Source organism: Microbacterium sp. JZ31 (assembly GCF_016805985.1).
Lineage (GTDB): Bacteria > Actinomycetota > Actinomycetes > Actinomycetales > Microbacteriaceae > Microbacterium.
The window spans coordinates 1,580,027-1,637,697 of the sequence record NZ_CP017661.1 but is presented as its reverse complement, the minus strand read 5'-3'; the positions used below and the strand labels follow the sequence as shown (position 1 = coordinate 1,637,697).

The window sequence follows — 57,671 nt, the reverse complement described above, 5'->3', positions numbered from 1 at the left end:
GAGCGTGTGCGGCCGCGTCGCCTGCTCGTGCATGTAGCCGCCCTCAGTGCTCTGCCACGCGTGTCCTCGTCGGACGTACGCGCGCGCGGCGTCGTCCAGGTCGTGCGGCGCACCGGTCAGGAAGTGGTACTGGGAGAGGTCGGTGAGGTGCAGGGCGCTCACCGCGGCGCCGTGGCGTGCCGCGAGGGCCTCGGCCACGTCGCATCCGACATCGCCCGCCGAGACGACGTATCCGTCGTATCCCAGCTCGGACATGGCGTCGGCGACGGCGTCGGCCATCCCGATCGCCGACATGCCTCCGCCGGTCACGGGCGCCGCGAACGGGAAGCCGGGAAGCGCCGGCGCCACGACCGTCACGTCGTCGAGCAGGGGGAAGATCCGCTCGAAGCGCAGGACGGAATCGGGCCAGCCGTGCAGCAGCACGACCACCGGAGCGTCGGCACGCGCGGCGGGGGAGACCACCGCGCGGATCGGCACGGATGTGTGCTCGCTCTGCCGCCAGTCCCACGACGCGATCCTGCTCTCATGCCGCCGCCAGTCGTAGTCGTGCTCCCAGTGCCGCAGCAGATCGTGCAGCAGCGCCGGATCGACTCCGGATGGCCCCGGCAGGTCGGGCAGCGCCACCGTGCGGAAACGCTCGAGGCGCGCCCGCAGATCCGCGACGGCCTGATCGGGCACGGGCGTCAGGTCGTGCTTCTTCATGCCGCTCCTCCCGGCGCGAACAGCGCGCTCGTGCTCATCCTGGCGTATCGGCACGTCACAAGAGCGATCGCTGCGCGCGTCACGCGCGGGCCTCGGGGCGGTCGGAGTCGCCGTCGCGTTCCCGCGCCCATGTGGGTCGCGTCGCCCTAGGCATGCGCGGGCCCCCGGGTCAAGCAGTGGCGGCCGATTCCGGCCGCAGACAGGATGGACCAGGCCCCCTCGCCCGAGGTCGGGCGCGGGTGATCGAGGGAGACGGCATGAGCACGGACACCGTGGGAGAGACACGACTGCGGCGGGGGATCACGGGGCCGCTCCTGTTCGTGTTCATCCTCGGCGACGTGCTCGGCGCCGGCATCTACGCGCTCATGGGTGTGCTCGCGGGCGAGGTCGGCGGCCTGCTGTGGGCGCCGCTGCTCGTCGCCTTGCTGCTGGCCCTGCTCACGGCGGGCTCCTACGCCGAGCTGGTGACCAAGTATCCGAAGGCCGGCGGTGCCGCCGTCTTCGCCGAGCGGGCGTTCCGCAGCCCGCTCGTGTCCTTCCTCGTCGGCTACTGCATGCTCGCCGCCGGGGTCGTGAGCGCCGCGGGCCTTTCGCTCGCGTTCGCGGGCGACTACTTCCGCACGTTCTGGGACGTGCCCACCGCGCCCGTCGCCATCATCTTCCTCGCCGTGGTCGGCGCGCTGAACGCACGCGGCATCCGCGAGTCGATGTCCGCCAACGTCGTCATGACGATCATCGAGCTCAGCGGACTCGTCATCGTCGTCGTCGCGGTCGGACTGCTGCTCGCCGGTGGCGGCGGCGACGTGTCGCGCGTGCTCCAGCCGCCCACGGAGACCGCCGTGCCGCTGGCCGTGCTGAGCGGCGCGATCATCGCGTACTACTCGTTCGTGGGCTTCGAGACGTCCGCCAACGTCATCGAGGAAGTGCGCGATCCGAGCCGCTCGTACCCGCGCGCGCTGTTCGGCTCGCTGCTCGTCGCCGGCGCGGTGTACCTGCTGGTGGGTCTCGCGAGCGCGGTCGCGATGCCCGCAGACGAGCTCACCGGATCCAGCGCCCCGTTGCTCGACGTGGTCGAGGCGAGCGGAGTGTCGCTTCCCGGCTGGCTGTTCAGCTTGATCGCGCTCATCGCGGTCGCGAACGGCGCGCTCCTGACGATGATCATGGCGAGCCGACTCGCCTACGGCATGGCTGACCGCGGGCTGCTGCCGTCGGTGTTCGCGCGCGTGCTGCCCAACCGCAGGACGCCGTGGGTCGCGATCATCGCCACCACCGTGGTGGCGATGCTCCTCACGCTGCTGGGCGACCTCGCGATGCTCGCCGAGACCGTCGTGCTGCTGCTGCTGTTCGTGTTCCTCGCCGCGAACGTCGCCGTGCTGGTGCTGAGGCGCGACAAGGTCGAGCACGAGCACTTCCGCGTCTGGACGGTCGTTCCCGTCCTGGGCGTCGGGTCGTGCATCCTGCTGCTCACGCAGCAGGACGGCGAGGTGTGGCTGTTCGGCGGTGCGCTCATCCTGCTGGGCGTCGTCCTCTACGCGCTCGCACGCATCACGCGACGCCGGACGTCAGCGGGCGACAAGGCGAGTACGGCCTGAGAGCGGGCGTCCGCCTCCCGGGAATCCCACCGAGAGGGGACCGTGGCCGTCGACGCGTGCGGAGCCGCCCGCACGCGTCGACGGGAGGGCGTGCGCCCTAGAAGTCGTACAGGCCGCCGTACGGGTGGTCCTCATCACCCGTGTCGCGGTCGTCGAACTGCACGGTCTCGGTGGAGAAGACCACTTGCGCCGCGGAGGTGATCAGCACGCTGACCGAGCGGTTGCCGACGACGGTGAAGTCGACGAAGCGACCGCCGGCGATCGCGGCGCCCTCGATGCGCTCCTTCAGCTCGCTGGTGCTCTGGCCCTGGGCGAGGAAGAAACTGGTGCCGTTCACAGAGACCTCCGTGCGGACCATCGTCTGAACATCGCTCATGAGGCAAACCTAACCGGCCTTCCGACAAAGGAGATGGGGCTTTCGTCCCGAGCGAAAACATGTCAGGGGGAGCGGAGCACCTTCGTCATCGCCTTCCCGCGCGCGAGTTCGTCGACGAGCTTGTCCAGATAGCGGATCTGCTGCATGAGCGGATCCTCGATCTCCTCGACGCGCACACCGCAGATCACGCCGGTGATCTGTGATGCGAGCGGGTTGACGTCGGCCTGCGCGAAGAAGTCGCGGAAGGTCGTCTGGGCCTCCAGGTGCACCGCGAGCTCGCGCTCGTCGTAGCCGGTCAGCCACGCGATGACCTCGTCGAGCTCGGCCTTCGTTCGTCCCTTGCGCTCGAGCTTCGCGACGTACAGCGGGTACACCTTCGCGACGCTCATGCCGAAGATCCGTTCCACGCACGCGAGTGTACGCCGCACGCGAAGCGTGTACGACGGCGTGACCCGCCGCCGCAAGCCCATGGCCCAGCCGGCTCGGGGACGTCAGGATCGAGGAAGATTCCCGGATCAGGAGGACGTATGTCGGACGCCAGGACCCGCCCGCTCAAGGTCGCGATCATCGGCGCGAGCGGACACACCGGAACCGCGTTGCTGCAGGCCCTGCGCGGGGATGAGCAGGTCGGTGCGATCGTCGGCATCGCGCGACGCTCGCCGGATGTCTCCTCCGCGCCGTACGACGCGGCGCAGTGGGACCTCGTGGACATCGCCGCGCCGGTGCCGAGCCAGGCGGGGGAGGAGCATGTCATCTCGCGGCTCGCCGCGGCGCTGTCGGGCGTCGACACGGTCGTGCACCTCGCGTGGCTGATCCAGCCCAACCGCGACCGGGACCTGATCCGTCGCGCGAACGTGGACGGCACCCGCCGCGTCGTCGAGGCCTGCCTGCGCGCCGGGGTGAGCCACCTCGTGTGCGCCTCCTCGGTCGGCGCCTACACGGGCGTCCACGACGACGAGGCGAGGGACGAGTCCTGGCCGACCGAGGGCATCCCGACCGCCCACTATGCGGTCGACAAGGCCGCCCAGGAGCGCGTTCTCGACGAGGCCGAGTCTCGCGGTCTCGCTGTCGCGCGCGTGCGCCCGGCCCTCGTGTTCGACGCGGATGCCGGCGCCGAAATCACGCGGCTGTTCCTCGGCGCACTGGTGCCGCCCGCGGCGCTTCGCCCTGGGGCGCTGCCCGTCGTGCCGCTGCCGGAGGGCATCCGGCTGCAGGCCGTGCACGGCGCCGACCTCGCCGACGCCTACCGCCGCGTCATCGTGCAGCGCGCGACGGGGGCCTTCAACATCGCGACCGAGCCCGTCCTGCGGGCTTCGGATCTGGCCGGTGTGGTGAGCCACGACAAGCACATCGATCTTCCCGCCCGCGTGCTGCGGCCGATCCTGAACGTCGCGTGGCGGGCGCATGCCGTCGCCGCCGATCCGGGTTGGCTCGACATGGCGATGACCGCGCCGATCATGGACACGTCGCGCGCCCAGCGCGAGCTGGGCTGGCAGCCGCAGCACGACTCGAGGGAGGCGCTGCACGAGGTGCTGACCGGGATGGCCGACGGTCGCGGCACCGACAGCCCGCCGATGCGGCCGCGCTCCGACTGGCCGCAGGACCAGCTGCCGCCGGGAGAGGTCACGCCGGACGGCGTCGTGCAGCCGCCTGCGCACTCCTCGGGGCACCGCGTGCCTGCGGGGCTCGAGCGCGACATCCTCGGCCTCTACCTCTCCGACCACCTCACGGGCGCGACCGCGGGGGTGGATCGCCTGGAACGGATGGCGAAGGCGTACAAGGACACCGACCTCGGCCCCGCCCTCGACGGGCTGTGGAAGGAGGTCCGCGGCGAGCGGGCCTTCCTGAAGGACCTGATCGAGTCCCTCGGGCTGCGGCGGCGTCCCTACCGGCAGGCCGCCGCGTGGGTCGCGGAGAAGGCCGGGCGCCTCAAGACGAACGGCCGCCCGCTCGGATCGCCCATGACGCCGGTGCTCGAGATCGACCTGATGCGCGGCGCGGTGATCGGCAAGCTCGGGGGCTGGGAGACGCTCGCCGAACTCGCCCCCGACCTGGGCCTGCCGCGTCAGGTGTTCACGGACCTCGCCGAGCAGGCGCGCGAGCAGGCGGCGCTTCTCGGACGCCTGCACGCGGAGGTCGTGCCCGAGGCGTTCCGCGCGGGCCACGTCGACTGAGCGCGGGGCTCACTGCTCCCAGGCCGGCGGGAAGTGGGGGATCGGCTTCGGCCGGCCCGGGGCGTCCGCGCGGCGCGGGGCGTTCGTCGGCGCAGGGCGTCCGGCATCGCCCGGGGCGCGTCGCGCGAATCGGCGGCCCGTGACCGTGTCGGGCTGGATGCGGACGACGTGCGGCTTGTGCTCCGGGTCGTCGCTGACGAGGTGACGCGCACCCGACGCGAGGATCTCGGAGTCGACCTCGGTGAGGGACGCGCGGCCGCGCACGACGACGCTCCAGTAGAACCCCGCCTCCTCGCCGTCCACCTCGAGCGCGACGACGGGGTGGGCGCGAAGGCTCCGGAGCTTGCGCCCGGCGCCGGAGCGCACGTAGAGCTTGCCCTGGTGCGCGACGTAGTTGAGGGGGAAGACGTCCGGTCCGCCGTCGCTGTGCGTGACCGCGAGCCGCCCGATGTCGGCGCTCTCGATCAGGCGCCAGCATTCGGAGGCCGAAAGCTCCTCGACCTCGCGGTCGTCCGAGATGGGTCCTGACATCGTCATGTCACTCCTCGCCGTGAGCCGCTGAACAGTGCCTCCAGTGAACGCCACCGCGTCCGGCAAGGGAAGGTCTTGCGGATCCGCCGCCCGTCCCACCTCACGCGGGCATAGGGTGCAGACGTGACGGATGAGCGGATGGACGCGAGCGGACGACGCGTGCTGACAGTGGCGATCCTGGCGTCCTTCGTGTCGTTCCTGGACGGCAGCATCGTGAATGTGGCGCTCCCGGCGATCCGGGAGGACCTCGGCGGCGGCCTCGCGGGACAGCAGTGGGTGGTGAATGCGTATCTCGTGACGCTCGGAGCGCTGATCCTCGTCGCCGGCTCGCTGAGCGACCTGTACGGGCGGAAGGTGATCCTGAGGGTCGGCCTCTTCGGATTCCTCGTGACCTCGATCGCGATCGCCGCCTCGCCCGGCATCGAGTTCGCGATCGTCGCGCGCGCACTGCAGGGCATCGCGGGCGCGCTGCTCGTGCCGAGCTCGCTCGCGCTCATCACGACGCACTTCGGCGAGGCGATGCGGGGACGGGCGATCGGCGCGTGGACCGCGGCGACGAGCGGCGCGATGCTGGTGGCCCCGCTGATCGGCGGCCTGTTCATCGACTTCGCGTCCTGGCGCTGGGCGTTCCTGATCAACGTCCTGCCCATCGGCGTCACGCTCTGGCTGCTCGCCGGCCTGGAGACACCGGATGTCCGCAAGCCGGGCGCTCGCGTCGACCTGATCGCGTGCGCGCTGTGCGCGCTGGGCCTCGGTGGCGTGGTGTTCGCCCTGATCGAGGGGTCCCGCCTCGGGTGGGGCGATCCGCTCGTCGTCGCCGCGCTGATCATCGGCGTCGTGCTGTTCGCCGGGTTCCTGCTGCGCGAGAGACGCTCGGCCGAGCCCGTCATGCCGCTCGACCTGTTCCGCATCCGCAACTTCTGGGCGGGAAACCTCGCGACGACGTTCGTGTACGCCGCGCTGGCGCTCAACGGCTTCGCGGTCGTCGTGTTCCTGCAGGAGGCGGTGGGCTTCTCTGCGACACTTGCGGGCCTGGCGTCGCTGCCGGTCACCGTGATCATGATCCTCGGCTCCTCGCGCGTGGGGAGGTGGGCGGACCGCAGCGGCCCCCGGATGTTCATGACGATCGGTCCCGCGGTCATGGCGATCGGCGCGGCGCTGCTGCTGACGGCGGCCGACCCCTTCGACTACTGGTGGCAGATGCTGCCGGCGATCGTCCTGCTCGGCGTGGGCCTGACTCTGACGGTGAGCCCGCTCACGAGTGCCGTGCTCGGATCCGTGGGCAGCGGCCGGGAGGGCATCGCATCCGCCGTCAACAACGCCGTCTCGCGTGTGGCCGGCCTGCTGGTCGTCGCGGTCATCGCGCTCATTGCGGGCGGTGACCTCGACCTCGACGGCTTCCACCGCACCGCGATCGCGACCGCGGCGCTGTTCGCGGCCGGAGCGGTCGCGTCCTGGGCGGGGATCCGCAACCCACGGCAGCGCGAGGAGGCGGCACAGGCGGCGCGGACGGGCAGTCCGCCCGAGTGAGTAGGGTTCGGGGAGAGGGAGGAATCGCATGGACGCCGGCTGGTTTCCTGATCCGACGGGGCGCGCTCAGCTGCGCTGGTGGGACGGCACGTCGTGGACCGAGCACGTGTCGACCGACGGCCAGGTCTCGACCGCCCCGCTGACGCCCGTCGACGCGGCGATGCAGGAGCAGCAGCCGGCCGCCCACGACATCCCGCAGCGGGCCGCTGCGCCCGCCCAGGGCATCGGGCGCGGTGACGCAGGCATCACCGGGGACCTGATCTCCGGCTCGCACGCCGAGGTGTCCGGCTCCGGCCCGACGAAGCAGAACGAGAAGATGCTGCGTGTGGGGCTGGGGGAGCCGTTCTTCGCGCGTCAGGGCGCGATGGTCGCCTACCAGGGAGAGCTCGACTTCGCGTATCAGGGCGGTGGCGTCGGACGCTTCCTCAAGTCGCAGGTGACGGGCGAGGGGCTCTCGCTCATGCGCGTGTCGGGTCGGGGTGACGTCTTCCTCGCGAACGAGCAGGCGGAGGTGCACATCCTGCACCTCGAGGACTCCGGCATCTCTATCAACGGGCGCAACGTGCTCGCGTTCAGCGAGACGCTGCAGTGGAGCATCGAGCGCGTGCAGGGCGCCGGCATCATGACGGGCGGGCTGTTCAACACCACGCTGCGCGGCAGCGGCTGGGTCGCGGTGACCACGGCGGGCCCGCCGGTCGTCCTGAACGCCGCCGAGGCGCCCACCTACGCGGACACCAACGCCGTGGTGGCCTGGTCCGCGTCGCTGCAGACGACGCTGAAGTCCACGTTCAAGGCCGGCGCGCTGATCGGCCGCGGATCGGGCGAGGCCGTGCAGGTCGCGTTCGCCGGCCACGGCTTCGTGATCGTGCAGCCGTCGGAGGGCGTGGCGGTCACGTCGTCGTCGTGATGGGCGGCTGCTGCTCGCGCATCCCCCACGGCGAGCCGTAGCCCGAAGGCGCGGGCGCGGCGAGCAGGTCGAGGAACGGGCGCGCGTCGAACGCCTCGGGTCCCAGCACGCCGGCGCCCGACCACACGCCCGTCGACAGCAGCTCGAGCGCGATCACGGGATTGAGTGCCGTCTGCCAGACGACGGCCTGCGCGCCGTACTCGCGCATGGTCTCCTCATTGTCGGCCACGTGATACAGGTAGGTCGAGCGAGGCCGGCCGTCCTTCCCCGTGCCCGTCACCCACACGCCCGCGCACGTCTTGCCGGTCATCCGGTCGCCGATCGTGGCCGGATCGGGCAGGCACGCCGCGACGACGTCGCGCGGCGAGACCTCGACGCCGCCGACCCGCACCTTGCCGGTGCGGTCGAGGCCCAGCTTGTTCAGCACCTTGAGCACCTCGATGAACTCGTCGCCGAGGCCGTACTTGAACGTCACGCGCTTGGCCTTCGTCCAGCGCGGCATCAACAGCACCTCCTCGTGCTCGACGTTCACGCACTCGACCGGGCCGATCCCGTCGGGGAAGTCGAACACCTCCGGCTCCGAGAACGGCGTCGTCGTGAACCAGCCGCGGCCCTCCTCATAGATGACCGGCGGGTTCAGGCACTCCTCGATCGTGGTCCAGATCGAGAAGGACGGGGCGAAGTCGTATCCCGCCACGACGAGGTTCGCGCCGTCCCGCACGCCGAGCTCCTCGATCTGGTCGAACAGCTCGTCCTCCGCGTAGCGCGCGAACACATCCGACAGGCCCGGCTCCACGCCGATCCCGACCAGCGCCAGCCGGCCGGCGTCGCGCCACCGCGCGTCCTGCGCGAACTGGTCGTCGCCGAGCTTCACGCCCGGCAGCTCGTACGGCCGCTCCGGATGGCGGGAGGACAGGCTCATCGCCATGTCGAGGTACGTCGCGCCCGCCGCGAAGCTGCCCTCGAAGATCGGCATCACGAAGCGCGGATCGACCGCGTTCAGCACGTGCGTGACGTCGTGCTCGCGGATGAGGGAGGCGACGGAGTCCGCGTCGGTGGCGTCGACCTGGGCCGCCACGAGACGCCGGTCGCCGAGCTCCTCGACGATCGCCCGCGCCCGTTCGACCGCGTAATCGGCGATGACGAGGGATTCGAAGAAGTGCCGGCGCACCGCGATTCGGACCGCCGCCGTGCCGACGCCTCCGGCGCCGATGATCAGGATGCGCATACGCCCTCCTCGGAACGGATGATCACGCCAGGCCGCCGTCGATCGAGCGCCGGTAGTCCTCGTCCGGCACCATCACCTCGGTCTCCCGGTTGAGGCTCTCGCCGCGGAAGAACGGGGTGGAGCGGGGGAAGAAGAACCACACCACCATCAGCACGACACCGACCAGCAGCGAGCCGATGCCGACGACGAAGGTGCCGCCGATGCCGAGCAGCACGCTGTAGCCGTAGTCCACGTCCCACATGTCGATCGCCGACTGCACGAACGCGTAGGTGAGCATGAGCGCGCCCGCCAGCGGCAGCAGGCCCTGCAAGAAGAAGTTGCGCGCGGAGGACAGCAGCTGCCGACGGAAGAACCAGACGCAGGCGTAGCCCGTGATGGCGTAGTAGAACGCGATCGCGAGGCCCAGCGACAGGATCGAGTCCTGCAGGATGTTGTCGCTGATCAGCGTCATCACGACGTAGTACACGATCGCGACGACGCCCATCACGATCGTCGAGAACGACGGCGTGCGGTACTGCGGATGCACCCGCTTGAAGCGCGCGGGAAGCGCACGGTACACGCCCATGGCGAGGGTGCCGCGCGCGGTGGGAAGGATCGTGGTCTGCGTCGACGAGACCGCCGAGATCAGCACGGCGACGACGAGCACCCAGCCGAACGGCCCGAGCAGGCCGTCCTTGATCGCGAGGAAGAAGTCGTCCGCGTGCGCCTCGTTTCCGAGCCCGACGCCGTCCTCGCCGACGCCCGCGTACATCATCGCCGCGATCGTGACGGCGACGTACGTGAAGAGCAGGATGACGGTGGTCAGCAGCGCCGCGCGGCCGGGGATGCGCGTGGGGTCCTTCGTCTCCTCGTTGAGCGCAAGACACGTGTCCCAGCCCCAGTAGATGAACAGCGCGAGCAGCACGGCCTCGATGAAGCCGCTCCACTCCGTGAACGCGAACGGGTTCAGCCACTGCCAGTCGAACGGCGTCGGATGGGGTGCGGTGCCCGTGGCGAACTGCCAGAAGGCGGCGACCACGAAGATCGCGAGGGCGACGTACTGGATCGCGAGCAGGACGTTCTGCAGGCGCTCCCCGATCTCGATCCCGCGCCAGCTGACCCAGGTCATGGCCGCGATGAAGGCGACGCCCGTCGCGGTGACGAGGACCGCGTTCTCGGACAGCGCGCCGTCGCCGAACAGCGACCAGAAGTAGATGCCGGCGATCTGCGCGAGATTCGCGAGCACGACCATGCCCGCCACCGCGACGCCCCAGCCGCCCATCCAGCCGACCCACGGCCCGAAGGCCTTGGTGCCCCACGTGAACGTCGTGCCGCAGTCGGGCACGGCGTGGTTGAGCTCGCGGTACGCGAAGGCGATCAGCAGCATCGGCACGAACGCGACGATGAACGCGATGGGGGCCTGGGCGCCCACGGCGAGCACGACCCATCCCAGGGTCGCGACGAGCGAGTACGCGGGCGCGGTCGACGCCAGCCCGATGACGGTGGAGCCCCACAGGCCGAGCGTTCCGGCCGCGAGTCCCTTGCCTTCGGGGCGACCGAGATGAAGGGGGGTGGTCGTCATGAGGTGACTGTAGAGCCGCGCGCGGGTGCCGCGCGAGATCGCCGCGCCGCCGTGCTCGCGCAGAGCGGGAGGCGCGTGCCGACGGCGTGCCCGCGGGGTTAGCCTGGCAGGAGACGAAGGAGGGACGATGGCGACGAAGCCCCCACCGAGGACATCGACGAGACGCGGCTGCGCATCCGCGAGCGCGAGCACAGCGCGGTCGGCGTGCCCGCCGTGATGAACGCGCTGAAGATGTCGTTCGAGCAGATGGGCGTCGTGCGCAGCGCGCGGACCCTGCTGCGCGTGAACCAGAAGAGCGGGTTCGACTGCCCGGGGTGCGCGTGGCCGGAGGAGGACCGCCGCCACGCGGCTGAGTTCTGCGAGAACGGCGCGAAGGCCGTCGCCGAGGAGGCGACGCTGCGGCGCGTGGGGCCGGCGTTCTTCGCCCACCACAGCGTCGCCGAGCTGCGCGAGCATGACGACTACTGGCTGGGCCAGCAGGGGCGACTCACGACGCCCATGCTGCTCGAGGAGGGCGAGACCCACTACCGGCCGATCTCCTGGGATGCGGCGCTCGGCGAGATCGCCACCGCGCTGCGCGAGCTGGACGACCCGAACGACGCCGTGTTCTACACGTCGGGCCGCACGTCCAACGAGGCCGCGTTCGTGTACCAGCTCCTGGTGCGGGGGTTGGGGACGAACAACCTCCCCGACTGCTCGAACATGTGCCACGAGTCGAGCGGATCCGCCCTGAACCAGACCATCGGCATCGGCAAGGGCACCGTGTCGATCACGGACATCCACGAGGCCGATCTGCTGATCGTCGCCGGCCAGAACCCCGGCACGAATCACCCGCGCATGCTCAGCGCGCTCGAGAAGGCCAAGGACAAGGGCGCCACGATCGTCGCGGTCAATCCGCTGCCCGAGGCGGGGCTGCTCCAGTTCAAGAACCCGCAGACGCCGCGCGGTGTGCTGCTGGGCGGCACCAAGCTGGCCGACGACTTCGTGCAGATCAGGCTCGGCGGCGATCAGGCGCTGTTCCAGGCGATCGGGAAGCACCTGATCGAGGCTGAGGCGCGCGACGGCGGCGTGCTCGACCACGACTTCATCGCCGCCCACACCGCCGGATTCGACGACTACGCCGCGCACGTCGCGAGCCTGCCGTGGGAGCCGCTGGAGGAGGCGACGGGGCTGCCCGAGGCCCGCCTCCGGGAGATCGGGGAGCGCGTGCGGACGTCGACCTCGACGATCGTGTGCTGGGCGATGGGACTCACGCAGCACAAGCATTCGGTCCCGACCCTGCGCGACGTCGTCAATGTGCTGCTGCTGCAGGGGAACATCGGCCGTCCCGGCGCGGGCGTGTGCCCCGTGCGCGGCCACTCGAACGTGCAGGGCGACCGCACGGTGGGCATCTACGAGAAGCCCGCCGAGCCGTTCCTGGAGGCGCTCGATCGCGAGTTCGCGTTCACCGCGCCGCGGGCGCACGGCTACGACACGGTCGAGGCCATCCGCGCGATGCGTGACGGCCGGGTGCGGGTGTTCATGGCCGTGGGCGGCAACTTCGTCAGCGCGACGCCCGACACCCGCGTGGTCGAGGAGGGCATGTCGCGCGTCGGCCTCACCGTGCAGGTCTCCACCAAGCTCAACCGTTCGCACGTCGTGCACGGGCGGCGGGCGATCATCCTGCCGACGCTCGGCCGCACCGACCGCGACCGTCGAGGCGGTGCGGATCAGCGCGTCACGGTGGAGGACTCGATGGGCGCCGTGCACGGCTCCCGCGGTCGCCTCGCCCCGCCCGCGGAGGACCTCCTGAGCGAGGTGGCGATCCTCGCCCGCCTGTGCGCGCTGGTGTTCGCCGACCGGCCCGGTGCACCGCGGGCGGACTGGCAGGAGCTCGAGAACGACTACGCCGCGATCCGCGGGCACATCGCGCATGTCATCCCCGGTTTCGAGGACTACGACGAGCGCATCGACAAGGGGCGCTCGTTCTTCCTGCCGAACGGACCGCGCGACGAGCGCCGCTTCACGACGGCGAACGGCAAGGCCAACTTCACCGCGAACCCGCTCGAGTACCCCGTGATCCCCGAGGGGCGCGTGCTGCTGCAGACGCTGCGCTCGCATGATCAGTACAACACGACGATCTACGGCAAGGATGATCGCTACCGCGGCATCCACGACGGCCGGCGCGTGGTGCTGATCCATCGCGACGACATCCGCGAGCTCGGCTTCGCCGAGGGCGAGATGGTCGACCTCGTGTCCGAGTGGCGGGGTCCGGGCGGCCTGGAGGAGCGTCGCGCGGAGGAGTTCCGCCTGGTGCCCTACGACACCCCGCGCCGCAACGCGGCCGCGTACTACCCCGAGACGAACGTGCTGGTGCCGCTCGACTCGACGGCGGATGTCAGCGGCACGCCCACGTCGAAGGCCGTGGTCGTGCGGCTCGAGAAGCGCTAGGAGGCGCGCCATGGGAAGGATCACGCAGCGCCGCCCGGTGGTGCGGATCGCGCTCGGCGGCGCGACCACGCGCCGTCCGGACACGCTCGCCGTCGAGGAGCCGCTCGAGATCCGTCTCGCGGGCGAGCCGCTCGCGGTCACGATGCGCACGCCCGGGCACGACGTGGAGCTGGCGGCCGGGTTCCTGGTCTCGGAGGGCGTGGTGCGTACGGGCGCCGACTTCCGCTCGGCGATCCACTGCGGCGGCCCCGGTACGGGCGGGATCGAGAACACGTACAACGTGCTGGATGTCGCGCTCGCACCGGGCGTCGAACCGCCGAGCACCGACCTGGCCCGCAACTTCTACACGACGAGCTCGTGCGGCATGTGCGGCAAGGCGAGCATCGACGCCGTACGGTCGGTCTCCGCGTACGACGTCGCAGCCGACGACGTGCGCGTGACCGCCGAGACCCTGGCCGGGCTGCCCGGAGCGCTGCGCGCGCATCAGGACGTGTTCGAAAAGACCGGCGGCCTGCACGCCGCGGGGCTTTTCGACGCCGAGACGGGTGAGATCGTCGTGCTGCGCGAGGACGTCGGGCGCCACAACGCGGTCGACAAGGTCGTGGGCTGGGCGGTGCTGAACGACCGGCTGCCGCTGCGTCGGCACGTGCTCATGGTCTCCGGGCGGGCGAGCTTCGAGCTGGCGCAGAAGGCGATCATGGCCGGCATCCCGGTGCTCGCGGCCGTCTCCGCCCCGTCGTCCCTGGCCGTCGAGCTCGCGACCGAGCAGGGCCTGACGCTCGTCGGCTTCCTGCGCGGCGAGACGATGAACGTCTACGCGGGCGCCGAACGTGTGGTCGCGCCCGTGGCGGTCGGCTGAGCCGACGGGTCAGACGAGGGGACGCGACGCGTCGATCATCCGGCGCAGGCACAGCGCCGCGGTCACGTCCTCGGCGACCGCGGACGGCATGGCCTTCGATCCGGTATCCGTCGTGACCTCGTCGATCGCGGTGGTGTAGCGCTCGAGGGCCGCTGCTGCCGCCTCCAGCCGCTCCGGTCCCGACTCGCTCTCGAGCGGTTCGCCGATCAGATCGGCCGTGCGGTGGATCGCATCGGTCAGCAGCTCGCGCGCGGGCACGGCGACCGACTCCGGCCCGGCGGCGCGGGACAGGACGTCCGTGAGATCGCGGATCGAGAAGACCGTCCGCTCGAGCACACGCAGACGACGGGCGTTCAGGTCGCGCGCGTCGCGTCGGCGACGAGCGCGGGGGTTGGCGCGGCTGCTCTCATCCGCATCCAGGACCGCCTGCGACACGGCCTCGACCGTCTGGTTCAGATCGCGCACGACATCCTCGAGGTAGTCCTCCGAGAGTTCGTTCGTCGACGTCGCGTCGGCGATGTCATGCAGGTGACGCGCCGCAGCGTCTCGCAGGTTGGAGAGCCGGTCGGCCGCCTCCTGGAGGAACAGCGGCGGGAACAGCAGCAGGTTGACGAACAGCCCGACGAGAACGCCGAAGGCCATGGTCACGAGGTACGAGATCGAGTACTCGTCGGGGCTCCCGCCGCCGAGCAGCAGGACGAACAGACCCGCCATCGCGATCCAGTCGCGTCCCGTGTCGAGGGACTCGATGCCGCCGAGCCACACGCCGAGGCCCACCACGAGCGCGAGCGCGACGATGCCGGGCGCTCCCATCCACGTCAGGGCGATGCCGCCGAAGCCCAGGGCGATGCCGATCGCGAGGCCGACCAGCGTCAGCGCGCCGGACCGCGCCGAACGTGAGAGCGTGGGGTACATGCTGACCAGGACACCGAGCGGCGCGTAGTACGAGTACTCCGCCGCGGCGAAGGGCACGAACGGCGCGAGGTACCACGCGATCGCCGCGGCGATCGCGGTGCGCACCGCGAGCGCCACGCGCGACACGGCGAGCAGCCCGCGAAGGCGGGACAGGCCGATCTGGAAGCGCACCATCCGTCGCCCCGTGCCTCAGACCGCCAGTTCCGCGCGCCAGCGCGTCAGGTACGTCGCGGTGATGTCGTCCTCGGCGTGACCCTCGGCGAACGTCGGGATCTCGCGCAGCACGGCGAAGGCGGTCTCGGGCTGCGTGCCGGTGGGGCGCACGTCGAGGTGCGTGGCGTCGAAGCCCGCGTCGTGCAGCCACGCGGCCATGTCGTAGTCGCCGTTGGAGTCACCCGCCGTGAACCAGCGGCGCGGCACGTCCATGCGGGACCCGACGAGCCCCATCGCGCGCTCGGCGCCGAGGGCCTTGCCCGCCGTGCGGTGCTCGAGGTCGATGGAGATGATCGTCGGCACGGTGTGGAAGCGCTCGGCGAGACCGAGACCGGCGATCGCCTCGTCGAGCCGCGTCGTCACCTCCGGCTGGCGGGCCAGGTAGTCGTCGTTCGAGACGTCGAGGTTCTGCTCCAGCGAGACCATGGTGCGCTTCGTGTCGTCCCAGAACATCAGGTCGCGGTGCTGGTCGGCGATCGCCCGGCACGCCGCCGCGAGGTCCTCGGGCACCGAGATGGCCTCGTCGACGCCGACGTCGCCGACGCGCCCCTCCGACACCGTGAACCAGGTGGCGCCCTTCTCGCCGATTCCCCATACGGGGGCGTCCGCCGAGAGGCCGGCGCGCACGAGCGCGGGCACCACCTGTGCGGCGAGGAACGCGTCCGAGCGCCCCGTGTTGAACACGACGGGGCAGCCGGCGTTCGCGATCGCGACCAGGTCGTCGGCGATCGAGGGAATGCGGATCGACCGGGTCACGGTGCTCGCGAGGGGGCCGTCGACGTCGAGCAGAAGTCCGTAGGGCGCGGATGTCATGCGCCCCATCCTTCCGGATCCCGCCGTGCCGGCGCACACGGCGCCCTCAGGTATCCAGCGCGCGACGGGCGTCTTCGAGGGCGGACTCGGCCTCCGCCGCCCGGCGCTCGGCGTCCTCCCGTGCGCTGTCGATGTCCGGTGCCGCCTTCTCCAGACGCGCCAGCTCGCGCTCGGTCTTCTCGAGCTTGCCGCGCAGCTCTTCCCGGCGCGCGCCCAGTTCGGCCGCGCGGCGGTCGTGCTCGTCCACGCGGCGCCGCGCGTCCGCGAGCCGCTCGCGGGCGCGCTCCAGGGCCTGCTCCGCCTCCTTCGCGGCGCGCTCGGCGGCGCGCCGAGCGCGCCGTGCGGCGAGCTCGTCCCCTCCGGCCTCCGGGGCTGGCGAGCCGTCCGGCGCCGGTCCCGCCACCGCGTCGGTCAGGTCCACAGGATCGAAGCCGACGACCTCCAGCGCCCGGGTCAGCCGGCCCGAGGTCACGGCGGCGGCGGCATCCGCGTCCGCCATGGCGGCCTGCAGGGTCTGGGACACCTCGTCCAGCACGGCGCTCGGCGCGTTCACGTCGTGCTGCCGGGCGAGCGCCGCGCCCTCCTTCGCGAGCGCGGCGGTGAGGGCCCGCCGGTCACGCGTCAGCTGCGCGAGCGCCGCTGCATCGAGGTCCTGCTGGGCCTCGCGCAGCTCGGCGCCGAGCTCGAGCACCTGGGCGAGCCGCTCGGAGCGGTGCCGCACGAGCTGACCGACGATCCAGGCGGGCGCGGACGCGCGCCGCAGCTGCGTGATGCGCTTCGCGAGCGCGGCGTCCTCGTCCTTGACGGCCTTCGCGCGGGCGTTGCGCGCGGCCGTGAAGCGCGCGGGAGGGAGGTCGTACAGCTCCCACGCGACGCCCACCAGCGGATCCTCTGCCATGGGTCGATCCTGCCGCAGCGGATCGGACTCGGCGAACCCGCCGGGCAGCGCGCCGCCGCCGAGCCCGAGGGGTCTTCGGCGGCGGCGGCGGGAGTGCTGCGGGTCAGCCGCGCGCGGCGCGACGCGCGGCCTGCTCCACGGGATCCGGCACGGGCAGCGACGCGATCAGCCGCCGGGTGTAGGCATCCCGCGGGTCGCCCAGCACCTGCGCGGTCGGTCCCTGCTCGGCGATGCGCCCCTGATGCAGCACGACCACGCGGTGCGCGAGCAGGTCGACGACCGCGAGGTCGTGCGTGATGAACAGCGCCGCGAATCCGAAGCGCTCCTGCAGCTCGGTGAACAGGTCGAGCACGCGCGCCTGCACCGACACGTCGAGCGCGCTGGTCGGCTCGTCCGCGATCAGCAGCTTGGGGTCGAGGGCGAGCGCGCGCGCGAGCGAGGCGCGCTGCCGCTGACCGCCCGACAGCTCGTGCGGGTACCGGTCGCCGAAATCGGCCGGCAGCTGCACGGCCTCCAGCAGCTCGTCGACGCGATCCCGCGCGTCGGCCGCGTTCTTGGCGATGCCGTGCACGACGAACGGCTCGGCGACGCACTGCGCGATCGTCAGGAGCGGATTGAAGCTCGACGCGGGGTCCTGGAACACGAAGCCGAGCTCGCGACGCTTGGCGCGGAACGCGCGCTCGCGCATCCCGAGCATCTCATGACCGAGCACGCGCAGCGATCCGCCCGTCACGGGGGCCAGGCCCGCGATCGCGCGGCCGATCGTGGTCTTGCCAGACCCGGACTCGCCGACCAGCCCCAGCACCTCGCCCGGGCGGATCTCGAAGTCCGCGGCCTGCACGGCCTTGAAGGCCTTGCGACCGAGCCGTCCCGGGTACTCGATCTCGAGTCCGCGCGCCTGCACGATCGGCTCGGCCGCCGCGTCGCCCGTGAAGGCGCGGTCGGCGATCTCCAGCCGCGGCACGGCGCCCAGCAGGCGCCGCGTGTACTCGTGGCGCGGCGCGGCGAACAGCTCGGTCGCGGGAGCCGTCTCCACGATGTCGCCGAGGTACATCACGGCCACCCTGTCGGCGAGGTCGGCCACGACGCCCATGTTGTGCGTGATCAGCAGGATCGCGGTGCCGAACTCGTCGCGGCACAGGCGCAGCAGGTCCAGGATCTCGGCCTGCACGGTCACATCCAGCGCGGTCGTCGGCTCGTCCGCGATGATCACGGCCGGGTCGAGCGCGAGCGCCTGCGCGATCACGATGCGCTGCTTCTGCCCGCCCGAGAACTGGTGCGGGTAGTCGTCGACCCGCTTCTCGGGATCGGGGATGCCGACGCGGCGCAGGATGTCGATGGCCTTGGCACGGGCGTCCTTTAGGGAGATCTGCCCGTGCGCACGCAGGCCCTCCGCGATCTGCCAGCCCACGGTGTAGACCGGGTTGAGCGCCGTCATCGGCTCCTGGAAGATCATCGCCGCCTCGGTGCCGCGCAGCTCGCGCAGGCGCTTGGACGGCAGCGGCACGACGTCGGTGCCGTTCAGCAGGACGGCGCCGTCGAGGCGAGCGGTCTCGGGGAGCAGACCCAGGATGCTGCGGGCCGTGACGGTCTTGCCCGACCCGGACTCGCCGACCACGGCGAGCACCTCGCCCGGCCGCACGTCGAGGTCGATGCCCTTCACGGCCGCGACGTCGCCGCCGTCGGTGGCGAACGTGATCCGCAGATCCCGGATCTCGACCGCGTGCTCCTGTGTAGCGGGACGTGTCATCACTCCACCTCTCCGAGGTCCTGACGCGCGATGGGCGTCGTCGCGGCCGCCGCGTCCGCGGGGGTCGCCGCGGCAGCGCGCCGGCGGGTGCGCAGGCGCGGGTCGGCGAGGTCGTTCAGGCTCTCGCCGACGAGCGTGATGCCGAGCACGATCAGTACGATCGCGGCGCCGGGGAAGACCGACGTCCACCAGATGCCGCTCGTGACGTCCGCGATCGACCGGTTCAGGTCGTAGCCCCACTCCGCCGCCTGCGTCGGCTCGATGCCGAAGCCCAGGAAGCCGAGGCCCGCGAGCGTCAGGATCGCCTCCGAGGCGTTGAGCGTAAAGATCAGCGGCAGCGTGCGCGTGGCGTTGCGCAGCACGTGGCGGAACATCACGCGCGAGGTCGAGGCGCCGATGACCTGCGCCGACTCGACGAACGCCTCGGCCTTGATCCGGATCGTCTCCGCGCGGATCACGCGGAAGTACTGCGGGATGAACACGACCGTGATCGAGATCGCCGCCGCGAGGATGCCGCCCCACAGGTCGGACTGCCCGCCCGAGATGACGATCGCCGCGACGATCGCCAGGAGCAGCGTCGGGAACGCGAAGATGGCGTCCGCGATCACCACGAGCACCCTGTCGAGCCAGCCGCCGAAGTAGCCGGAGAGGAGGCCGAGCAGGATGCCGAGGAAGATCGACAGGGCGACCGCGATCACGATCACCATGAGGGCCGTCTGCGTGCCCCAGATCACGCGCGAGAGCACATCGAAGCCGCCGACCGTGGTGCCGAGCAGGTGCTCGGCGCTCGGCGGCTGCTGCGAGCCGAACCGCTCGCCGTCGACCGACAGCTGCGCGAAGCCGTACGGCGCGATGACCGGAGCCAGGATGGCCGTGAGCACGAACACGCCGCAGATGACCAGGCCCGCGGTGAGCATGCCGCGCTGCAGGCCGACCGACTGGCGGTACTGGTGGACGACGGGCAGGCGCAGCAGGAGCGCGCGTAGGCGCGAGGTGGTTTCCGGGGCCATGTCAGTACCTCACCCTCGGGTCGATGAGCGCCGCGATGATGTCGACGACGAAGTTCGTGACGGCGACGATCACGGCCAGCAGGGCGACGATGCCCTGCACGGCGACGAAGTCGCGCGCGCCCAGATAGTGGGCGAGCTGGAAGCCCAGTCCCTGCCACTCGAATGTGGTCTCCGTCAGCACCGCACCGCCCAGCAGCATCGCGATCTGCATGCCGATCACCGTGATGATCGGGATCAGGGCGGGCTTGTACGCGTGCTTGCGGACGAGACGCGGCTCGGACACGCCCCGCGAGCGCGCCGCGTCGATGTACGGCATGGACAGTGTGCCGATCACGTTCGTGCGCACGAGGCGCAGAAACACGCCGGCCGTCAGCAGGCCGAGCGCCAGGCCGGGAAGAAGCGCGTGGGACAGCACGTCGGCGATCGCGTTCGGATTGCCGGCGCGGATCGCGTCGATCAGGTAGATGCCGGTGGGCGAGTCGATGCGGCCCAGGCTGATCTCCACGCGCGGCGAGGCGCGTCCGGAGGTGGGCAGCACACCGAGCCACACCGAGAAGATGAGCTTCAGCAGCAGGCCCGCGAAGAAGACCGGGGTGGCGTAGCAGAGGATCGCGAACACGCGCAGCACGGCGTCGCCCCAGCGGTCGCGCACCGCGGCGGCGACCATGCCGAGCGGGATGCCGACGAGGAAGGCGATGATCAGCGCATAGAACGCGAGCTCGAGCGTCGCGCCGCCGTACCGCAGCAGCACGTCGGACACGCGCTGGTTGTCCGTGATGGTCGTGCCGAAGTTCCCGGTGAAGATCTGCCCGAGGTACTCCAGGTACTGCACGATCAGCGGCCGGTCGTAGCCCGCGGCGTGGATGCGCTCGGCGAGCTGGTCGGCGGGCAGGCGGCCGCCGAGGGCGGCGGTGAGCGGATCGCCCGTCAGCCGCATGAAGAGGAACACCGTGGTCACCAGGATGAACACGGTCGGGAAGATCAGCAGGAAGCGGATCAGGATGTAGCGGCCCAGCGATCCGCCGGCTCGCGCGCGGCGCGTCGCTCCGGCGGAGGCGGGCGGCGCGGCGGCCGGGTCGGCCGTCGTCGTATCGGTCACGGATGGATCCTCACGGTTCGGGTCTCGTCAGTCCACGGAAAGGGGCGGCCTCGCGGGAGGCCGCCCCTTTCGTTCGTGTCAGCGCGTCAGCGGCGCGAAGCGCAGCTTGAACGAGGCGTCGAGCACGACGCCGTCGATGTCGGCCGAGCTGACGAGCGTCTGGGCGCCCTGCAGCAGCGGCACGGTCGAGAGGTCCTCGGCCACCTTCGCCTGGATCTCCTCGATCAGTCCGGTGCGCTCGTCGGCGTCCGGCGTCACCGCCTGCTGGAGGATCAGCTCGTCGACCTCGGGGTTCGAGTAGTGGTTGCCGAGGAAGTTCTCGGTCTGGAAGAACGGCGACAGGTAGTTGTCGGCGTCCGAGTAGTCCGGGAACCAGCCGAGCTGGTACGCGGGGTACACGTCGGCGGTGCGGTCCTCGGAGTACTGCACCCACTCGGTCGACTTCAGGTCGACGTCGAACAGGCCGTCGGCCTCGAGCTGCTCCTCGACCATCGCGTACTCGTCACCCGAGTTCGGGCCGTAGTGGTCGGGGCTGTACTGCAGGCTGAGCGCGACGGGGGTCTCGACGCCCGCGGCCTCCAGCAGCTCGGCGGCCTTCGCGGCGTCCGGGCCGCCGTCGCCGTCGCCGTACAGGTCCTTCAGCACCTCGGTCGCGCCGGTGAAGCCCTCGGGCACGTACGAGTACAGCGGCGTGTAGGTGCCGTTGTAGACCTGGTCGCTGATCGCCTCGCGGTCGACGAGCGACGCGACGGCCTGGCGCACGGCGAGGGCCTTCGCCTCGTCGGCCTCCGGCGTCTCGGCGCCGTACGGCTGCGTGTTGAAGTTGAACACGATGTAGCGGATCTCGCCGCCGGGGCCCTCGTGCACCGTCAGGTTCTCGTCGCCGCCGAGGTCCTCGACGTCGGTCGGCGCGAGGCTGCGGTAGGCGACGTCGACGTCACCCTGCTGCACGGCGAGCTTCAGGTTCGACGACTCCGAGTAGTAGTTCAGGATGACGCCGTCGTTGGCCGCGGCGTCGAGCAGGCCCTGGTAGTCGGCGTAGGGCGTGAACTCCACGGTCTCGTTGAACTGCCACGAGGTGATCGTGTACGGACCGGCGAAGGCGTTCGCGTCCACGATCTCCTGGTCGGGCGTGATCTCCGTGGCGGAGAAGACGTCCTCGTCCACGATCGCGCCGGGGAAGCTCGTCAGGATGAACGGGAAGACCTGGTCGTTCTCGGTCTTCAGGTTGAACACGACGGTCGTCTCGTCGGGCGTCTCGACCGACTCGAGGTTGTAGAGCAGCGACGAGGCGCCGTTCGGGTCGGCGATCGCGATGTTGCGGTCGAACGAGAACTTCACGTCGCTCGACGTGAGGTCGTTGCCGTTGGCCCACTTGAGGCCCTCGGGCAGCGTCACCGTGTACTGCGTGGGCGAGGTGAACTCGGCCGTCTCGGCCAGGTCCGGCACGACCTCGGTGCTGTTGTAGTCGGTGTTCACGAGGTACGGGAAGACCTGCGTCTGCACCGCGAGGGAGCCGTTGTCGTACGAGCCGGCCGGGTCGAGCGTCGTGACCTTGTCGGTGGTGCCGACCAGGATCAGGTTGTCGCCGGCGGCCGCGCCGCCGCCGCCGTCGCCGCCGTCTCCGTTGCCGCCGGCCGCGCAGCCGGCGAGGGCCAGCGCCGCGACGGCGGGAACCGCGACGACGAGAGCGCGTGAGCGCTTCGACTTACTGAGGGAAGCCATGATTGTGCCTCTTTCTGGATTGCGGATCGCAGCACCGCTCGAGGCGCCAAAGCACGGCGGGCGGTGCGCGATCGGGAGTGCGCCGGTGGGGAGGCGCATGATTCGTGATCCTCGCACACGCCTGACGGTGTGACGAATGCCACGCCTTGAGTTGAGCGATCTGTTTACATAAGCGCAATCTCACGGGGCGATGTGTGGCGCCGCACCGGGTCCTTCGCCGGTCGTCGTCTAGAGTCGCGGGGTGATCGCGAGGCAGGAGACGCGCCGTCCGCCCCGCGTCGCGCGGAGGCGGGCTCTCGCGGCGGCGGCGGGGGCGCTCGTGGTGGCGGCCGGCCTCGCGACGCACCTGCTCGCGCCGGAGGGACCCCTGTCCGACGCCGCGGGCGACGCACTGTACGCCGCTCTCGTCTACCTCCTGGGCGTCTCCCTCGTCCCGCGCGCGAGGGGATGGCGGGTGGCGATCGGAGCGTACGCATGGTGCGCGTTCGTCGAGCTGCTTCAGCTCACGGCGCTGCCGGCGTCGTGGGCGGCCTCGTTCCCGCCCTTGGTGGTCGTGTTCGGCTCGGTGTTCGCGCCACAGGATCTGCTGCTCTACGCGGCGGGGGTCGTCGCGGCGTGCGCGATCGATTCAGCCGCGCGCCGCTCGGCGTGAGCTTCCGGCGCCCAGGCGTCGAGGATCCGTCGCCGCAGCGCGTTGCCGCGCTCGGCGAGCGCGCGCTGACGCCGCACGTACTCCGCCTTGCCCTCGGGCGTCTCGATGCGCACGGCGCCGAAGCCCCATTCGGCGAGGTCGTACGGCGCCGCCTCCATGTCGAGCCGGCGGACGTCGCGCGCCAGCTCGAAGGCGTCGAGCAGCAGGTCGCCGGGCACCAGCGGGCCGAGCTTGACGGCCCATTTGTACACGTCCATGCCGGCGTGCAGGCACCCGGGCTGATCGAGCGCGGGCTGCGTGTCACGCGTCGGGACGAGCTGGTTGCGCGGCACGGCGTCGGGCGTGAAGAAGCGGAACGCGTCGTAGTGCGTGCACTTCAGGTCGTGCGTCTCGACGACCGCGTCCGAGCCGTCCTGTCCGAGCCGCAGGGGCACGGGGTGACGGTGGTCGCCCTGTCGGTACACCATGGCCCATTCATGCAATCCGAAGCAGTCGAATCGGCCCGGCCGGTCGGCCGTGCGCCGCAGCATGATCTCGATGAGCCGTGCGAGGCCCGCCTTCTCGCGCGCGAACGCGTCGCCGTCGACCACGGCCGCCGCGGCATCCGATCCGGTCGCGTACCAGCGCCATGCGAGACGTTCCGCCGCGTCGGCGAGCTCGACGCGCGGTCCCGGGTGCCAGCGGCGCAGCGTCGCCGGCTTGTACGAGTAGTAGGTGAACAGGAAGTCCCACACCGGATGCTTCTCGCCGCGCGCGGCTCGCGCGCGGTGCTCGGCCGTCAGCGCCTCGGCGCGGTGCGCGTGCGCCTGCTCGCGGGCGCGCCACTCGTCCCGCTCAAGGCGCCTGAGTGGGAGGACGGCGGGCCGGCGGGCAGCGAGCGGGGGCATGTCAGCGGGCGAGGATGGCGTGCATGGCGCGCGAGAGGTACCAGGGGTCGACGACCGCCGTCAGCTCCCGCGCCGAGTGCATCGACAGGATCGGCACGCCGACGTCGACCGTGCGGATGCCCAGTCGCGTGGCCGTGATGGGGCCGATGGTCGATCCGCACGGTACGGCGTTGTTCGACACGAACTCCTGCGTGGGCACCTCGGCGGCTGCACAGGCGGCGTTCCACGCGGCAGCGCCGTGGGCGTCCGTCGCGTAGCGCTGGTTGGCGTTGATCTTGAGGATCGGACCGCCGCCCGCCACGGGCTTGTTGACCGGGTCGTGGCGCTCGGGGTAGTTGGGGTGCACCGCGTGACCCACGTCGCTCGAGACGTGCAGCGAGGACGCGAACGCCTGCATGCGTTCCGCGTCCCCCGCACCGAGCGCGCCGGAGATGCGCAGCAGCACGTCCTCGAGGAAGGGCCCCGCAGCGCCCGAGCGGGACTGGCTGCCGATCTCCTCGTGATCGAACGACGCGAAGACGGCGATGGACCGCTGCGGCGTCGCGTTCAGCTGCGCGACAAGACCCGCGTGCGTCGACAGCAGGTTGTCCAAGCGGCCCGACGCGAACAGCTCCTGGCCGTGCCCGAAGGCGCGCGGCTCCTGCGTGTCGGCGACGACGATGTCGAAGCCGCCGATCTCGGACGCGTCGATGCCCGCACGCGCCGCGAGCGTGTGCAGGATGTCGGCGCTCTCCGGGTCCCCGATGCCCCACACGGGCTGCGTGTGGCGCTGCTTGTCGAGCGTCAGACCGTCGTTGACGCCGCGGTCGAGGTGAATCGCGAGCTGCGGGATCCGCAACAGCGATCCCGTGCGCACGAGGTGCTCGTCGCCCGCGAGCGTCACGACCCGGCCGGCGAGCTCGAGCTCGCGGTCGAGCCACGAGTTCAGCAGCGGCCCGCCGTACACCTCGAGGCCGAGCTGCCACCAGCCGCCGGGGCCGTGCGTCGTCGGCTTCGGCTTGAGCTTGAAGCCGGGCGAGTCGGTGTGCGCGCCGACGATCGCGAACGGCGTGGTGGCGCCGGCGTCCTCCGGCAGCGCGAACACGACGACCGAGCCGTCGCGCACCACCACGTAGCGCCCGCCCGGCGTGATCTCCCAGGCCTCGGTCTCGATGATCCGCGTGTGCCCGGCCTCCTCGGCGCGGCGTGCGACCTCGGCGGCCGCGTGATACGACGACGGCGACGCCGTCACGAACGCGGCGAGGTCCTCGATGTGGGCACGGGCATCGTCGGGAACACGTTCGGCGATCATCCGTCCAGTATCCCTTGTGCCGTCCCACTCCGTCCCGCGTCGCCCCGTGGCCTCAGGAGGCGAGCGGCTCGATCAGCGCGGAGGAGTTGTTGCGCACGTTGCCGACGTCCTTCGCCACCGGATGGTGCACGAGCGTCTCGGCGACGTACGGCGCGGCGTCGACCGCCGCGTCGAGCACGTCGCGCGGGTAGTCGATCGTCGGGTCGAGCCAGGCGTCGGCGTGATCGACGTCGAGGAACACCGGCATGCGGCCGTGGATCGATCCCAGCTCGCCGATCGCATCGCGGGTCAGGATCGTGAAGCTCAGCACCCAGCGGTCCGGGTCGTCATCCGCCTTCGAGGGGTCCTTCCACCACTCGTACAGTCCCGCGAACAGCAGCGGAGAGTCGTCCGCCGGGTGGATGAAGTGGGGGATCTTGCCGTCCGCCTGCTGCTGCCACTCGTAGTAGCCGCTGGAGGGGATGATCGCGCGACGCTTCTGGAGCGCCTTCTGGAACATCGCCTTCTCCTCGAGCTCCTCCGAGCGCGCGTTGAAGGCGCGGGCGCCGATCTTCGTGTCCTTCGCCCACGACGGGATCAGCCCCCAGCGCGCGGCCTCGAGCCGGCGCGTGGGCGGCTCGGTCTTGGCGGAGTCGAGCACGATCGCCACCGGATCCGTCGGCGCGACGTTGTACGACGGCGGCGGAAGCTCGTCCGCCACGAGATCCACCCGCAGCTCGCCCACGAGCTCGTTGCCCACCTTCGCCACGACGAAACGTCCGCACATGCCGCCAGGCTATGCCGTGCCGCCGACATCTGGACCGCCGCGGGCGGTCCGCGGCGTCACTTCTCGGGGTCGAGCAGCCCCACTGCCTCGAGGCGCTCCGCGAGACCGCCGCCGTCGTCGGCCGTGACCCACGGGATGGAGGCGCCCGAGTGGTCGTTCACGGCCGTGCGACCACCCGCGAGGACCGCCTCGGCGGGGGTCAGGCGGCGGATGGCGACGCCCGCGACCGAGGCCGGATACTCGGCCGTGAACTCGGTGTAGATCGCGTCGTCGTGCTGGCCGTCGTCGCCGATGAGCAACCAGCGGATGTCGGGGAACTCCTCGGCGAGCCGTCGCAGATTCGTCGCCTTGTGGTCGCGCCCGCTGCGGAACCAGCGGTCGTGCGTGGGACCCCAGTCGGTCAGCAGCAGCGAGCCCGCGGGTAGAGGTGCCGGCTCAGGAACCGCGTGAGCGTGGGCGCGATGTTCCACGCACCGGTGGAGAGGTAGAGCATCGGCGTACCGGGCTGCTGACGCGTCAGCCTTCCGAGCAGCACGGCCATGCCCGGCACCGCCTGGCGGGCGTGCTCGTCCAGCACGAAGGAGTTCCACGCCGCCAGCAGCGGACGGGGGAGAGCCGTCACCATGATCGTGTCGTCGATGTCGCTCACGACGCCCTGGCGCACATCCGGTCCGACGATCTGCACGAGCGACTCGCCCGGTGCGCCGTTCTCCACGGACATCTGCACGAGCTGCCAGCCGGGCTCGAGGTTCGCCTCGATGCGCGCGTCGATCACGCCGCCGCGGTCGGCGACCACTTCGTGCGTCTCGTCGCCGATCGTGATGGTGACCGCCGCGTAGCCGACCGGGATGCCGAGGAAGCTGCGCCAGCCGCGCACGCTCGCGAGCTCGCCGGTCTTCGTGCGCTTCGTCGGGGGCACGATCAGCACGCGTCCGAGCACCCGCACCCAGCCTTCGCCGCCGTAGCCGGGGAACACCAGCACGGTGGGTTTGCGGCCGCGCCGACGGGCGCGGCGCTCGCGCCATGCGTGCACGCGACGCTCGATGCGGGCGATCCAGTGGATCCTGTCTCGGGGAGCGGTGGAGGACATCGCGTCCAGTCTTCCACGACCGCGGTGCGCCGCCTCGGTCGGAGACTCCCCGTCTTGGTCGGTCAGTCCTCGAAGTGGCGCTGCTCGAGGCGCGCGATGACCTTCTTCGCGACGAACACGCCCACGACCAGCAGCAGGATCGCGCCCACGAAGATGTATCCGGCCCAGTGCGCGTCGTCGGACAGCCTGCGGTAGGACTGGGCGGCGCCGGCCGCGACAGAGACGTAGAGCGTCGCCCAGATCACGCACGCCGGGAAGGTCCAGAGGATGAATCGCCGGTATGTGTACGTGCTCATGCCGACCGTAAGGGGGACGAGAGAGTGCAGCACGGGCAGGAAGCGCGAGAGGAAGATCGCGATGCCGCCGCGGCGCTGCACGTAGCGCTCCGCACGCAGCCAGTTCCGCTCGCCGATCCTGCGCCCCATCCACGACGCCCGGATGTGCGGACCGAGCCAGCGTCCCAGCCCGAAGCCGATGGACTCTCCGGCGAGCGAGCCGATGATCACGACCACCGCGAGGATCACGCCCTCGACGGCGGATCTGACGCCCGTCGCCGCGACGATCACGACCGTGTCGCCCGGCACGATGACGCCGACGAGCACGCTCGTCTCGAGCAGGATCGCGAGGCCCGCCAGCGCGGTGCGCAGCACGGGATCGACGGACTCGACGATGTCGAGCAGCCATCGAAGCGCGTCATCCACGCCACGAGCATAGGCGTGCGCGCCGAGCGGTACCCTGGAAGCTCGCACCGCCGCGCCCGTTCGGCGCGCTCTCGAACGATTGGCTGTCCCACCCGTGTCGCAGATCTCCTCCGCTCCCGCTGCCGTGCCCGTGGAGGGCGCGTTCGACGTCCACGCCCTGCAGGCGAAGTGGCAGGCGTACTGGGAGCAGCACGGCACGTTCCTCGCCGGCGGCGAGGACGACACCCGGCCGCGCAAGTACGTGCTGGCGATGTTCCCGTACCCCTCGGGCGACCTGCACATGGGGCACGCCGAGAACTACCTGTACAGCGACATCGTGGCCCGCTTCTGGCGCCACCGCGGATACAACGTGCTGCACCCGATCGGCTGGGACTCGTTCGGCCTGCCGGCCGAGAACGCGGCGATCCAGCGCGGCGCCGACCCGCGCGTGTGGACCTACGACAACATCGCGCAGCAGCGCACGAGCCTGAAGGCCTACGGCGTCTCGTTCGACTGGAGCCGTGTGCTGCACACGAGCGACGACGACTACTACCGGTGGAACCAGTGGCTGTTCCAGCAGCTGCACGAGCGCGGCCTGGCGTACCGCAAGGAGAGCCCGGTCAACTGGTGCCCGAACGACCAGACCGTGCTGGCGAACGAGCAGGTCGTCGACGGCGCGTGCGAGCGCTGCGGCTTCACCGTGGTGAAGAAGAAGCTCACGCAGTGGTACTTCAAGATCACCGACTACGCCGACCGGCTGCTGGACGACCTGAACCAGCTCGAGGGCTTCTGGCCGCACAAGGTGCTGCAGATGCAGCGCAACTGGATCGGCCGCTCGGTGGGCGCCGACATCGACTTCGAGATCGAGGGCCGCGCCGAGAAGGTCACGGTCTTCTCGACCCGCCCCGACACGCTGCACGGCGCGACCTTCATGGTCGTAGCGCCCGACAGCGACCTGGCCGCCGAGCTCGTGGCCGACGCCTCGCCCGAGGCGCGCCTGCGCTTCCAGGACTACCTGGAGCAGACGCAGAAGCAGTCCGACATCGAGCGCCAGAGCGCCGACCGGCCCAAGACGGGCGTGTTCCTGGAGCGCTACGCGATCAACCCCGTCAACGGCGAGCGTCTGCCGATCTGGGCGGCCGACTACGTCCTGGCCGACTACGGCCACGGCGCCGTCATGGCGGTGCCCGCGCACGACCAGCGCGACCTGGACTTCGCCCGCGCGTTCGACCTGCCGGTGCGCGTGGTCGTCGACACCACCGCGCCGATCACGGGCGCCATCCCGGTCATCGAGGTGGACGAGGACGGCGTGCCGATCGACCCGCAGCTGAGCGAGCTGAACCCGCGCGCGACGGGCGAGGCGCTCACCGGCGAGGGCCGGATGATCAACTCCGGATCGCTCGACGGCCTGTCCAAGCGCAACGCGATCGCGCGCGTGATCGAGCAGCTCGAGGCCGACGGCACGGGCCGCGCCGCCAAGCAGTACCGCCTGCGCGACTGGCTCATCTCGCGCCAGCGGTTCTGGGGCACCCCGATCCCGATGATCCACACGGAGGGCGGCGAGATCGTGCCGGTCCCCGCCGACCAGCTCCCCGTGCGCCTGCCGGACGCGGCCGGGCTGGACCTGAAGCCCAAGGGCTCGTCGCCGCTGGGCGCCGCGAGCGGCTGGGTCGAGACGACGGATCCGCGCACGGGTGAGCCCGCGCTGCGCGACCCCGACACGATGGACACGTTCGTCGACAGCTCGTGGTACTTCCTGCGCTTCCTGTCGCCGGGGAACGACGCGAAGGCGTTCGATCCCAAGGACGTCGACCGCTGGGCACCCGTCGACACGTACATCGGCGGCGTCGAGCACGCCATCCTGCACCTGCTGTACGCGCGCTTCATCACGAAGGTGCTCTTCGACATGGGCCTGGTGGACTTCACCGAGCCGTTCTCGAGCCTGATCAACCAGGGCATGGTGAACCTGGGCGGCACGAAGATGTCGAAGTCGAAGGGCAACCTGATCCTCTTCACGGACGAGGTCAAGCAGTACGGCGCGGATGTCGTGCGCGTCGCGCTGGCGTTCGTGGGACCGGTCGAGGACGACAAGAACTGGGACGACGTGTCGATGACCGGCGCGCAGAAGTTCCTCGCGCGTGCGCTGCGTCTGGCGCAGGAGGTCTCGAGCGAGAAGGACGTCGTGTGGGCCGAGGGCGACGCGGCGCTGCGCCGCGTGACGCACCGTCTGCTGGCCGACGCGCCGGTGCTGATCGAGCAGACGAAGTTCAACGTCGTGGTCGCCCGCCTCATGGAGCTGGTGAACGCCACCCGCAAGGCCGTGGACGGCGCCGCCGGCCCGGCGGACCCCGCCGTCCGCGAGGCCGTCGAGGCGACCGCGATGATCCTGGATCTCTTCGCGCCGCACACGGCCGAGGAGATGTGGCAGGTGCTCGGCTACGACGCGTCCATCGGCCTCGTGACGTGGCGCAGCGCCGATCCCGCCTTGCTGGTCGAGGAGTCCGTCACGGCGGTCGTCCAGATCGACGGCAAGGTGCGCGCGACCCTCGAGGTGCCGGCGAAGGTCGACACCGAGACCCTGGAGCGGATGGCGCGCGAGGACGAGCGCGTGATCCGCGCGCTCGGCGACCGCGCGATCGTGCGCGTGATCGTGCGCGCGCCGAAGGTCGTCAGCTTCTCGACGAAGTAGAAGGCGAGCGCGACGAGTCGGTCCCCTCGTCGTGAACCCTCAGCGCCACGGCGACCGCCTCCTGGAGGTCCCCGCTCCTTGCCACGGCCTCGCGCTGTGCGCTGGCGCCGGTTCCCCGCGCGAGCATTGTGGCCAGGGCCCGGTCCACCGCGTCGCGCTCCTCGGCGTCCGCGAAGCCCTCGTCGATGTGATCGCGGAAGTCCCGCACGACCTCGGCGGCAGTGTGCAGTGACCCCGACTGCGGATGCACGAGATGGTCGTCGAGCCCGAAGCGACTCGCGCGCCACGAAGCCAGCCGCAGCAGGGTCGTCGGTGTGGAGTCGACGGGCCTCCCGGTCGCGGCCGCGTCGGCCTCCACGTTGACCAGTGCGCGCACCATCACCGCCAGCGCTGCCGCGTCCTCGGCGCGAAGACAGACATCGGCGATCCGGATCTCGACGGTCGGGAGGTGATGGGAGATGCGGGCGTCGAAATAGACCATGCCCGGGTCGAGAAGCACCCCGGTCTCGAGCATCCGCGAGAGGTGCTCGGCGTACGCGGCCGCCGAGCCGAAGACGTCGTATGGACCCGACGTCGGCCACCGGCTGTACGCCTGGTAGCGGTAGCTCGCGAATCCGGTGTCCTCTCCTTGGTAGAAGGGTGAGTTCGCGCTGAGCGCCAGCAGAACCGGCAGCCACGGCCGGATGCGGTCGAGCACTGCGACGCCCTCGTCACGGGACTCGACCTCCACGTGCACGTGGAACCCGCATGTGAGCTGCTCTCGCATCGTCCGCCCGAATCGCTTGCGCATGGCGTCGTATCGCTCGTCCGCGACGGTATGGGTGTCGCACGCGGCCGGCGCGGTGGCAAGGGGAACGGCTCGCGCTCCGACCGCTCGGGCGGCCGCGTCTGCCGCGCGACGTCCGCTGACGATCGAGGAGTGCAGCTGCGCGAGCGTTCTGAGCGGCGGACCGACCACCTCGATCTGCTCCAGTTTCGCCTCCCAGGCCATGATGCTGCCGCCGTCGTCTCCGACCTCCGGCTGGTGGCGCATGACCGCCTCGGCGGCGGGCGTGGGGTGGAGGGTCGCGGCGTCGACCAGGAGCAGCTCCTCCTCGACTCCGACCGTGCGGATCCGGCGCGACGGTGCGATGCCCACGGGGCCCCGCACGACCGCGATCGCGCTCACGACAGCTCCGCGACATCGACGCGGGACAGCTCGTCCCACAGCCGGGCGATGGATGCGGCGCCGCGCGTCAGCATGCCGATGTCGACGCTCTCGTCGCTGGCGTGCCAGTGATCCTCGGGCAGCCCCGTTCCCAGGAACAGGACCGGCGCGTCGAGCATCCTCACGAGCAGATCAGCCGGACCCCCACCCGCATTGCCGATGCGGGAGACCTCGGATCGTCCGAACCCGGCGGCGAGTGAACGCACGAGCGCGTCGAAGGCCGCGCCGCGCGGCGTCGTGTACGGGTCCTGGCCGTTCTCAGGCGAGACATCCAGCGTGTAGGTCACCGACGGCGGGACCACCGTCGCGACGAAGTCTCGCAGCTGCTGCGCGACGACCTCCACCCTCTGAGCGGGCACGGTCCGGATGCTCAGCGTCGCCTGCGCGACGGCAGGGATGACGGATCGCGAGCTGTCGGGATCGCCGGCGAGCAGGGTGAGGATCTCGAGGGAGGGTCGCGCCCACAGGCGCTCGAGGACGGAGTGGCCCTCCTCGCCCGTGATGCTTCGGCTCTCGGTGCGTGCGATCCACGTCTCCTCGGAGAACGGGACCGCCGCCAGCTCCGCCGCACGCGCGGCCCCGAGCGGCGCGACGTCGTCGTAGAACCCCGGCAGCTGGATGCGGCCGTCCGCGTCCTGCAGTGCGGTGATCACGCGGGCGAGCACGTGAGCGGGGTTCGGGGCGGAGCCCGATGCCGTCCCACTGTGCACGTCCCGCAGCGGGCCCTCGATCTGCAGCGATGCGTTGACGATACCGCGCATGGAGGTCACGACTCCGGGGTCGTCCGTCGTCCACTGCACAGTGTCGGAGAACACGATCACGTCGCACGCGAACTGCTCGCGGTGGTCCTGGAGGAACTGCTCGAGGTGGGGAGAGCCGGTCTCCTCCTCGCCCTCGACCAGGAACTTGAGATTGACCGCTGGGCGTTCGAGCCCGGTCGCGGCGAGATGCGCGCGCAGGCCCCAGAGATGAGCCATGACCTGACCCTTGGCGTCCGACGCGCCGCGCCCGAAAATGCGGCCGTCCCGCACCACCGGCTCGAACGGCGCAGTGATCTGCCACTGCTCGGGCTTCGCATGACGCACGTCATGGTGGCTGTAGATCAGCACGGTCGGCAGCGCGGGATCCACGAGCCATTCTGCGTACACCGCTGCGGTTTCACCGGTCTGATGGAGCGTGGCGGCCAGGCCGATCCCGCGCATCGCCTCTGCCAGCCAGCGGGCGGAGCGCAGGACGTCGATCGCCCGGTTCGGGTCGGATGAGTCCGACGGGATGCGCAACCACTGCGTGAGTTGATCGCTCATCTCGCGGACGGACCGATCCAGGAAGCTTGTGACGGCCTCCATCGGCGGGATCTCCTCGCCGAGCACCGTCCCCGTCATGGTGTGCCGACAAGCTGGGCGAGGCGCGTGTCCCGGGACGTCAGGGCGAGGGCGCTGCGCCCTGATGAGCCCTTCGGTGCAGAAGCGAAGTTCGACATGTATCCCCCTGAGTGCGTCCACAAGTCCGCTTGTCAACCATGCGGCCTGGGCCCCACGCTGGTCAGGGGATTGACGCCGGCGAACCGGGGAAGTACAGCAGCGGGCCGGGTCGCGGATGAGCGATGGGAGCGAGCTGCCGGACGCCCGTCCCCAGGCCGCTACGGCGGGCGATCTCTGCACCAGAGCGTCGGCGACCCTCGGGCGGCGTCCCCGCGCGACCTAGCGTGGCCGTGTGGCGGGCGACGACGGGACACGTGCCGAGCCGATCCCAGAGATCGGCGCGCCGCCACGTCGGCTGCGGCTGGGACTCGGCGCGGTCGTCGTGCTCGTGCTGGCGGCGCTTGCCGTCACGATCGGGATCGGCGTCTGGCGCGGCGCGACGACGCCCACCGAGCAGGTCGCGAGCACCACTCCCTCCCCGGGCGCGACGGTCGCATCGGGACGGATCTACGTGCACGTCGACGGGCACGTGCGCGTCCCGGGGCTGTACGTCCTGCCGGCGGGCTCCCGTGTGGTGGACGCGATCGCCTCGGCCGGGGGCTTCGCCGAGAAGGCGGACCGGGCGGCGGTCAACCTCGCCCGTGTGGTCGCCGACGGCGAGCAGCTCGTCGTACCGGAGAAGGGTGTACCCCCGCCCGCCGGGGCCGCGCCGGGCGGTGGCGGCGAGGGTGGTGCGGGAGCCGCCGGGGGAGCGGTCGACCTCAACACCGCCGATTCCGCCGCCCTGGAGGAGCTGCCCCGCATCGGCCCCGCGATCGCGCAGCGCATCATCGAGTGGCGGGAGGCGAACGGCCGCTTCACGGCGGTCGAGGATCTCCTCGCGGTGCCCGGCATCGGCGACAAGATGCTCGAGTCGCTGCGGCCGCATGTGAGGGTCGGATGACCGCAGCGGGGGAGCCCGAGTCGGCGTTGCACGCACGGGATCTGCGCCTCTTGCCCGTGGCCGTCGCGGCGTGGATCGGGGCGCTGGCGAGCGTGCTGGTGCCCCCGACGGCGCTGCCGATCGCGATCACCGGCTGGGCGCTGGCCGCGGTGGGCCTGCTGCTCTGGCACCGCCTTCCCATCCGGCTTCGCGGGCTGTGCGCGCTCGTCGTGCTGTCGACCGCCGGGCTGGGCGCGGTCGCCACGCACATCGTCGCCGCGATGCCGGCGCGGTCCGCCGCCGTCGAGTTCGCTGTCGGGGGCGGGCGCTCGATCGAGCTCACGGTGGTCGCCACGTCGAAGGTCGAGCGTCACGGCGAGGCCCTCTGGTTCGACGGCGAGGCCCAGCGTCTCTCACGCGGCGGGGAAGACCGCCTTGGCGCGCTTCCCGTGACCGTGAGCATCGCCGCGGAGGCGGTCGCGGGCGCGCGCTTGGATCTCGGCGCGTCCGTGCGGGTGAAAGGATCGGCGCAGGTGGGGGAAGCGGGCGACCGGGCTGCGCTTGTCATGTTCGCACGCGAGGCGGAGGTCACGAGCCGCCCGTGGGGCCCTCTCGACGCGGCGGCGACCCTGCGGGATGGATTCGTGGAGCGCGCGAGCGCGCTGCCCGCTCCGGGATCACTGCTGCTGCCGGGCCTCGCGGTCGGTGACACGCGCGCGGTGACGGATGAGCTGGACGAGCAGATGAAGGCGACCTCGTTAAGTCATCTCACCGCCGTCAGCGGGGCGAACTGCGCGCTCGTCGTCGGCATCGCGTTCGGCGCCGCGGCGCTGTGCGGCACGCCACGCGGCGTGCGGATCGGGCTTGCCGCCGCGGCCCTGATCGGCTTCGTGGTGCTGGTGACGCCCGAGCCGAGCGTCGTCCGCGCGGCCACGATGGCGTGCATCGCGCTGTTCGCCCTCGCACTCGGTCGGGTCGGCGCGGGCATCTCGCTGCTGTCCCTTGCCGCGGCGGGGCTGCTGCTGAGCGACCCGTGGCTCGCGACGAGCTACGGCTTCGTGCTGTCGGTCGTCGCCACGGGCTCTCTGCTGCTGCTCGCCGGGCCGATCGCGCGCGGCCTGTCCCGCTGGCTGCCGCTGCCGCTCGCGGCGGCGCTGAGTGTTCCGCTGGCCGCCCAGCTCGCGTGCGGCCCCGTGCTCGTGCTGCTGGCGCCCGAGGTGCCGCTGTACGGCGTCGTGGCGAACCTGCTCGCCGGTCCCGCCGCGCCGGTCGTGACGATCGTGGGGCTCGCGGCGTGTCTCGCGGCTCCGATCCCGGTGCTCGCGGACGGTCTGGCCGCGATCGCGTGGCTGCCCTCGGCGTGGATCGCGGCGACCGCGCAGACCCTCGCTGCGCTGCCGGGCGGGCAGCTCGCGTGGGTGCCCGGACCGGCGGGCGCACTGCTTCTCGTCGTGCTGGGCGGGGCCGTCGGGGTGACGCTCGCGCGCGCGGGACGCGACGGCCTCGCCGATCGCCGCCTTCGCGCGGCCGCGGCGACCATGCTCGCGGTCGCCGCGGGCGTCTCGACCGGCTTCAGCGCCCTGAGCGGTGTCGCGGGCCCCCTCACGGTCCCGCGCGATTGGGCGATCGCCGCGTGCGATGTCGGGCAGGGCGATGGTCTCGTGCTGCGTTCGGGGGGAGCGGTGGCGGTCGTCGACGTCGGACCGGACCCGGTGCCGCTGGAGGCCTGTCTGTCGCGTCTCGGGATCGATCGGATCGACCTGCTCGTCCTGAGCCACTTCGATCTGGATCACGTGGGCGGGATCGCGGCGGTGCGCGATCGCGTCGACACCGTGCTGCACGGGCCCGTCGGCGGCGCGGAGGACGCCGGAGTACTGGAGGTGACCGGTGCGCGTCACCGGGTGCAGGCGTCCGCGGGGCTGACGGGATCCCTCGGGCATGCGCGATGGGTGGTGCACTGGCCGCGCGCGACATCGCGCGCGTTCGAGCCCGGCAACGATTCCAGCGTGATCGTCGAGATCGCGGGGCCGGATCTGCCGCGCACGATCCTGCTCGGCGACCTGTCCGCCTCCGCCCAGGCGGCGATGCTCGGGACCGGCCGGATCGCCGGGCCCTTCCCGGTGGTCAAGGTGGCGCACCACGGCAGCGCCGACCAGCTCCCGCGGCTGTACGCCGAGCTGGCACCGTCGGTCGCGCTCGTCACCGTCGGCCCCGACAACGACTACGACCACCCGCGCGATGAGATCCTCACGACGCTGCGGGCGATCGGCGCGACGATCGCCCGCACCGACACCGAGGGGCTCCTGCTCGTCTCGTCCACGCCGGACGGCGTCTCGCTGTGGCGCGAGCGCCCGCCGTGACGCCGATGGTGTCGGGGGCCGCCGGTAGGCTGGCCGTATGGCCGCCGCACCCGCATCGAGATCCCCGCGCGGTGCGAAGTCGTCCATTCCGCAGCTGTCGTGGCGCGCGCCTCGACCTGCCCCGGTGGTGCTCGTCTCGGGCCCGGAAGAGGTGTGCGCCGAGCGGGCGATCGCCGGCGTGCGCACCTATCTGAAGACCGAGGACCCCGCGCTCGAGATCGCCGACATCCGCGCCGACGACTACACGGCGGGCACCCTGCTCGCGGTCTCGTCTCCGTCCCTGTTCGGCGAGCCGCGCCTCGTCCGCGTGTCGGGCGTGGAGAAGTGCAGCGACGCATTCCTGACGGAGGCGCTCGCGTACATCGAGCACCCGCAGGAGGGGGCGACCGTCGTGCTGCGCCATACGGGCGCGAGCGTGCGCGGCAAGAAGCTGCTCGACGCCATCCGGGCGGGAACCGGCGCGGGTGTCGAGGTGCCGTGCCCGGCGATCACCAAGGAGCGCGACCGCCAGGACTTCGCCGCCGGCGAGTTCAAGGCGGCCGGGCGCCGGATCGCGCCGAAGGCGCTGCACGCCCTCGTCTCCGCCTTCAGCGGCGACCTCGCCGAGCTCGCCTCCGCGTGCCAGCAGCTGCTGGCGGATGTCGACGGCGACATCTCCGAGGCGGTCGTGAGCCGCTACTACGGCGGCCGCGTCGAGCTGAACGCGTTCGCGGTCGCCGACGCGGCGATCGCCGGCCGCTACGGCGAGGCCCTCGTGAGCCTGCGCCACGCGCTCGCGTCGGGCGCCGACCCCGTGCCCGTGGTGGCGGCGTTCGCGATGAAGCTGCGCACCATGGCGAAGGTGGCCGGCTCCCGCGAGCCGTCACGCGTGCTCGCCGCACGCCTCGGCATGCGCGACTGGCAGGTCGACAACGCCAAGCGCGACCTGGTCGGCTGGACGCAGTCGAGCCTCGGTCTCGCCATCCAGGCCGCGGCGCGCGCCGACGCCGAGGTCAAGGGCGCGTCGCGGGATCCGGTGTTCGCGCTCGAGCGCATGATCTCGGTGATCGCCAACCGCCGCCCGTTCGGGGAGTAGCGGCCCGCTGTTGCGCCCGGGTCGCGCTGAGCAGCGGCAGCCGACCGCTCGCCGCGGCAAACCCAACAACGTCCGGCGCCCGGCGGTACGCGAAAGGCCCGCCCCGAGAACGGGACGGGCCTTCGGGAGACGCTCAGCTCAGAGCGAGGCGACCTTCGACGCGAGAGCCGACTTGCGGTTCGCGGCCTGGTTCTTGTGGATGACGCCCTTGCTGGCGGCCTTGTCGAGCTTCTTGCCGGCCTTGGCCAGAGCAGCCTCGGCGGCGGCCTTGTCACCGGCGGCGATGGCCTCGCGCGTGCGGCGCACGAAGGACTTCAGCTCGCTCTTGACGGCCTTGTTGCGCTCGCGCGCCTTCTCGTTGGTCTTGATGCGCTTGATCTGCGACTTGATGTTTGCCACGTGTCGAAAGACTTTCGTTCAGAGGTTGTTCGGACGATGTCGATTGACAAGAGAGGGGTGTCGCACGACGGGTGCGGGTTGATCCCACACGCAAGCCAAGGACCGAGTCTAGCAGGTCAGGCCGCGTCCCCCGTGCCCGCGACGGCATCGCGGGCGCCCGCTTCGACCGTCGCGAGCGCGAGGCCGAGCACGGCGTTGAACACCTGCGGGCGCATCGCCGTCACGAGGTGCGTCGCGCGCGGCACGACCAGCAGCTCGGCGTGCGGGACGAGCGCGGTGAACAGCTTCTCGTGCAGGCGCAGCTGGTCCCATTGCCCGTTCACGAACCACACCGGGATCCGGATGCGCCGCAGCGCCGCCATGAGATCGAGCACCGACAGGCTGCGCAGCGCCACGTCCTGGGCGAGGTAGGCGTAGCCGCCCGCGCCGAAGTCCGCGCGGGTCTCGAGCGGCAGCGTCGCCCGCAGCACGGCGTTCGTGATCCGCTGGCCGCGTCCCGGCAGCGCGTTCAGGCCGGCGGCCAGGGCGCGGTACGCCCGCAGCCCGAGCCCACGCGGGATCGCGGTGCAGGACGCCGCGACGAGCGCCGCGACCGGGGGAGCATCCTCGGCTCCCGCGTACTCGACCGACAGCAGACCGCCCATCGAGTGACCGACGAGCAGCACGGGGCCCCGCTCGGCGGCTGCACGCACGGCGGCGTCGATCGTCTCGAACGCGCCCTCGATCGTGAACGTCTCGTGCAGGCGCGACCCATGGCCGGGCAGATCCACCGCGGTGACGGCGATGCCGCGCGCCTCGAGATGCGCGATCTGTGCACGCCACATGCTGGCGGACGTGCGGATCCCGTGGACCAGCACGACCTGCACAGACATGCTGTCCACACTATGCGGCGCGCGCGGCGCCGGCGAACGGGCTGGATCCGCCGGCGGCACGGAGACGACTTCGGGGTCGGTGGCCGAAGCCACCGACCCCGAAGCGGATCGAATCAGAAGTTCAACGAGGGATTACTCCGCCGCGCCCTTCTCCCAGCCGACGTTCTCGACCGGCGAGAGGCCGAAGAGGTCGAGACCCGTGTAGGTCTCCGGCGTGAGGTTCGCCAGGCCCTCCTTGGCCATCGAAATCCACGGACCCATGTACAGCGGCAGGATGCCCCAGGTCTCCTGGATGATCTCCGCCTCGAGCGCCAGGCCCGCCTCGGTCTGCTCCTCCTGCGTCGGCAGCGCCGAGACCTCGTTCGCGATGCGCTCGTCGATCTCCGGCGTGCCGGTGGCCGACAGGTTCAGGCTGCTGTCCGAGCAGTACAGCTGGCACATGTAGGCCACGCCGTACGGGTCGCTGGACGAGAAGCCGAGCAGCACCAGGTCCCAGTCCTTCGTGGACAGGACGGTCGAGAAGTCGCTCGCGGGGCGAACGTCGATCTCGATGTCGGCGCCGATGGCCGCCAGCTGCTGCTGGATGACCTGCGCGCGCGCCTGCGTGATCGGGTCGTCGCCGAAGATTGGCAGACGGCCCTCGAGGGCCTGTCCGTCCTTCTCGCGGACCTCGCCGTTCATCTCCCAGCCGGCCTCGTCGAGGATCGCGTTGGCCTCCTCGACGTTGAACTCCCAGCCCGCCTCGGAGAGCGCGTCGACGTAGCCCTCCTGGAACGGGTAGAGGTTGAGCGAGCCCACGGGCTCCTCGGTGTAGTTGAGGCCGTCCCACACGACCTCCTTGATCTGCTCGCGGTCGATCGCCTTGAGCAGCGCCTCGCGGACCTCGAGATCGGCGAACTGCGGGCGCTCCGCGTTGATCTGCAGGAGGTTGGTGGCCGGGCGCTGAGCGCGGTAGGTGACCGCCCCGTCGACGTCGGCCAGCTGCTCGAGGTTGTCGGCCGTCAGGTTGTCGGCGTAGTCGATCTCGCCGTTCTGGAAGGCGTTGACCATCGCGGTCGGCTCGAGGACGCGGAACGTGACCTTGTCGAGCATCGGCTCGTCGCCCCACCAGTTCTCGTTCGGCACGAACGAGATGGTGCCGCCGTTCAGGTCGACGTCCTCGATCTTGTAGGGGCCGGCGCCGTACTGCGCGTTCGGCTCCTCAAGGTACGCCTCGTTGAACGCCTCCGGGCTGTTGATCTCCGGGTGCATCGGGTTCCAGAACAGGCCCTGCCACCAGGGGTAGACCTGGGAGAAGGTGACCTTCGCCTGGAACTCGTCCTCACCCTGCTCGACCGACTCGATCAGGGAGTAGCCGTCGGTGCTGCTCGGCGAGTACGCCTCGTTCGTGCCGTTCAGGGCCTCCCACGTGACCTTGTACGACTCCCACGTAAACGGCGTGCCGTCGTTGAACTTGGCCTCGGGGTTGATCGTGAAGGTGACGACCGTCTTGCCGTCGACCTCCTCGGCCTCCCAGCCCGTGAGGTAGTTGGGGTTGGCCGAGGCCTCGCCCTCGGGAGTCATGAGGATCGTCTGCGGGTTGTACCAGGTCCACAGCGTGGTCGTGTCGACCGAGCCGTCGCCGTGGTTCGGGTTCATCTGCGGCGTGATCTCCGTGATCGGGAAGACCACCTCGCCGCCCTGCTCGAGGTTCTCGCGCGGCTGCGGGTTGTAGTCCGCGCCCGTGATCGTCTCGGCGGGCGCCTCCTCGCCCGAGCCTCCGTCGTTGCCGCCGCCGGCGCAGCCGGCGAGGGTCAGTGCGAGCGCGCCGCCGGCGGCGACGACGCCCAGCAGCTTGTGCTGCAGCTTCATTCTGGTGCTCCTTTCGACGCCTCGTGGGCGCCCTTCGGATGGTGGGGACTGTTGAGTTGTGAGTTTGGTGCGTGAGGGTGCTCAGCGGTAGTGACAGGCGTTCACGTGAACGCCGTCTCGGCCGGTGAGGGCCGGCATCTCCGTCTCGCAACGGTCGCGCTCCGCTTCGCCGAGCGTCCTGTACAGCGGGCAGCGGCTGACGAACGGGCAGCCCTTGGGCTTCTCGGTCGGGCTCGGCAGATCCCCGGTGAGCACGATGCGCTCGCGTGTCCGCTCCACCTTCGGATCGGGCACGGGGATCGCCGACAGCAGCGCCTGCGTGTACGGATGCTGCGGGTTGTCGAACACCTCATCAACGTCGCCGTGCTCGACGAAGCTTCCGAGGTACATCACCGCCACGCGGTCGGCGATGTGACGCACGACCGAGAGGTCGTGCGCGACGAACAGGTACGACAGCCCAAGCTTCACCTTGAGCTCGTCGAGGAGATTGATGACGCCCGCCTGGATCGACACGTCGAGTGCCGAGACGGGCTCGTCGAGGACGACGACCTTCGGGTTCGTCGCCAGTGCGCGGGCGATGCCGATGCGCTGGCGCTGACCCCCGAGAACGCCGTCGGGAACCGGTCGCTGTGCGCGGGGTTCAGTCCGACGAGATCCATGAGCTCGTCGACGCGCGCCTCGATCCGGGCCTTCGGCTCGCCGATCGTGCGCAGCGGCTCCGCGATGATGTCGAACACCGTCATGCGGGGGTCGAGCGCGCCCATCGGATCCTGGAACACGATCTGGATGTCGCGGCGCAGGTCGCGCTCGGCGCGGCCGCCCTTGAGGTCGGCGACGCTGACGCCGTTGATCCGGATGTCGCCGTCGGTCTGGGCGGCGAGATCCATGATCTGCAGCAGCGTCGTGGTCTTGCCGGAGCCGGACTCGCCGACGATCGCCATGCACTCGCCCTCGCGCACGTCGAACGTGACGTTCTTGACGGCGTGCACGTCGCCGATCCGGCGCTTGAAGAACGCGCCCTTCGTGAGCGGGAAGGTCTTCACGAGGTTGCGCACCTCGAGCGTCGCCGGACGCTCCTCGCGCGGTGTGCGGACGAGGTCGGAGGTGGGGATCACCGGAACCGGGTAGACCGGGTGACCGTCGATGTGTCCCGAGCGGATCTCCTCGGCGCGGATGCACGCGGCGCGGTGGTCGACCTTGCCGCTGACCGGCAGCAGCTCGGGCTCCTTGCGCCGACACGCGTCCACCGCGATGGGGCAGCGGTCGGCGAACGGGCACGCGTCGGGCAGATTCACGAGCAGCGGCGGGTTGCCCTTGATCGGGACCAGCGGCTGCTTCTCCGCCTTGTCGACGCGCGGGATCGCGCCGAGCAGGCCGATCGAGTACGGCATGCGGGTGTCGGCGAACAGCTCGTCGACGGGCGCCTGCTCGATCGGCTTGCCGGCGTACATCACGAGCACGTCGTCGGCGATGTTCGCCACCACGCCCATGTCGTGCGTGATCATGATCACGGCGGCGCCGGTCTCGCGCTGCGCGGTCTTGATGAGCTCCAGGATCTGGGCCTGGATCGTCACGTCGAGAGCCGTCGTCGGCTCATCCGCGATGATGAGCTTGGGCCGGTTCGCCATGGCGATCGCGATCACGACGCGCTGGCGCATGCCGCCCGAGAACTCGTGCGGGAACGACTTCAGCCGCCTCTCGGGGTTCGGGATGCCGACGAGACGCAGCAGCTCGACCGCGCGCTCGGTCGCCGCCTGACGGGACAGGCGGCTGTCGTGCACCGTGAGCGCCTCGATGATCTGGTCGCCGATCGTGAACACGGGCGTGAGCGACGTCAGCGGATCCTGGAAGATCATGGCGATGCCGTTGCCGCGCAGCTTCGACATCTGCGCGTCGGTCTTGCCGAGCAGCTCGTCGCCGTCGAACAGGATCGAGCCGCCCACGCGGGCGTTGTCGTCGAGAAGCCCCATGACCGCGAGCGACGTGACGGACTTGCCGGATCCGGATTCGCCCACGATGCCGAGCGTGCGCCCGGGGAGCAGATCGAACGAGACCCCGCGCACCGCGTCGACGCGACCCGCCTCGGACGGGAAGCTGACCGTGAGGTCGCGGACTGTGAGGACCGGCTTGGTGAGGACGGTGGCCGAGGTGGTGTCGGAGATCGTCATGCGCGGCCTCCCGCCGCCGAGGTCGGGTCGAGCGCGTCGCGCAGGCCGTCGGCGACGAGCGCCATCGAGACGGTCAGCAGCGTCAGGGCGCCGGCCGGGAAGTAGAACAGCCACGGCGCGCTGGAGACGCTGTTCGCGCCGATGCCGATGAGGGAGCCCAGCGAGACGTCGGGCAGCTTCACGCCGAAGCCGATGAAGGACAGTCCGGTCTCCGTCAGCACGGCCGCGACGACGCCGAGCGTGAAGTTGATCACGAGCAGCGAGCCGATGTTCGGCAGCATGTGGCGCAGCACGATCGTGAAGCCGCGCACGCCCATGTAGCGGGCGGCCTGCACGTACTCGCGCTCGCGGATCGACAGCGACAGCGTCCAGATGACGCGCGCCGAGAAGAACCAGCCGGTCAGGATCATGACGAGCGAGATGATGCGCCAGTCACCGCCCGCGTCGTTCGAGATCATCGCGAGGATGAGGAACGTCGGCGTCACCATCAGGAAGTGGATGACGAGCAGCGTGATGCGCTCGACCCAGCCGCGGAAGTACGCGGCGGCGGCGCCGATGATCGCGGACAGGACCGTCGTGCCCACCGACACCACGAGAGCGATCATGAGCGAGCGCTGCAGGCCGACGACGACCATCGCGTAGAGATCGTTGCCTGACCCGTTCGTGCCGAACCAGTGCTCGGCGCTCGGCGGGTCGCTCAGCGCCAGGAAGTCGAGCTCGATGTGGTCGTACTGCTGGAACAGCGGCCCGATGACGGCGAAGAGCACGAGCAGCACGAAGATGGCGAGTCCGATGAGGGCGCCGCGGTTGCGGGCGAAGCGTCGCCCGTACAGCTCCCACTTCGACATCCGCTTGCGGTCGGGGGAGCGCAGCTCCGTCTCCGACGGCGGCGGGTTGTCGCCGTGCTCGAGGGGATCGATCAGGCTGTTCGTCACGCTCATGTCAGCTCACCCGCACTCGGGGTCGAGGATCACGACGGCGACGTCGGAGAGCACCGCGCCGATCGCCGTCAGCACGGCGCCGAAGGCCGCGATGGCGACGACGCCGTGGACGTCGTTGTTCGTGATCGTGTCGAGGAAGTACTTGCCCATCCCCTCCCAGGCGAAGATCCGCTCGGTCAGGATCGCGCCGGTGAAGATGGCGGGGATGGAGAACGCGACCTGCGTCGCCACCGGGATCAGCGACGTCCGCAGCGCGTGGCGGCGCACGGCCTGCGGCTTGGTCAGGCCCTTGGCGCGGGCCATGCGCACGTAGTCGGTCTTGATGTTGTCGAGCAGCAGCGAGCGCTGCAGGAAGTGGTACTGCGCGTACCCGGTGAGCACGAGCGCGAGCGTGGGCAGCACGAGATGCTGCAGCGTGTCGAGCAGGGCCGGGAAGAATCCGGTGATTCCCACCGAGGCCGCGCCCGTGACGTAGAAGATGCGCTGGCCCACCGCGTTGTTGAGGGCGATCGCGAGCAGGACGATCGCGAGAGCGCCGACCACGACCGGGATGTTCATCGTGACGATCGAGATGCCCTGCCAGACGCGGTCCGCGGCCTTGTACTGCCGCGAGGCGGTGTAGACGCCGAGGCCGACGCCGACCAGCGTGAGCAGGATCGTCGCACCCAGCATCAGCTCGGCCGAGATCCACATGCGGTAGGCGACCTGCTCGTTGACGGACTGCCCGACCGGGCTCACGCCCCAGTCCCATCGCAGCAGGATGCCGCTGAACCAGCCCCACCAGCGCTCGATGAGCGGGATCTTGTCGTCGAGGTTGCGCGGACGCAGCAGCCCGACGATCTGCTCTTCGGTGAGCGGCGGGCGGCGGCCGACGTAGTTCGCGCGCGGGTCGAGATAGCCCCATGCGAGGAAGTACGTGAGATTGGTCACCGCCAGGATCATCAGCAGCCAGCCCGCAGTGCGGCGCAGCATGAAACGGATCAAGGCGAGGAGCTTCTTTCTGACAGACGTTGTCGGGGACTCTACCCCCGCGGTTCTTCGTCGCCTTCGACGAAGTCAGCACGTGCGAAAAGCGTTACCTTTCTGTGCTCTCGCCGTGAAAAACATGCAACATGCGGGTCACAGCCGTGCAACCTGCATGGTGTGAGGCATCTCGGGATAGGAGTATACGAGCGAAGTGCGCGAAGATGCGCGACGCAGGACGGGCGGCGCCCGCACCGTAGAATCGAGGGGACATGTCACCCCGTGCCTCTACTCCGCTCGAGCCTGCTGCGACGCCCCCCGAGCGCATCCGCAACTTCTGCATCATCGCCCACATCGACCACGGCAAGTCCACGCTGGCCGATCGGATGCTGCAGATCACCGGCGTGGTCTCGGACCGGGAGATGCGCGCGCAGTACCTCGACCGGATGGACATCGAGCGCGAGCGCGGCATCACGATCAAGTCGCAGGCCGTGCGGATGCCGTGGGACGTCGACGGCGAGACCGTCGCGCTGAACATGATCGACACGCCGGGGCACGTCGACTTCACGTACGAGGTGTCGCGGTCGCTCGCGGCCTGCGAGGGGGCGATCCTGCTCGTGGACGCGGCGCAGGGCATCGAGGCCCAGACGCTCGCCAACCTGTACCTCGCGCTCGAGAACGATCTGACGATCATCCCGGTGCTGAACAAGATCGACCTGCCGGCCGCCGATCCCGAGCGGTTCGCCAAGGAGCTCGCCGACCTGATCGGCGGCAGCCCCGACGATGTGCTGCGCGTCTCGGGCAAGACGGGCCAGGGCGTCGAGGAGCTGCTCGACCGCCTCGTGCGCGAGATCCCGGCGCCCCAGGGCGACGCGGACGCGCCGGCGCGCGCCATGATCTTCGACTCGGTCTACGACGCGTACCGCGGCGTCGTCACCTACGTGCGCATGATCGACGGCCGCCTGGCGCCGCGGGAGCGCATCCAGATGATGTCGACGAGGGCGACGCACGAGCTGCTCGAGATCGGCGTGTCGGCGCCCGAACCCACGCCGTCCAAGGGGCTCGGCGTCGGCGAGGTGGGCTACCTGATCACGGGCGTGAAGGACGTGCGCCAGTCGAAGGTCGGCGACACCGTCACGAACGCGCGCACGCCCGCGACGGATCCGCTGGCGGGCTACGTCGACCCGAAGCCCATGGTGTACTCGGGCCTGTATCCGATCGACGCGAGCGACTACCCCGATCTGCGCGACGCGCTCGACAAGCTCAAGCTGTCGGACGCCTCGCTCGCGTACGAGCCCGAGACCTCCGTCGCGCTCGGCTTCGGCTTCCGCTGCGGCTTCCTGGGCCTGCTGCACCTCGAGATCATCACCGAGCGCCTCGAGCGGGAGTTCGGCCTCGACCTCATCACCACCGCCCCGAGCGTGATCTACGAGGTCATCACCGAGACCGGCGAGACCATCGTCGTCACGAACCCGAGCGAGTACCCGGACGGGAAGATCGGATCCGTGTCGGAGCCGATCGTGAAGGCCTCGATCCTGACGCCCAAGGACTACGTCGGCACCGTCATGGACCTGTGCCAGACGCGTCGCGGCACGCTGCTCGGCATGGACTACCTCTCGGAGGAGCGCGTCGAGCTGAAGTACACGATGCCGCTGGGTGAGATCGTGTTCGACTTCTTCGACCAGCTCAAGAGCCGCACGCAGGGTTACGCGAGCCTCGACTACGAGCCGGCAGGGCGACAGGACGCCGACCTGGTCAAGGTCGACATCCTGCTGCAGGGCGACCGTGTCGATGCGTTCAGCGCGATCGTCCACCGTGACAAGGCCTACGCGTACGGCACGACGATGACCGAGCGCCTGCGCAAGCTCATCCCGCGCCAGCAGTTCGAGGTGCCGATCCAGGCCGCGATCGGCGCGCGGATCATCGCGCGCGAGAACATCCGCGCGATCCGCAAGGACGTGCTCGCCAAGTGCTACGGCGGCGACATCACGCGCAAGCGCAAGCTGCTCGAGAAGCAGAAGGAGGGCAAGAAGCGCATGAAGACCATCGGTCGCGTCGAGGTGCCCCAGAACGCGTTCATCGCGGCGCTCTCGGGCGACGTCGAGAGCAAGGCCAAGTAGAGGCTCAGGCTCGGCACGTAGGGTGGATCACATGCGTCGCGGCACCTTCCAGGACGAGACGGTCGACTATGCGGCGGTCGGCGCCACGCAGGCGCACGACCTGCTGCAGTACCCGCCGGAGCACAGCCTCCCGGCGGCCGATTCGTGGCGCATCGGCAGCGGTGAGGACCGCTTCCGCACGGCCGGCGACGCGCTGCTGTCGTGGGGTGCCCTGAAGGGCGCGGGCCTGCGGGTCACCGACGTGCGCCCCGCTCCCGGGCCTGCGTACTCGGGCGTCAGCTTCGACGGCGAGGGCAACGCGATCGCGCCGTCGAAGCTCGAGACCGATCAGCGCTACGACGCCGAGGGCACGCCGTACGCCGGCCCCGGCACCACGCTGCGCGTGCACGGCCGCGTGAACGGGATGCGCGCCGACGCAGAGCTCCGCGTGATCTTCGTGATCGAGGAGGCGCGGCGCGTGGGCTTCGCGCTCGGCACCGTGGGCGGATCGATGGTGAGCGGCGAGGAGTCGTTCACCATCGAGTGGCGCGAGAACGACGAGGTGTGGTTCACGGTCAAGGCGTTCGACCGCCCCGTCGGACTGCTCTACCGGATGTTCCGCGGCTTCGTGCGGCGTCGTCGCCGCGCGCTGTTCGCCGGCTACCTCCGCGCGATCTCGCCGCTGTTCGCCACGCCGGGCTCGTGATGGCAGGTCCCCTCCCGCTGGGCGATCCCGCTCCGGCGGACGGCCGCCTGCCCGCGCAGATCCGGATCGATCCGGATGCCGACTTCGGCGTGTACCTGCACGTGCCGTTCTGCCGCGTGCGCTGCGGCTACTGCGACTTCAACACCTACACATCGGGCGAGCTGCGCGGGGCGCGCCAGGACCAGTACGCCGACACGCTGCTGCACGAGATCGCGCTCGGCCGCGAGGTGCTGGCCGAGGCGGGCCCCATTCGTCCGGCGTCCACGGTGTTCTTCGGCGGCGGCACGCCCACGCTGCTGCCGGCGGGCGACCTGGGTCGGATGCTCGACGGCGTGCGCACGGCGTTCGGGATCGCCGACGGCGCGGAGGTCACGGTCGAGGCGAATCCCGACACCGTGACACCCGCCGTCGCGCACGAGCTCGCGGCATCCGGCGTGACGCGGATGTCGATCGGCATGCAGTCATCGGTGCCGCACGTGCTCGCGGCCCTCGACCGCACCCACACGCCGGGCAACGTGCGGACGGCCGTCGACGCCGCCCGCGACGCGGGCCTCGACGTCAGCGTCGACCTCATCTACGGCGCACCGGGGGAGACGCTCGCCGACTGGGAGGCATCGCTCGACGCGGCGCTGGCCCTCGAGTCCGACCACATCTCCGCCTATGCGCTGATCATCGAGGACGGCACGAAGCTCGCCCGCCAGATCAAGCGCGGCGAGGTCCCCGCCCCGGATGACGACCTGCAGGCCGACATGTACGAGCTCGCCGACGCCAAGCTCGCCGCGGCCGGCTTCGACTGGTATGAGGTGAGCAACTGGTCGCGCGGCGAGCACCACCGCTCGCGGCACAACCTCGCGTACTGGCGCGGCCTCGACTGGTGGGGCTTCGGACCGGGCGCCCACAGCCACGTCGGCGGCCTGCGCTGGTGGAACGTCAAGCACCCCGCCGCGTACGCGCAGCGTCTCGCGACCGGATCGTCGCCCGCCGCGGGGCGGGAGACGCCCGATCCGGACGCCCGCGCCCTGGAGCGGGTGCTGCTGGAGAGCCGGATCCGCGAGGGACTGGCGGTCGACGCGCTGGGACCCGGCGCCCGGCGCGCGGTCGCGGGACTGGTCGCCGACGGTCTGGTCGACGGCGCCGCTGCGGTGCGCGGCCGCGTGGTGCTGACGCTCAAGGGCCGCCTGCTCGCCGACGCGGTGGTGCGCGCCCTCACGGAGTGACGAACAGCTGGGTTGGAGCCCCCTCTCGCTCGTTGAGCGACGAGCGCAGCGAGGAGTCGAAACGGCTCGGACTTCCCGCGGCTGCAGCCCTGGCGGGGTTCGAGTCGTTTCGACTCGCTTCGCTCGCTCAACGAACAAGCGGGTTGCCGCGTCTGCGGCCCGGCGGGGTTCGGCGCGTTCACCGCGATCCTCGCTAGAATTGGCACTCAGAACGATCGAGTGCCAAGCGCGACGGGGGAGGTGCCCATGGTCACGGAACGCGGACTGCAGGTGCTCCGCGCGATCGTGCAGGACTACGTCGACACGCACGAGCCGGTCGGCAGCAAGTCGATCGTCGATCGCCATGCCTTCGGCGTGTCCGCGGCGACGATCCGGAACGACATGGCGCTGCTGGAGGACGAGGAGCTGATCACCGCTCCGCACACGTCCTCGGGGCGTGTCCCGACCGACAAGGGCTACCGCGTCTTCGTCGATCATCTCGCCGAGCTGCGGCCGCTGTCGTCGGCGCAGCGCTCGGCGATCTCGACGTTCCTGGCGGATCCGGCCGACCTCGACGACCTGCTCGCCCGCACCGTCCGGCTGCTGACACAGCTGACGGGTCAGGTCGCGCTCGTGCAGTACCCGTCGTTCGCGTCCGCGAACGTGACGCACGTCGAGCTCGTGCGCCTCGACGAGTTCCGCATGCTCGTGATCATCGTGACCGATACGGGTCGCGTCTCGCAGCGCCTCACGGCCACGCCGCGGGGTGTGGACGAGGAGGACGTGGCGGTGCTGCGGGCGCAGCTCGCCGCGCTCATCACGGGCCGCTCGGTGCGCTCGGGTTCCGAGCGGATCGAGCAGCTGCGCGCGTCGGCCCCGACCGACCGGTCGCGCCTCGACGAAGCGCTCCTGACGATCTCCGCGGTCGTGGCGGAGGAGCTCGACGAGTTCCGTCAGGATCGTCTCGTGATGGCCGGAGCGGCGACGCTCGCCAAGCGCGAGCAGGACTTCCGCGGCAGCATCCATCCGCTCCTCGAGGCCATCGAGGAACAGGTGACGCTGCTGCGGCTGATGTCGGAGATGGCAGCGGATGAGAAGGGGCTGTCGGCGAGCATCGGACGCGAGAACGAGGCTTTCGGGCTCGCGGAGGCGTCCATCATCGCGAGCGACTACGACGCGGCAATCGGCCGCGCGCGCGTCGGGCTCATGGGTCCGACGCGCATGGACTACCCCAGCAATCTGGCCGCGGCCCGCGCGGTCGCGCGGTACCTGACCCGGCTGCTGGACGAGGACGAGCACCGCCGCTGAGGCGGACGGAGATCCGGATCGCGCGCTGCGCGCGATCCTCGAGAGGGCCGGATCGCGCGCAGCGCGGTCCTGAAAGGCGAAGTGTGGCTGACCACTACGAGGTTCTCGGGGTGTCGCGCGAGGCGAGCTCCGACGAGATCAAGAAGGCGTATCGCAAGCTGGCGCGCCAGCTGCACCCCGACGTGAACCCGAGCGAGGAGGCGGCGGAGCAGTTCAAGCTCGTCACGCACGCCTACGAGGTGCTGAGCGACGACGAGAAGCGTCGCCGCTACGACATGGGCGGCGACGACAGCCTCTTCGGCGGTGCCGGCGCGGGCTTCGGCGGCTTCGGCGACATCTTCGAGACGTTCTTCGGGGCCGGGGGCGGCGGCCGCGGCGGGCGACCGCGCTCGCGCCGTGAGCGCGGCCAGGACGCGCTGGTGCGCGTCACGCTCGAGCTCGGAGACGTCGTCTTCGGCGCGCACCGCGATCTCGAGGTCGACACGGCCGTGCTGTGCGACACATGCCAGGGGTCGTGCTGCCAGCCCGGCACGGGCCCGGAGCGCTGCGAGATCTGCGGCGGGTCCGGCCACGTGCAGCGCCAGGTCCGCAGCCTCCTCGGCAACGTCGTCACGTCGCAGCCGTGCGGCGCGTGCCAGGGCTACGGCACGACGATCCCGCACCCGTGCCCGACCTGCGGCGGCCAGGGCCGCGTCCGCTCGCGCCGAACGGTGTCGGTCGACATCCCGGCCGGCGTCGAGTCGGGCCTGCGCCTGCAGCTTCCCGGGTCGGGCGAGGTGGGTCCCGCGGGCGGACCGCACGGCGATCTCTACATCGAGGTGCAGGTCACGCCGCACCCCGTGTTCAGCCGCGACGGCGACGACCTGCTCGCCACGCTCGAGGTGTCGATGACCGACGCCATCCTGGGCACCACCACGACGATCGACGCCCTCGACGGCCCCGTCGACCTCGAGCTCCGCCCGGGCGTGCAGGGCGGCGATGTCCTCACCATCAAGGACCGCGGCATCACGGGCTTGCGCACCTCGCAGCGCGGCGACCTGCGCGTGGGCGTGCACGTCGTGACCCCGACGCGCCTGGACGCAAAGCAGCGCGCGCTCGTGGAGGAGCTCGCCAAGCGCTCGAAGGCGCCCCGGCCGCGACTCGCCGAGTTCCACCAGGGGTTGTTCTCCAAGCTGCGCGACCGCTTCCGGAACGGCTGACCCGGCGTGGCGCTGCACTTCGTCGACGAGACGGCCGGATCCGCGCAGCCCGGCGACGCCCTCACGCTCACGGGAGCGGAGGCGCACCACGCCGCGTCGGTGCGGCGCGTGCGCGTGGGGGAGGCCGTGTCCGTGACCGATGGCCGCGGCGCGTGGCTCGAGGGCGCGTGCGAGAGCGTGGCCCCGCGCGAGGTCGTGGTCCGGATCACCGCCCGCCGCGACGAGGAGGCGCCGCTGCCGCGCATCGCGCTCGCGCAGGCGCTCGCGAAGGGCGACCGCGACGAGATGGCGGTGCAGGCGGCCACCGAGCTCGGCGTCGATGAGATCGTGCCCTGGCAGGCATCGCGCAGCGTGTCGCGCTGGGAGGGTCCGAAGGCCGAGAAGGGCCGCGCGCGCTGGGCGACGATCGTGCGCGAGGCGGCCAAGCAGGCGCACCGCGCGTGGCTTCCCGAGGTGACCCCCATCGCGACCACCGCGGCGCTCGCGGCCCGGCCCGACCGGATCCTCGTGCTCGAGCCCACGGCGGACGAGCGGCTCAGTGTGACCGACGTCGCGGACGCGGAGTCCATCCTGCTGATCGTCGGTCCCGAGGGCGGCATCGCGCCGGACGAGCAGCAGCGCCTGCGTGACGCGGGCGCCCGGCTCGTGCGCCTCGGCGACACCGTGCTGCGCACGTCGACCGCGGGCCCCGCGGCGCTTGCGCTGCTGAACGCGCGCCTCGGGCGCTGGTGAGTCCCGACCGCGGCCGGGACCCCGCGCATAGACTGGACGACATGGCTGAACCCTCGATCTTCACCCGCATTCTGCAGGGCGACATCCCGGGCGAGATCGTGGCGGAGACCGAGCGCGTCTTCGCCATCAAGGACATCTCGCCGCAGGCGCCGCTGCATCTGCTGGTGATCCCCAAGACGCAGGAGTACCGCGACGTCGCGGCCCTCGCGGCGGGCGATCCGTCGCTGCTGGCCGAGATGATCACCCTCGCGAACGACCTCGCGGCCGAGCACGCCGACGGTGACTTCCGCGTGCTGTTCAACACCGGCGCCGGTGCCGGTCAGACCGTGTTCCACGTCCACGCGCACGTGCTCGCGGGCGGCCTGGGAGAGAAGAGCCTCGTCGGTGGCTGATCCGCGATCCGAAGACATCACCGAGACCGTCACGGCAGACGGAGTCGCCATGGTGCAGCTCCTCGGCCCGCAGGACAGGCTGCTGCGCATGGTCGAGGGCGCGCACCCCGACGTCGACGTGCACGTGCGCGGCAACGAGATCACGCTGCGCGGGTCCGCCGACGCCGTGCGCGCGGCGCGTGCGCTGGTCGACGAGCTGCTGCAGATGACGAAGGCCGGACACGCCCTGGGCGAGGCCGACGTGCAGAGTTCGGCCCGCATGCTGCGCGACGAGGGCGGTCCGCGCCCGAGCGAGGTCATGGGCGAGGCCATCCTGTCCAGCCGCGGCAAGTCCATCCGCCCCAAGACGGTCGGGCAGAAGGAGTACGTCGACGCGATCGACGAGAACACGATCGTGTTCGGCATCGGCCCGGCCGGTACCGGCAAGACCTATCTCGCGATGGCGAAGGCCGTGCAGGCCCTGCAGCGCCGCGAGGTGGAGCGCATCATCCTGACGCGCCCGGCGGTCGAGGCGGGGGAGCGGCTGGGATTCCTCCCCGGCACGCTGACGGACAAGATCGACCCGTATCTTCGCCCGCTGTACGACGCGCTCAACGAGATGATGGATCCGGAGCTCGTCCCCAAGCTCATGGCGACCGGCACGATCGAGGTCGCCCCGCTGGCGTATATGCGCGGCCGCACGCTGAACAACTCCTTCGTCGTGCTCGACGAGGCGCAGAACACCACGCCCGAGCAGATGAAGATGTTCCTGACGCGCCTCGGGTTCGGCACCAAGATGGTCGTCACGGGAGACATCACGCAGGTCGACCTGCCGCAGGGCGCGTCGGGACTGCGCCTCGTGACGCGCGTGCTCGACCGGATCGACGACATCCACTTCTCGCGCCTGTCGAGCGACGACGTCGTGCGGCACTCGCTCGTCGGCAGGATCGTCGACGCGTACAGCGAGTACGACGAGCGCCGGATGGCGGCGCGCCACGAGCGCGACGAGGCCACCGAGTTCGCCAACCGAGCCGAGCGCCGCGCGACGACGCGCCCCGCGGGCCCCCGTGACCGCATGCCCAAGCGAGGACGATCGTGATCGACATCAACAACGAGTCCGCCGTCGAGATCGACGAGTCGGTGCTGCTGCGGCTGACGCAGGACAACCTGGCGGCCTTGCATGTCTCGCCCGACGCGGACGTGGCGATCGTGCTCGTCGACGAGGGCGCCATGGAGCAGCTGCACCTGCAGTGGATGGACGAGCCCGGCCCGACCGACGTGCTGAGCTTCCCCATGGACGAGCTGCGCCCGGGCACCGAGGACCAGCCGACCCCGCCCGGCCTGCTGGGCGACATCGTGCTGTGCCCGCAGGTCGCGGAGTCGCAGGCGGAGACCGCGGGCCACTCGACGATGGACGAGCTGATCCTGCTCACGACGCACGGCCTGCTGCACCTGCTCGGCTACGACCACGCCGAGCCCGAGGAGGAGCGCGAGATGTTCGGGCTCCAGCGCGAGCTCATCTCGGCGTTCGCGGCGGCCGAGCGTCGCCGCACCTCATGACGCCGGCTCTGTCTGCCGGAGCGGCCGGATGACCGACCTGGCTTCCGACGCGCTGGGGCCGGTCGCCGCGCTGCTGTTCGGCGGCGCCCTCCTGCTCGTGCTGCTGGCCGGCCTGATGTCGGCGATCGACGCCGCGCTGTCGGTGACCTCGCGCGGCGACCTCGTCGACCTCGCGGGCGAGGGACGCAACGCCCAGGCGCTCGCACGCATTGCCGCCGATCCGGATCGTCATGCGGGGGTGGTGGTGTTCGTGCGGGTGTTCGCCGAGACCGCGGCCGCCGTGCTCGTCACCGCCGGGTTCGCGCTCATCCTGCACAACCTCTGGTGGGGGCTGCTGGTGGCGGCGCTGCTCATGACCGGTGTGTCGTTCGTGGGGGTCTCGTCGATCCCCGCGACGTTCGGCCGGCGCTACTCCTCGGCCCTGCTGACCTTCGCGGCGCCGCTCGTACGCGGCACCCTGCTGGTGCTCGGCCCGCTGTCGGGCCTGCTGGCGGCGTTCGGCAACCGGCTCACGCCCGGTGGGGGCCGCCGCAGCTTCGAGTCGGAGGAGCAGCTGCTCAGCATCGTGGACGAGGCCGCCTCGCATGCGGTGATCGAGGCCGACGACCGTGAGCTCATCCACTCGGTGTTCGACTTCACCGACCAGGTCGTGCGCGCCGTCATGGTGCCGCGCACCGAGATGGTCACGGTCGAGGCGGATGCGACCATCCGCGAGGCCATGCGGCTGTTCCTCGACCGCGGCGTCTCCCGCATGCCCGTCGTCGACGGCGAAGTCGACGACATCATCGGCGTGCTGTACCTGAAGGACGTCGTGCAGTTCGGCTTCCGCGACACGGTCGCAGGCGGCGAGCCCGTCGGCTGGCGCGAGGCGAGCGTGCGGGCGATCGCGCGCCCCGCCGTGTTCGTGCCCGAGCAGATGCGCGCCGAGACCCTGCTGCAGCAGATGAAGCGCGATGCCGTGCACGTGTGCCTCGTCGTGGACGAGTACGGCGGGATCGCCGGCCTCGTCACGCTCGAGGACCTGATCGAGGAGCTCGTCGGGGAGATCGCGGACGAGTACGACGCGCCGTCGAAGGAGATCGTCGAGCTCGCGGACGGCCGCTACCGCGTGAGCTCCCGGCTGTCGCTCGACGAGGTCGGCGACCTGTTCGGCATCGAGCTGGAGGATGAGGACGTCGACTCGATCGGCGGCCTGCTCGGCAAGACGCTCGGCCGGGTGCCGCAGCCGGGCGATGTCGCCGAGTTCGCGGGACTGATCGTCACCGGCGGCACGTCGCGCGGCCGCGGGCGCGGCATCGCCACGGTGTTCGTCGAGCGCGGCGAGGCCCTGCGCACGATCGAGGAGTACAGGGAGAGAGAAGATGGCTGACGCGATGCGCTCGGGCTTCGTGACGTTCGTGGGACGACCGAACGTGGGCAAGTCCACGCTCATGAACGCGCTGGTGGGCGAGAAGGTCGCCATCACGAGCGAGAAGCCGCAGACCACGCGCCGCGCGATCCGCGGCATCCTGAACCGGCCCGGCGGGCAGCTCGTCGTCGTCGACACCCCGGGTATCCACAAGCCGCGCACACTGCTCGGCCAGCGCCTGAACGACCTCGTCGAGCAGGTGCTGGGCGACGTCGACGTGATCGCGTTCTGCGCGCCCGCCACCGAGAAGGTCGGCCCGGGCGATCGCCGCATCGCCGAGTCGCTCGACGGGTACCCGCGCGCCCGCAAGGTCGCGATCGTCACGAAGACGGATGCCGCGGGCTCGGAGCAGATCATGGAGCGGCTCATCGAGGTCAACGCGCTGCGCGAGGACTGGGCGGCGGTCATCCCTCTGTCCTCGCTCACGGGCGACCAGCTCGACGTGCTGAGCGACGAGCTGCTGGCGCTGATGCCCGAGGGGCCGGCCCTCTACGAGGAGGGCGTCGTCACGGACGAGAGCACCGAGGACCGCGTCGCGGAGATCATCCGCGAGGCCGCGCTCGAGGGTGTGCGCGACGAGCTGCCGCACTCGATCGCCGTGACGGTGGACGAGATCACGGCTCGCGAGGACCGCGACGATCTCACCGACATCCACGCGAGCATCGTCGTCGAGCGCGACAGCCAGAAGGGCATCATCATCGGCCCCAAGGGATCGCGCCTGCGCGAGGTGGGCGCCCGCGCCCGCGCGCAGATCGAGCCGCTCATCGGCACGCGGGTGTTCCTCAAGCTGCACGTGCGCGTGGCGAAGGAGTGGCAGCGCGACCCCAAGCAGCTCGGCAGGCTCGGCTTCTAGCCCTCCGCCTGCGCGATCGGCGCGGGACCGGCAGGAGGATTCGCCGGGGCGCGGCATCCGCCCGACACGGGCGCGCCCCGGCGAGGACTCAGCCGACGGGCTGCATGAGGGACTCGACGATCACGACCTTCTCGCCGAACTCCGCATCGGCGGCGTCCTGGTAGGTGCCGTCGTCCCACACGACCTGCAGGCGCACGTAGCCGTTCTCGACATAGGCGGACTGCACCTCGTCGCCGAGGCGGTCCTGGATCGTCTGCTGGATCTCGAGCAGCTCGTCCTCGCGCGTCGTTCCGGGCTCGCCGCCGGTCGGATCCTCGGGAACCATCGGATCGAACAGCGCGAGCAGGATCGGAGGAGCGGTCACGGCGATCGTCTCCCCGTCGAACGTGCCCGTCACGGCATAGGCGCCCCACGTGCTGTCGGCGGCGGTCTCCTCGCCCTCCGCCGCATCCCAGTCCCAGCCCTCGAGGGGGATGCCGGCGCACTGCGGCGGATACGACTGGGCGATCGGGCCGATGCAGAGCGAGATGGCGCCGGCCTTGTCCATCACGGTGCCCTGCACCTGGATCTCGCCCTGCGGCGGCTCCGGATGGACGTCGCCGAACCTCGGCGAGGGCTCCGCCGCGGGAGCGTCGGCACGGGGTGTCGCGCACGCGGTGAGCGCGAGAGCCAGGACGGCGATCGTTGTCGCGAGAAGGCGACGGGAGTGGGTCATACCCGAAAGTGTCGCGCGATCCGGATTCGTCTCATGCTGCGCATCCTGCTCACTCGGGCGGCATCCGGGTCCGTCGCCACCGTGCAGAGTGCGTGTTAGCCTGAACACATGCGCCTCGGTGGGCTTCTCCTTCTTAGCCGCCGCGACGAGACCTCGATCTAGGGCCTCCTCGTCGCGGAGCTCGTCGTCGGCCCTGACATACGACGAAATGAAAGCAAGCGACATCATGGAGAACACCCAGAAGCCCAGCGGCATGCCGGTGCACAAGTACCGCCCGTATCACGAGCAGATCGTCGTCGACCTGCCCGACCGCACCTGGCCGGCTCGGCGCATCGAGAAGGCGCCGCGCTGGTGCGCGGTCGACCTGCGCGACGGCAACCAGGCGCTCATCGACCCGATGAGCCCCGAGCGCAAGCGCGTCATGTTCGAGCTGCTCGTCAAGATGGGCTACAAGGAGATCGAGGTCGGCTTCCCGTCGGCGAGCCAGACCGACTTCGACTTCGTCCGGCAGCTGATCGAGGAGAACCTGATCCCGGACGACGTCACGATCCAGGTCCTGACGCAGGCGCGCGAGCACCTCATCGCCCGCACCTACGAGGCGATCAAGGGCGCGAAGCAGGCGATCGTGCACCTGTACAACTCGACGAGCGTGCTGCAGCGCGACGTGGTCTTCCGCACCGACCGCCAGGGCATCATCGACATCGCCCTCGACGGCGCGCGCTGGTGCAAGCAGTACGAGCAGACGGTGCCGGAGACGACGGTCTACTACGAGTACTCGCCCGAGAGCTACACCGGCACCGAGCTCGAGTTCGCCGTCGACGTGTGCAACCAGGTGCTGGAGATCTTCCAGCCCACGCCCGAGCGCAAGGTCATCATCAACCTGCCCGCGACGGTCGAGATGGCCACGCCCAACGTCTACGCCGACTCGATCGAGTGGATGGGCCGCCACCTGAACCACCGCGAGAACGTGCTCATCT

The 57,671-nt window shown here is 70.8% G+C and carries 48 protein-coding genes and 2 pseudogenes (2 of these 50 running past the window's edge); 23 read left to right on the top strand and 27 right to left on the bottom strand.

The genetic code is table 11. The features are described from left to right. On the bottom strand, nucleotides 1–702 hold the 5' portion of the coding sequence (locus BJP60_RS07795; RefSeq protein ID WP_203135240.1) for an epoxide hydrolase family protein. 390 nt of this gene lie to the left of the window's left edge; the window shows 702 of its 1,092 coding nt (coding positions 1–702); the start codon lies at nucleotides 700–702; its stop codon lies off the left edge, out of view. A gap of 257 nt (nucleotides 703–959) precedes the next feature. Between BJP60_RS07795 and BJP60_RS07790 the strand changes: the two genes are divergently transcribed. Then, a complete protein-coding gene (locus BJP60_RS07790) occupies nucleotides 960–2,294 on the top strand; it encodes an APC family permease (RefSeq protein WP_203135239.1) in 1,335 nt (444 codons plus the stop codon). A gap of 97 nt (nucleotides 2,295–2,391) precedes the next feature. On the opposite strand, the gene BJP60_RS07785 is transcribed toward BJP60_RS07790, so the two are convergent. Next, the gene (locus tag BJP60_RS07785; RefSeq protein WP_203135238.1) at nucleotides 2,392–2,670 is read right to left on the bottom strand and encodes a hypothetical protein; all 279 of its coding nucleotides are present in this window, start codon (nucleotides 2,668–2,670) and stop codon (nucleotides 2,392–2,394) included. A 62-nt stretch (nucleotides 2,671–2,732) separates the two neighbouring features. After that, nucleotides 2,733–3,077 carry a DUF2200 domain-containing protein gene (locus BJP60_RS07780; protein WP_238439342.1) on the bottom strand — a complete coding sequence of 115 codons (345 nt, stop codon included), beginning with the start codon at nucleotides 3,075–3,077 and terminating at the stop codon, nucleotides 2,733–2,735. A gap of 120 nt (nucleotides 3,078–3,197) precedes the next feature. Between BJP60_RS07780 and BJP60_RS07775 the strand changes: the two genes are divergently transcribed. After that, nucleotides 3,198–4,844, top strand: a complete 1,647-nt coding sequence (locus BJP60_RS07775) for an NAD-dependent epimerase/dehydratase family protein (RefSeq protein WP_203135236.1) — start codon at nucleotides 3,198–3,200, stop codon at nucleotides 4,842–4,844. A 9-nt stretch (nucleotides 4,845–4,853) separates the two neighbouring features. Here BJP60_RS07775 and BJP60_RS07770 read toward each other — a convergent pair whose 3' ends face one another. Beyond that, complete coding sequence (locus BJP60_RS07770) at nucleotides 4,854–5,381, bottom strand: pyridoxamine 5'-phosphate oxidase family protein (protein WP_203135235.1); 528 nt, start codon at nucleotides 5,379–5,381, stop codon at nucleotides 4,854–4,856. 132 nt (nucleotides 5,382–5,513) lie between these two features. Here BJP60_RS07770 and BJP60_RS07765 point away from each other — a divergent pair, with 132 nt between their 5' ends. Continuing rightward, a complete protein-coding gene (locus tag BJP60_RS07765) occupies nucleotides 5,514–6,905 on the top strand; it encodes an MFS transporter (protein WP_203139108.1) in 1,392 nt (463 codons plus the stop codon). A gap of 28 nt (nucleotides 6,906–6,933) precedes the next feature. Next, nucleotides 6,934–7,812, top strand: coding sequence for an AIM24 family protein (locus BJP60_RS07760; RefSeq protein WP_203135234.1), 879 nt, complete (start codon nucleotides 6,934–6,936; stop codon nucleotides 7,810–7,812). Here the strand turns inward: BJP60_RS07760 and BJP60_RS07755 are convergent. Then, nucleotides 7,796–9,040 (bottom strand): saccharopine dehydrogenase family protein, encoded by a 1,245-nt coding sequence (locus BJP60_RS07755; RefSeq protein ID WP_203135233.1) that lies wholly within the window; start codon nucleotides 9,038–9,040, stop codon nucleotides 7,796–7,798. The two genes, BJP60_RS07760 and BJP60_RS07755, sit on opposite strands and share 17 nt — an antisense overlap. 22 nt (nucleotides 9,041–9,062) lie before the next feature. After that, the gene (locus BJP60_RS07750) at nucleotides 9,063–10,601 is read right to left on the bottom strand and encodes an APC family permease (RefSeq protein ID WP_203135232.1); all 1,539 of its coding nucleotides are present in this window, start codon (nucleotides 10,599–10,601) and stop codon (nucleotides 9,063–9,065) included. A 204-nt stretch (nucleotides 10,602–10,805) separates the two neighbouring features. Between BJP60_RS07750 and BJP60_RS07745 the strand changes: the two genes are divergently transcribed. Next, nucleotides 10,806–13,031: an FdhF/YdeP family oxidoreductase gene (locus BJP60_RS07745; protein ID WP_238439341.1), complete on the top strand. Its 2,226-nt coding sequence runs from the start codon at nucleotides 10,806–10,808 to the stop codon at nucleotides 13,029–13,031. Nucleotides 13,032–13,041: 10 nt separating this feature from the next. Then, nucleotides 13,042–13,890 carry a formate dehydrogenase accessory sulfurtransferase FdhD gene (fdhD, locus tag BJP60_RS07740; protein WP_203135231.1) on the top strand — a complete coding sequence of 283 codons (849 nt, stop codon included), beginning with the start codon at nucleotides 13,042–13,044 and terminating at the stop codon, nucleotides 13,888–13,890. Between the two features lie 9 nt (nucleotides 13,891–13,899). Here the strand turns inward: fdhD and BJP60_RS07735 are convergent, their stop codons facing one another. The 7 genes from BJP60_RS07735 to BJP60_RS07705 all read right to left on the bottom strand — a co-directional run bounded on the left by BJP60_RS07735 (nucleotide 13,900) and on the right by BJP60_RS07705 (nucleotide 22,313). Then, entirely contained in the window at nucleotides 13,900–14,979 is a 1,080-nt protein-coding gene (locus tag BJP60_RS07735; protein WP_203135230.1) for an FUSC family protein, read from the bottom strand. Nucleotides 14,980–14,994: 15 nt separating this feature from the next. After that, on the bottom strand, nucleotides 14,995–15,831 hold the full coding sequence (locus BJP60_RS07730) for a hypothetical protein (RefSeq protein WP_203135229.1): 837 nt from the start codon (nucleotides 15,829–15,831) through the stop codon (nucleotides 14,995–14,997). Between the two features lie 46 nt (nucleotides 15,832–15,877). After that, a complete protein-coding gene (locus BJP60_RS07725) occupies nucleotides 15,878–16,729 on the bottom strand; it encodes a transposase (RefSeq protein WP_203135228.1) in 852 nt (283 codons plus the stop codon). A gap of 103 nt (nucleotides 16,730–16,832) precedes the next feature. Next, on the bottom strand, nucleotides 16,833–18,479 hold the full coding sequence (locus BJP60_RS07720; protein WP_203135227.1) for an ABC transporter ATP-binding protein: 1,647 nt from the start codon (nucleotides 18,477–18,479) through the stop codon (nucleotides 16,833–16,835). Beyond that, nucleotides 18,479–19,489, bottom strand: a complete 1,011-nt coding sequence (locus BJP60_RS07715; protein ID WP_203135226.1) for an ABC transporter permease — start codon at nucleotides 19,487–19,489, stop codon at nucleotides 18,479–18,481. The genes BJP60_RS07720 and BJP60_RS07715 overlap by 1 nt, the downstream gene beginning before the upstream one ends. 1 nt (nucleotide 19,490) lies before the next feature. Then, nucleotides 19,491–20,588 (bottom strand): ABC transporter permease, encoded by a 1,098-nt coding sequence (locus tag BJP60_RS07710; RefSeq protein ID WP_203135225.1) that lies wholly within the window; start codon nucleotides 20,586–20,588, stop codon nucleotides 19,491–19,493. A 78-nt stretch (nucleotides 20,589–20,666) separates the two neighbouring features. Beyond that, nucleotides 20,667–22,313 carry an ABC transporter substrate-binding protein gene (locus tag BJP60_RS07705; protein ID WP_203135224.1) on the bottom strand — a complete coding sequence of 549 codons (1,647 nt, stop codon included), beginning with the start codon at nucleotides 22,311–22,313 and terminating at the stop codon, nucleotides 20,667–20,669. Between the two features lie 241 nt (nucleotides 22,314–22,554). Here BJP60_RS07705 and BJP60_RS07700 point away from each other — a divergent pair, with 241 nt between their 5' ends. Continuing rightward, nucleotides 22,555–22,965 (top strand): ribosomal maturation YjgA family protein, encoded by a 411-nt coding sequence (locus tag BJP60_RS07700; protein ID WP_238439340.1) that lies wholly within the window; start codon nucleotides 22,555–22,557, stop codon nucleotides 22,963–22,965. On the opposite strand, the gene BJP60_RS07695 is transcribed toward BJP60_RS07700, so the two are convergent. From BJP60_RS07695 to BJP60_RS07675, 5 genes and pseudogenes are all read right to left on the bottom strand, one after another. Next, complete coding sequence (locus BJP60_RS07695; RefSeq protein ID WP_203135223.1) at nucleotides 22,905–23,852, bottom strand: 3-methyladenine DNA glycosylase; 948 nt, start codon at nucleotides 23,850–23,852, stop codon at nucleotides 22,905–22,907. The genes BJP60_RS07700 and BJP60_RS07695 overlap by 61 nt on opposite strands. Nucleotide 23,853: 1 nt before the next feature. Further along, nucleotides 23,854–25,143: a M18 family aminopeptidase gene (locus BJP60_RS07690; RefSeq protein ID WP_203135222.1), complete on the bottom strand. Its 1,290-nt coding sequence runs from the start codon at nucleotides 25,141–25,143 to the stop codon at nucleotides 23,854–23,856. Between the two features lie 52 nt (nucleotides 25,144–25,195). Beyond that, nucleotides 25,196–25,909 (bottom strand): SOS response-associated peptidase, encoded by a 714-nt coding sequence (locus BJP60_RS07685; RefSeq protein WP_203135221.1) that lies wholly within the window; start codon nucleotides 25,907–25,909, stop codon nucleotides 25,196–25,198. A gap of 56 nt (nucleotides 25,910–25,965) precedes the next feature. Next, nucleotides 25,966–26,999, bottom strand: a pseudogene (locus BJP60_RS07680) (App1 family protein). Nucleotides 27,000–27,061: 62 nt separating this feature from the next. Next, complete coding sequence (locus BJP60_RS07675; RefSeq protein WP_203135220.1) at nucleotides 27,062–27,700, bottom strand: DedA family protein; 639 nt, start codon at nucleotides 27,698–27,700, stop codon at nucleotides 27,062–27,064. 79 nt (nucleotides 27,701–27,779) lie between these two features. Here BJP60_RS07675 and leuS point away from each other — a divergent pair, with 79 nt between their 5' ends. Next, nucleotides 27,780–30,368 (top strand): leucine--tRNA ligase, encoded by a 2,589-nt coding sequence (leuS, locus tag BJP60_RS07670; RefSeq protein WP_442923378.1) that lies wholly within the window; start codon nucleotides 27,780–27,782, stop codon nucleotides 30,366–30,368. Here leuS and BJP60_RS07665 read toward each other — a convergent pair. Then, on the bottom strand, nucleotides 30,349–31,536 hold the full coding sequence (locus tag BJP60_RS07665) for a carboxylate-amine ligase (RefSeq protein ID WP_238439339.1): 1,188 nt from the start codon (nucleotides 31,534–31,536) through the stop codon (nucleotides 30,349–30,351). The genes leuS and BJP60_RS07665 overlap by 20 nt on opposite strands. Next, nucleotides 31,533–32,957: a M20/M25/M40 family metallo-hydrolase gene (locus BJP60_RS07660; RefSeq protein ID WP_203135218.1), complete on the bottom strand. Its 1,425-nt coding sequence runs from the start codon at nucleotides 32,955–32,957 to the stop codon at nucleotides 31,533–31,535. Before BJP60_RS07660 ends, BJP60_RS07665 begins: the two co-directional genes overlap by 4 nt. Nucleotides 32,958–33,288: 331 nt before the next feature. Between BJP60_RS07660 and BJP60_RS07655 the strand changes: the two genes are divergently transcribed. The 3 genes from BJP60_RS07655 to holA are packed head-to-tail and all read left to right on the top strand — an operon-like array spanning nucleotide 33,289 to nucleotide 37,353. Then, entirely contained in the window at nucleotides 33,289–33,939 is a 651-nt protein-coding gene (locus BJP60_RS07655; protein WP_238439338.1) for a helix-hairpin-helix domain-containing protein, read from the top strand. Next, nucleotides 33,936–36,278, top strand: a complete 2,343-nt coding sequence (locus BJP60_RS07650; protein ID WP_203135217.1) for a ComEC/Rec2 family competence protein — start codon at nucleotides 33,936–33,938, stop codon at nucleotides 36,276–36,278. The genes BJP60_RS07655 and BJP60_RS07650 overlap by 4 nt, the downstream gene beginning before the upstream one ends. A 37-nt stretch (nucleotides 36,279–36,315) precedes the next feature. Next, on the top strand, nucleotides 36,316–37,353 hold the full coding sequence (gene holA / locus BJP60_RS07645) for a DNA polymerase III subunit delta (protein ID WP_203135216.1): 1,038 nt from the start codon (nucleotides 36,316–36,318) through the stop codon (nucleotides 37,351–37,353). A gap of 138 nt (nucleotides 37,354–37,491) precedes the next feature. Here holA and rpsT read toward each other — a convergent pair whose 3' ends face one another. From rpsT to BJP60_RS07615, 6 genes and pseudogenes are all read right to left on the bottom strand, one after another. Beyond that, nucleotides 37,492–37,752, bottom strand: a complete 261-nt coding sequence (rpsT, locus tag BJP60_RS07640; RefSeq protein WP_203135215.1) for a 30S ribosomal protein S20 — start codon at nucleotides 37,750–37,752, stop codon at nucleotides 37,492–37,494. Between the two features lie 116 nt (nucleotides 37,753–37,868). Then, nucleotides 37,869–38,624, bottom strand: a complete 756-nt coding sequence (locus BJP60_RS07635) for an alpha/beta fold hydrolase (RefSeq protein ID WP_203135214.1) — start codon at nucleotides 38,622–38,624, stop codon at nucleotides 37,869–37,871. 132 nt (nucleotides 38,625–38,756) lie between these two features. After that, nucleotides 38,757–40,475 carry an ABC transporter family substrate-binding protein gene (locus BJP60_RS07630; RefSeq protein ID WP_203135213.1) on the bottom strand — a complete coding sequence of 573 codons (1,719 nt, stop codon included), beginning with the start codon at nucleotides 40,473–40,475 and terminating at the stop codon, nucleotides 38,757–38,759. Between the two features lie 81 nt (nucleotides 40,476–40,556). Continuing rightward, a pseudogene (locus BJP60_RS07625) lies at nucleotides 40,557–42,643 on the bottom strand (ABC transporter ATP-binding protein). Further along, nucleotides 42,640–43,584 carry an ABC transporter permease gene (locus tag BJP60_RS07620; protein WP_238439620.1) on the bottom strand — a complete coding sequence of 315 codons (945 nt, stop codon included), beginning with the start codon at nucleotides 43,582–43,584 and terminating at the stop codon, nucleotides 42,640–42,642. Before BJP60_RS07620 ends, BJP60_RS07625 begins: the two are co-directional and overlap by 4 nt. A gap of 6 nt (nucleotides 43,585–43,590) precedes the next feature. Then, nucleotides 43,591–44,556, bottom strand: coding sequence for an ABC transporter permease (locus tag BJP60_RS07615; RefSeq protein ID WP_238439619.1), 966 nt, complete (start codon nucleotides 44,554–44,556; stop codon nucleotides 43,591–43,593). Nucleotides 44,557–44,819: 263 nt separating this feature from the next. Here BJP60_RS07615 and lepA point away from each other — a divergent pair, with 263 nt between their 5' ends. From lepA to era, 11 genes are all read left to right on the top strand, one after another. Continuing rightward, nucleotides 44,820–46,667 (top strand): translation elongation factor 4, encoded by a 1,848-nt coding sequence (gene lepA / locus BJP60_RS07610; protein ID WP_203138749.1) that lies wholly within the window; start codon nucleotides 44,820–44,822, stop codon nucleotides 46,665–46,667. 31 nt (nucleotides 46,668–46,698) lie between these two features. Next, nucleotides 46,699–47,352: a DUF1990 family protein gene (locus tag BJP60_RS07605; RefSeq protein ID WP_203138746.1), complete on the top strand. Its 654-nt coding sequence runs from the start codon at nucleotides 46,699–46,701 to the stop codon at nucleotides 47,350–47,352. Beyond that, nucleotides 47,352–48,569, top strand: coding sequence for a radical SAM family heme chaperone HemW (gene hemW, locus BJP60_RS07600; RefSeq protein WP_203138743.1), 1,218 nt, complete (start codon nucleotides 47,352–47,354; stop codon nucleotides 48,567–48,569). The genes BJP60_RS07605 and hemW overlap by 1 nt, the downstream gene beginning before the upstream one ends. A gap of 246 nt (nucleotides 48,570–48,815) precedes the next feature. After that, complete coding sequence (hrcA, locus tag BJP60_RS07595) at nucleotides 48,816–49,856, top strand: heat-inducible transcriptional repressor HrcA (RefSeq protein ID WP_203138741.1); 1,041 nt, start codon at nucleotides 48,816–48,818, stop codon at nucleotides 49,854–49,856. 83 nt (nucleotides 49,857–49,939) lie between these two features. Then, nucleotides 49,940–51,055, top strand: coding sequence for a molecular chaperone DnaJ (dnaJ, locus tag BJP60_RS07590; protein ID WP_203138740.1), 1,116 nt, complete (start codon nucleotides 49,940–49,942; stop codon nucleotides 51,053–51,055). A gap of 6 nt (nucleotides 51,056–51,061) precedes the next feature. Continuing rightward, the gene (locus BJP60_RS07585; protein WP_203138738.1) at nucleotides 51,062–51,787 is read left to right on the top strand and encodes a 16S rRNA (uracil(1498)-N(3))-methyltransferase; all 726 of its coding nucleotides are present in this window, start codon (nucleotides 51,062–51,064) and stop codon (nucleotides 51,785–51,787) included. A gap of 41 nt (nucleotides 51,788–51,828) precedes the next feature. Then, nucleotides 51,829–52,179 carry an HIT domain-containing protein gene (locus BJP60_RS07580; RefSeq protein ID WP_203138736.1) on the top strand — a complete coding sequence of 117 codons (351 nt, stop codon included), beginning with the start codon at nucleotides 51,829–51,831 and terminating at the stop codon, nucleotides 52,177–52,179. A 49-nt stretch (nucleotides 52,180–52,228) separates the two neighbouring features. Continuing rightward, nucleotides 52,229–53,257, top strand: coding sequence for a PhoH family protein (locus tag BJP60_RS07575; protein ID WP_203139090.1), 1,029 nt, complete (start codon nucleotides 52,229–52,231; stop codon nucleotides 53,255–53,257). Continuing rightward, nucleotides 53,251–53,718, top strand: coding sequence for an rRNA maturation RNase YbeY (gene ybeY, locus BJP60_RS07570; protein ID WP_203139089.1), 468 nt, complete (start codon nucleotides 53,251–53,253; stop codon nucleotides 53,716–53,718). The genes BJP60_RS07575 and ybeY overlap by 7 nt, the downstream gene beginning before the upstream one ends. Before the next feature lie 28 nt (nucleotides 53,719–53,746). Beyond that, nucleotides 53,747–55,087, top strand: a complete 1,341-nt coding sequence (locus tag BJP60_RS07565) for a hemolysin family protein (protein WP_203138731.1) — start codon at nucleotides 53,747–53,749, stop codon at nucleotides 55,085–55,087. Next, the gene (era, locus tag BJP60_RS07560) at nucleotides 55,080–55,979 is read left to right on the top strand and encodes a GTPase Era (protein ID WP_203138730.1); all 900 of its coding nucleotides are present in this window, start codon (nucleotides 55,080–55,082) and stop codon (nucleotides 55,977–55,979) included. Before BJP60_RS07565 ends, era begins: the two co-directional genes overlap by 8 nt. Before the next feature lie 88 nt (nucleotides 55,980–56,067). Here era and BJP60_RS07555 read toward each other — a convergent pair whose 3' ends face one another. Then, complete coding sequence (locus BJP60_RS07555; protein WP_203138724.1) at nucleotides 56,068–56,694, bottom strand: hypothetical protein; 627 nt, start codon at nucleotides 56,692–56,694, stop codon at nucleotides 56,068–56,070. A gap of 226 nt (nucleotides 56,695–56,920) precedes the next feature. Between BJP60_RS07555 and leuA the strand changes: the two genes are divergently transcribed. Then, nucleotides 56,921–57,671, top strand: partial view of a 2-isopropylmalate synthase gene (leuA, locus tag BJP60_RS07550; protein ID WP_203138722.1) — the 5' portion only. The gene runs 1,007 nt beyond the window's last position; 751 of the gene's 1,758 nt are visible here — the first part of the coding sequence; its start codon is at nucleotides 56,921–56,923; its stop codon lies beyond the right edge, outside the window.

Coding starts and splice junctions, on each gene's coding strand:
- BJP60_RS07725 (WP_203135228.1), bottom strand. CDS start 16,729: ATGGCAGAGGATCCGCTGGTGGGCGTCGCGTGGGAGCTGTACGACCTC.
- BJP60_RS07730 (WP_203135229.1), bottom strand. CDS start 15,831: ATGACATCCGCGCCCTACGGACTTCTGCTCGACGTCGACGGCCCCCTC.
- BJP60_RS07720 (WP_203135227.1), bottom strand. CDS start 18,479: ATGACACGTCCCGCTACACAGGAGCACGCGGTCGAGATCCGGGATCTG.
- BJP60_RS07715 (WP_203135226.1), bottom strand. CDS start 19,489: ATGGCCCCGGAAACCACCTCGCGCCTACGCGCGCTCCTGCTGCGCCTG.
- era (WP_203138730.1), top strand. CDS start 55,080: ATGGCTGACGCGATGCGCTCGGGCTTCGTGACGTTCGTGGGACGACCG.
- BJP60_RS07630 (WP_203135213.1), bottom strand. CDS start 40,475: ATGAAGCTGCAGCACAAGCTGCTGGGCGTCGTCGCCGCCGGCGGCGCG.
- BJP60_RS07765 (WP_203139108.1), top strand. CDS start 5,514: ATGGACGCGAGCGGACGACGCGTGCTGACAGTGGCGATCCTGGCGTCC.
- BJP60_RS07750 (WP_203135232.1), bottom strand. CDS start 10,601: ATGACGACCACCCCCCTTCATCTCGGTCGCCCCGAAGGCAAGGGACTC.
- holA (WP_203135216.1), top strand. CDS start 36,316: ATGGCCGCCGCACCCGCATCGAGATCCCCGCGCGGTGCGAAGTCGTCC.
- hrcA (WP_203138741.1), top strand. CDS start 48,816: ATGGTCACGGAACGCGGACTGCAGGTGCTCCGCGCGATCGTGCAGGAC.
- BJP60_RS07690 (WP_203135222.1), bottom strand. CDS start 25,143: ATGATCGCCGAACGTGTTCCCGACGATGCCCGTGCCCACATCGAGGAC.
- BJP60_RS07775 (WP_203135236.1), top strand. CDS start 3,198: ATGTCGGACGCCAGGACCCGCCCGCTCAAGGTCGCGATCATCGGCGCG.
- BJP60_RS07575 (WP_203139090.1), top strand. CDS start 52,229: ATGGTGCAGCTCCTCGGCCCGCAGGACAGGCTGCTGCGCATGGTCGAG.
- BJP60_RS07770 (WP_203135235.1), bottom strand. CDS start 5,381: ATGACGATGTCAGGACCCATCTCGGACGACCGCGAGGTCGAGGAGCTT.
- BJP60_RS07615 (WP_238439619.1), bottom strand. CDS start 44,556: ATGCTGCGCCGCACTGCGGGCTGGCTGCTGATGATCCTGGCGGTGACC.
- BJP60_RS07605 (WP_203138746.1), top strand. CDS start 46,699: ATGCGTCGCGGCACCTTCCAGGACGAGACGGTCGACTATGCGGCGGTC.
- BJP60_RS07760 (WP_203135234.1), top strand. CDS start 6,934: ATGGACGCCGGCTGGTTTCCTGATCCGACGGGGCGCGCTCAGCTGCGC.
- BJP60_RS07685 (WP_203135221.1), bottom strand. CDS start 25,909: ATGTGCGGACGTTTCGTCGTGGCGAAGGTGGGCAACGAGCTCGTGGGC.
- BJP60_RS07555 (WP_203138724.1), bottom strand. CDS start 56,694: ATGACCCACTCCCGTCGCCTTCTCGCGACAACGATCGCCGTCCTGGCT.
- BJP60_RS07635 (WP_203135214.1), bottom strand. CDS start 38,624: ATGTCTGTGCAGGTCGTGCTGGTCCACGGGATCCGCACGTCCGCCAGC.
- BJP60_RS07695 (WP_203135223.1), bottom strand. CDS start 23,852: ATGCCCCCGCTCGCTGCCCGCCGGCCCGCCGTCCTCCCACTCAGGCGC.
- BJP60_RS07660 (WP_203135218.1), bottom strand. CDS start 32,957: ATGACGGGGACGGTGCTCGGCGAGGAGATCCCGCCGATGGAGGCCGTC.
- BJP60_RS07565 (WP_203138731.1), top strand. CDS start 53,747: ATGACCGACCTGGCTTCCGACGCGCTGGGGCCGGTCGCCGCGCTGCTG.
- lepA (WP_203138749.1), top strand. CDS start 44,820: ATGTCACCCCGTGCCTCTACTCCGCTCGAGCCTGCTGCGACGCCCCCC.
- BJP60_RS07785 (WP_203135238.1), bottom strand. CDS start 2,670: ATGAGCGATGTTCAGACGATGGTCCGCACGGAGGTCTCTGTGAACGGC.
- BJP60_RS07620 (WP_238439620.1), bottom strand. CDS start 43,584: ATGAGCGTGACGAACAGCCTGATCGATCCCCTCGAGCACGGCGACAAC.
- fdhD (WP_203135231.1), top strand. CDS start 13,042: ATGGGAAGGATCACGCAGCGCCGCCCGGTGGTGCGGATCGCGCTCGGC.
- BJP60_RS07650 (WP_203135217.1), top strand. CDS start 33,936: ATGACCGCAGCGGGGGAGCCCGAGTCGGCGTTGCACGCACGGGATCTG.
- BJP60_RS07755 (WP_203135233.1), bottom strand. CDS start 9,040: ATGCGCATCCTGATCATCGGCGCCGGAGGCGTCGGCACGGCGGCGGTC.
- BJP60_RS07705 (WP_203135224.1), bottom strand. CDS start 22,313: ATGGCTTCCCTCAGTAAGTCGAAGCGCTCACGCGCTCTCGTCGTCGCG.
- hemW (WP_203138743.1), top strand. CDS start 47,352: ATGGCAGGTCCCCTCCCGCTGGGCGATCCCGCTCCGGCGGACGGCCGC.
- BJP60_RS07735 (WP_203135230.1), bottom strand. CDS start 14,979: ATGGTGCGCTTCCAGATCGGCCTGTCCCGCCTTCGCGGGCTGCTCGCC.
- BJP60_RS07580 (WP_203138736.1), top strand. CDS start 51,829: ATGGCTGAACCCTCGATCTTCACCCGCATTCTGCAGGGCGACATCCCG.
- BJP60_RS07790 (WP_203135239.1), top strand. CDS start 960: ATGAGCACGGACACCGTGGGAGAGACACGACTGCGGCGGGGGATCACG.